The sequence below is a fragment of the Sulfitobacter sp. 1A12157 genome (genome assembly GCF_043557345.1).
In the GTDB taxonomy this organism is placed as follows: domain Bacteria; phylum Pseudomonadota; class Alphaproteobacteria; order Rhodobacterales; family Rhodobacteraceae; genus Sulfitobacter.
On record NZ_JBIFFV010000008.1, the window covers coordinates 115,344 to 168,552 of the forward strand.

General features: G+C 63.6%; 59 protein-coding genes, 1 tRNA gene and 1 other RNA gene (2 of these 61 only partly in view). 25 read left to right on the forward strand and 36 right to left on the reverse strand.

Features of this window, described 5'->3' with window-relative positions:
- Positions 1-139 carry the beginning of a hypothetical protein gene (locus ACGYLC_RS14135; RefSeq protein ID WP_394423424.1) on the reverse strand. Its footprint begins 419 nt before the window's first position, so the window shows 139 of its 558 coding nt (coding positions 1-139); its start codon is at positions 137-139; its stop codon lies beyond the left edge, outside the window.
- Between the two features lie 74 nt (positions 140-213).
- On the opposite strand from ACGYLC_RS14135, the gene ACGYLC_RS14140 reads away from it, so the two are divergent.
- Genes ACGYLC_RS14140 through ACGYLC_RS14165 form a run of 6 tightly spaced genes read left to right on the forward strand, consistent with a single transcriptional unit; the run spans position 214 to position 6,227 of the window.
- Positions 214-504 carry an SCP2 sterol-binding domain-containing protein gene (locus tag ACGYLC_RS14140; protein ID WP_067262473.1) on the forward strand — a complete coding sequence of 97 codons (291 nt, stop codon included), beginning with the start codon at positions 214-216 and terminating at the stop codon, positions 502-504.
- Positions 504-1,451, forward strand: a complete 948-nt coding sequence (locus ACGYLC_RS14145) for an alpha/beta fold hydrolase (RefSeq protein ID WP_394423425.1) — start codon at positions 504-506, stop codon at positions 1,449-1,451. Before ACGYLC_RS14140 ends, ACGYLC_RS14145 begins: the two co-directional genes overlap by 1 nt.
- A gap of 57 nt (positions 1,452-1,508) precedes the next feature.
- On the forward strand, positions 1,509-2,513 hold the full coding sequence (locus ACGYLC_RS14150) for a ligase-associated DNA damage response exonuclease (protein WP_394423426.1): 1,005 nt from the start codon (positions 1,509-1,511) through the stop codon (positions 2,511-2,513).
- The gene (locus tag ACGYLC_RS14155; protein WP_394423427.1) at positions 2,510-4,108 is read left to right on the forward strand and encodes an ATP-dependent DNA ligase; all 1,599 of its coding nucleotides are present in this window, start codon (positions 2,510-2,512) and stop codon (positions 4,106-4,108) included. Before ACGYLC_RS14150 ends, ACGYLC_RS14155 begins: the two co-directional genes overlap by 4 nt.
- Before the next feature lie 56 nt (positions 4,109-4,164).
- Positions 4,165-5,985, forward strand: a complete 1,821-nt coding sequence (locus ACGYLC_RS14160) for a M3 family oligoendopeptidase (protein ID WP_394423428.1) — start codon at positions 4,165-4,167, stop codon at positions 5,983-5,985.
- Positions 5,985-6,227: a hypothetical protein gene (locus tag ACGYLC_RS14165; RefSeq protein WP_394423429.1), complete on the forward strand. Its 243-nt coding sequence runs from the start codon at positions 5,985-5,987 to the stop codon at positions 6,225-6,227. Before ACGYLC_RS14160 ends, ACGYLC_RS14165 begins: the two co-directional genes overlap by 1 nt.
- Positions 6,228-6,229: 2 nt before the next feature.
- Here ACGYLC_RS14165 and ACGYLC_RS14170 read toward each other — a convergent pair whose 3' ends face one another.
- The 3 genes from ACGYLC_RS14170 to ACGYLC_RS14180 form a co-directional block, all read right to left on the reverse strand.
- On the reverse strand, positions 6,230-6,499 hold the full coding sequence (locus ACGYLC_RS14170; RefSeq protein ID WP_394423430.1) for a DksA/TraR family C4-type zinc finger protein: 270 nt from the start codon (positions 6,497-6,499) through the stop codon (positions 6,230-6,232).
- Between the two features lie 167 nt (positions 6,500-6,666).
- Positions 6,667-7,053: a hypothetical protein gene (locus ACGYLC_RS14175; protein ID WP_394423431.1), complete on the reverse strand. Its 387-nt coding sequence runs from the start codon at positions 7,051-7,053 to the stop codon at positions 6,667-6,669.
- Positions 7,054-7,287: 234 nt separating this feature from the next.
- Complete coding sequence (locus ACGYLC_RS14180; RefSeq protein ID WP_394423432.1) at positions 7,288-7,815, reverse strand: hypothetical protein; 528 nt, start codon at positions 7,813-7,815, stop codon at positions 7,288-7,290.
- A gap of 87 nt (positions 7,816-7,902) precedes the next feature.
- On the opposite strand from ACGYLC_RS14180, the gene ACGYLC_RS14185 reads away from it, so the two are divergent.
- Positions 7,903-8,541, forward strand: a complete 639-nt coding sequence (locus ACGYLC_RS14185) for a GntR family transcriptional regulator (protein WP_394423433.1) — start codon at positions 7,903-7,905, stop codon at positions 8,539-8,541.
- Positions 8,542-8,593: 52 nt separating this feature from the next.
- Here ACGYLC_RS14185 and rpoH read toward each other — a convergent pair whose 3' ends face one another.
- Positions 8,594-9,490: an RNA polymerase sigma factor RpoH gene (gene rpoH, locus ACGYLC_RS14190; RefSeq protein WP_209219310.1), complete on the reverse strand. Its 897-nt coding sequence runs from the start codon at positions 9,488-9,490 to the stop codon at positions 8,594-8,596.
- A 173-nt stretch (positions 9,491-9,663) separates the two neighbouring features.
- Positions 9,664-10,710 carry an RluA family pseudouridine synthase gene (locus ACGYLC_RS14195; protein WP_394423521.1) on the reverse strand — a complete coding sequence of 349 codons (1,047 nt, stop codon included), beginning with the start codon at positions 10,708-10,710 and terminating at the stop codon, positions 9,664-9,666.
- Here ACGYLC_RS14195 and ACGYLC_RS14200 point away from each other — a divergent pair.
- Positions 10,709-10,999 (forward strand): DUF6476 family protein, encoded by a 291-nt coding sequence (locus tag ACGYLC_RS14200; protein ID WP_271689598.1) that lies wholly within the window; start codon positions 10,709-10,711, stop codon positions 10,997-10,999. The genes ACGYLC_RS14195 and ACGYLC_RS14200 overlap by 2 nt on opposite strands.
- Here ACGYLC_RS14200 and ACGYLC_RS14205 read toward each other — a convergent pair whose 3' ends face one another.
- Positions 11,000-11,785: an inositol monophosphatase family protein gene (locus tag ACGYLC_RS14205; RefSeq protein WP_067264836.1), complete on the reverse strand. Its 786-nt coding sequence runs from the start codon at positions 11,783-11,785 to the stop codon at positions 11,000-11,002.
- 166 nt (positions 11,786-11,951) lie between these two features.
- Between ACGYLC_RS14205 and ACGYLC_RS14210 the strand changes: the two genes are divergently transcribed.
- Complete coding sequence (locus tag ACGYLC_RS14210) at positions 11,952-12,992, forward strand: NADP-dependent oxidoreductase (RefSeq protein ID WP_394423434.1); 1,041 nt, start codon at positions 11,952-11,954, stop codon at positions 12,990-12,992.
- 83 nt (positions 12,993-13,075) lie between these two features.
- Here the strand turns inward: ACGYLC_RS14210 and ACGYLC_RS14215 are convergent, their stop codons facing one another.
- The gene (locus tag ACGYLC_RS14215) at positions 13,076-13,981 is read right to left on the reverse strand and encodes a LysR family transcriptional regulator (protein ID WP_322329407.1); all 906 of its coding nucleotides are present in this window, start codon (positions 13,979-13,981) and stop codon (positions 13,076-13,078) included.
- Between the two features lie 94 nt (positions 13,982-14,075).
- Here ACGYLC_RS14215 and ACGYLC_RS14220 point away from each other — a divergent pair, with 94 nt between their 5' ends.
- Both ACGYLC_RS14220 and ACGYLC_RS14225 read left to right on the forward strand, forming a co-directional pair.
- On the forward strand, positions 14,076-14,942 hold the full coding sequence (locus ACGYLC_RS14220) for a methylenetetrahydrofolate reductase (RefSeq protein WP_394402209.1): 867 nt from the start codon (positions 14,076-14,078) through the stop codon (positions 14,940-14,942).
- Between the two features lie 81 nt (positions 14,943-15,023).
- Positions 15,024-15,506 carry a PaaI family thioesterase gene (locus ACGYLC_RS14225; protein WP_394402211.1) on the forward strand — a complete coding sequence of 161 codons (483 nt, stop codon included), beginning with the start codon at positions 15,024-15,026 and terminating at the stop codon, positions 15,504-15,506.
- A gap of 78 nt (positions 15,507-15,584) precedes the next feature.
- Here the strand turns inward: ACGYLC_RS14225 and ACGYLC_RS14230 are convergent, their stop codons facing one another.
- Both ACGYLC_RS14230 and ACGYLC_RS14235 read right to left on the reverse strand, forming a co-directional pair.
- On the reverse strand, positions 15,585-16,037 hold the full coding sequence (locus ACGYLC_RS14230; RefSeq protein WP_394423435.1) for a PRC-barrel domain-containing protein: 453 nt from the start codon (positions 16,035-16,037) through the stop codon (positions 15,585-15,587).
- A 151-nt stretch (positions 16,038-16,188) separates the two neighbouring features.
- Positions 16,189-16,265 (reverse strand) — tRNA-His (locus ACGYLC_RS14235).
- Positions 16,266-16,600: 335 nt separating this feature from the next.
- Here ACGYLC_RS14235 and ACGYLC_RS14240 point away from each other — a divergent pair.
- On the forward strand, positions 16,601-16,789 hold the full coding sequence (locus tag ACGYLC_RS14240; RefSeq protein WP_209219317.1) for a DUF6324 family protein: 189 nt from the start codon (positions 16,601-16,603) through the stop codon (positions 16,787-16,789).
- Between the two features lie 61 nt (positions 16,790-16,850).
- On the opposite strand, the gene ACGYLC_RS14245 is transcribed toward ACGYLC_RS14240, so the two are convergent.
- Complete coding sequence (locus ACGYLC_RS14245) at positions 16,851-17,327, reverse strand: MmcB family DNA repair protein (RefSeq protein WP_394402219.1); 477 nt, start codon at positions 17,325-17,327, stop codon at positions 16,851-16,853.
- A gap of 89 nt (positions 17,328-17,416) precedes the next feature.
- Between ACGYLC_RS14245 and ACGYLC_RS14250 the strand changes: the two genes are divergently transcribed.
- From ACGYLC_RS14250 to ssrS, 3 genes are all read left to right on the forward strand, one after another.
- On the forward strand, positions 17,417-18,742 hold the full coding sequence (locus tag ACGYLC_RS14250; protein WP_394423436.1) for a hypothetical protein: 1,326 nt from the start codon (positions 17,417-17,419) through the stop codon (positions 18,740-18,742).
- On the forward strand, positions 18,739-19,515 hold the full coding sequence (locus ACGYLC_RS14255) for a hypothetical protein (protein WP_394423437.1): 777 nt from the start codon (positions 18,739-18,741) through the stop codon (positions 19,513-19,515). Before ACGYLC_RS14250 ends, ACGYLC_RS14255 begins: the two co-directional genes overlap by 4 nt.
- Before the next feature lie 76 nt (positions 19,516-19,591).
- Positions 19,592-19,746: non-coding RNA, 6S RNA (gene ssrS, locus ACGYLC_RS14260), on the forward strand.
- Positions 19,747-19,804: 58 nt separating this feature from the next.
- Here the strand turns inward: ssrS and nusB are convergent.
- The 4 genes from nusB to ACGYLC_RS14280 all read right to left on the reverse strand — a co-directional run bounded on the left by nusB (position 19,805) and on the right by ACGYLC_RS14280 (position 22,627).
- A complete protein-coding gene (gene nusB, locus ACGYLC_RS14265; RefSeq protein ID WP_394402228.1) occupies positions 19,805-20,281 on the reverse strand; it encodes a transcription antitermination factor NusB in 477 nt (158 codons plus the stop codon).
- Positions 20,278-20,829: a 6,7-dimethyl-8-ribityllumazine synthase gene (locus tag ACGYLC_RS14270; RefSeq protein ID WP_394423438.1), complete on the reverse strand. Its 552-nt coding sequence runs from the start codon at positions 20,827-20,829 to the stop codon at positions 20,278-20,280. Before ACGYLC_RS14270 ends, nusB begins: the two co-directional genes overlap by 4 nt.
- A gap of 5 nt (positions 20,830-20,834) precedes the next feature.
- Entirely contained in the window at positions 20,835-21,959 is a 1,125-nt protein-coding gene (gene ribB / locus ACGYLC_RS14275) for a 3,4-dihydroxy-2-butanone-4-phosphate synthase (RefSeq protein WP_394423439.1), read from the reverse strand.
- Positions 21,960-22,039: 80 nt separating this feature from the next.
- Entirely contained in the window at positions 22,040-22,627 is a 588-nt protein-coding gene (locus ACGYLC_RS14280; RefSeq protein ID WP_394423440.1) for a riboflavin synthase, read from the reverse strand.
- Between the two features lie 130 nt (positions 22,628-22,757).
- Between ACGYLC_RS14280 and ACGYLC_RS14285 the strand changes: the two genes are divergently transcribed.
- The 3 genes from ACGYLC_RS14285 to ACGYLC_RS14295 all read left to right on the forward strand — a co-directional run bounded on the left by ACGYLC_RS14285 (position 22,758) and on the right by ACGYLC_RS14295 (position 27,328).
- The gene (locus tag ACGYLC_RS14285; protein WP_394423441.1) at positions 22,758-24,050 is read left to right on the forward strand and encodes a capsule biosynthesis protein; all 1,293 of its coding nucleotides are present in this window, start codon (positions 22,758-22,760) and stop codon (positions 24,048-24,050) included.
- A gap of 113 nt (positions 24,051-24,163) precedes the next feature.
- The gene (locus ACGYLC_RS14290) at positions 24,164-25,294 is read left to right on the forward strand and encodes a polysaccharide biosynthesis/export family protein (protein WP_394423442.1); all 1,131 of its coding nucleotides are present in this window, start codon (positions 24,164-24,166) and stop codon (positions 25,292-25,294) included.
- Positions 25,295-25,303: 9 nt separating this feature from the next.
- On the forward strand, positions 25,304-27,328 hold the full coding sequence (locus ACGYLC_RS14295) for a capsular polysaccharide biosynthesis protein (RefSeq protein ID WP_394423443.1): 2,025 nt from the start codon (positions 25,304-25,306) through the stop codon (positions 27,326-27,328).
- 3 nt (positions 27,329-27,331) lie between these two features.
- On the opposite strand, the gene ribD is transcribed toward ACGYLC_RS14295, so the two are convergent.
- Together ribD and nrdR are read right to left on the reverse strand one after the other, a co-directional pair.
- Complete coding sequence (gene ribD / locus ACGYLC_RS14300; protein ID WP_394423522.1) at positions 27,332-28,411, reverse strand: bifunctional diaminohydroxyphosphoribosylaminopyrimidine deaminase/5-amino-6-(5-phosphoribosylamino)uracil reductase RibD; 1,080 nt, start codon at positions 28,409-28,411, stop codon at positions 27,332-27,334.
- Positions 28,412-28,440: 29 nt separating this feature from the next.
- Positions 28,441-28,908, reverse strand: a complete 468-nt coding sequence (gene nrdR, locus ACGYLC_RS14305) for a transcriptional regulator NrdR (RefSeq protein ID WP_067264800.1) — start codon at positions 28,906-28,908, stop codon at positions 28,441-28,443.
- 186 nt (positions 28,909-29,094) lie between these two features.
- Between nrdR and ACGYLC_RS14310 the strand changes: the two genes are divergently transcribed.
- On the forward strand, positions 29,095-29,766 hold the full coding sequence (locus ACGYLC_RS14310; protein ID WP_394423444.1) for an SDR family oxidoreductase: 672 nt from the start codon (positions 29,095-29,097) through the stop codon (positions 29,764-29,766).
- A gap of 18 nt (positions 29,767-29,784) precedes the next feature.
- On the opposite strand, the gene ACGYLC_RS14315 is transcribed toward ACGYLC_RS14310, so the two are convergent.
- The 11 genes from ACGYLC_RS14315 to ACGYLC_RS14365 form a co-directional block, all read right to left on the reverse strand.
- Positions 29,785-30,201 (reverse strand): secondary thiamine-phosphate synthase enzyme YjbQ, encoded by a 417-nt coding sequence (locus ACGYLC_RS14315; protein WP_394402248.1) that lies wholly within the window; start codon positions 30,199-30,201, stop codon positions 29,785-29,787.
- A 1-nt stretch (position 30,202) separates the two neighbouring features.
- Positions 30,203-30,682 (reverse strand): hypothetical protein, encoded by a 480-nt coding sequence (locus tag ACGYLC_RS14320; RefSeq protein ID WP_394423445.1) that lies wholly within the window; start codon positions 30,680-30,682, stop codon positions 30,203-30,205.
- A 70-nt stretch (positions 30,683-30,752) separates the two neighbouring features.
- The gene (locus ACGYLC_RS14325; RefSeq protein ID WP_394423446.1) at positions 30,753-31,163 is read right to left on the reverse strand and encodes a hypothetical protein; all 411 of its coding nucleotides are present in this window, start codon (positions 31,161-31,163) and stop codon (positions 30,753-30,755) included.
- Positions 31,164-31,267: 104 nt separating this feature from the next.
- Entirely contained in the window at positions 31,268-33,250 is a 1,983-nt protein-coding gene (gene rpoD, locus ACGYLC_RS14330; RefSeq protein ID WP_394402256.1) for an RNA polymerase sigma factor RpoD, read from the reverse strand.
- Between the two features lie 135 nt (positions 33,251-33,385).
- Positions 33,386-35,380 (reverse strand): DNA primase, encoded by a 1,995-nt coding sequence (gene dnaG, locus ACGYLC_RS14335; RefSeq protein ID WP_394423447.1) that lies wholly within the window; start codon positions 35,378-35,380, stop codon positions 33,386-33,388.
- A 113-nt stretch (positions 35,381-35,493) separates the two neighbouring features.
- Positions 35,494-35,802, reverse strand: coding sequence for a hypothetical protein (locus ACGYLC_RS14340; protein WP_394423448.1), 309 nt, complete (start codon positions 35,800-35,802; stop codon positions 35,494-35,496).
- Between the two features lie 51 nt (positions 35,803-35,853).
- A complete protein-coding gene (locus tag ACGYLC_RS14345) occupies positions 35,854-36,390 on the reverse strand; it encodes a sarcosine oxidase subunit gamma (protein ID WP_394423449.1) in 537 nt (178 codons plus the stop codon).
- Positions 36,383-39,325 carry a sarcosine oxidase subunit alpha family protein gene (locus ACGYLC_RS14350; RefSeq protein WP_394423451.1) on the reverse strand — a complete coding sequence of 981 codons (2,943 nt, stop codon included), beginning with the start codon at positions 39,323-39,325 and terminating at the stop codon, positions 36,383-36,385. Before ACGYLC_RS14350 ends, ACGYLC_RS14345 begins: the two co-directional genes overlap by 8 nt.
- Positions 39,322-39,594, reverse strand: a complete 273-nt coding sequence (locus ACGYLC_RS14355) for a sarcosine oxidase subunit delta (protein ID WP_394402266.1) — start codon at positions 39,592-39,594, stop codon at positions 39,322-39,324. Before ACGYLC_RS14355 ends, ACGYLC_RS14350 begins: the two co-directional genes overlap by 4 nt.
- 12 nt (positions 39,595-39,606) lie before the next feature.
- On the reverse strand, positions 39,607-40,860 hold the full coding sequence (locus ACGYLC_RS14360; RefSeq protein WP_394423453.1) for a sarcosine oxidase subunit beta family protein: 1,254 nt from the start codon (positions 40,858-40,860) through the stop codon (positions 39,607-39,609).
- Between the two features lie 152 nt (positions 40,861-41,012).
- On the reverse strand, positions 41,013-42,443 hold the full coding sequence (locus ACGYLC_RS14365) for a Glu/Leu/Phe/Val dehydrogenase (RefSeq protein ID WP_394423455.1): 1,431 nt from the start codon (positions 42,441-42,443) through the stop codon (positions 41,013-41,015).
- A gap of 345 nt (positions 42,444-42,788) precedes the next feature.
- Between ACGYLC_RS14365 and ACGYLC_RS14370 the strand changes: the two genes are divergently transcribed.
- Genes ACGYLC_RS14370 through ACGYLC_RS14380 form a run of 3 tightly spaced genes read left to right on the forward strand, consistent with a single transcriptional unit; the run spans position 42,789 to position 45,303 of the window.
- Positions 42,789-44,219, forward strand: a complete 1,431-nt coding sequence (locus ACGYLC_RS14370; RefSeq protein ID WP_394423456.1) for a pilus assembly protein TadG-related protein — start codon at positions 42,789-42,791, stop codon at positions 44,217-44,219.
- The gene (locus ACGYLC_RS14375) at positions 44,216-44,755 is read left to right on the forward strand and encodes a TadE/TadG family type IV pilus assembly protein (protein ID WP_394402277.1); all 540 of its coding nucleotides are present in this window, start codon (positions 44,216-44,218) and stop codon (positions 44,753-44,755) included. The genes ACGYLC_RS14370 and ACGYLC_RS14375 overlap by 4 nt, the downstream gene beginning before the upstream one ends.
- Positions 44,755-45,303, forward strand: coding sequence for a TadE/TadG family type IV pilus assembly protein (locus ACGYLC_RS14380; protein WP_394402278.1), 549 nt, complete (start codon positions 44,755-44,757; stop codon positions 45,301-45,303). Before ACGYLC_RS14375 ends, ACGYLC_RS14380 begins: the two co-directional genes overlap by 1 nt.
- Here ACGYLC_RS14380 and ACGYLC_RS14385 read toward each other — a convergent pair.
- From ACGYLC_RS14385 to ACGYLC_RS14405, 5 genes are all read right to left on the reverse strand, one after another.
- Entirely contained in the window at positions 45,300-45,806 is a 507-nt protein-coding gene (locus tag ACGYLC_RS14385; protein ID WP_394423458.1) for a hypothetical protein, read from the reverse strand. The two genes, ACGYLC_RS14380 and ACGYLC_RS14385, sit on opposite strands and share 4 nt — an antisense overlap.
- 111 nt (positions 45,807-45,917) lie before the next feature.
- On the reverse strand, positions 45,918-46,424 hold the full coding sequence (locus tag ACGYLC_RS14390; protein ID WP_394423460.1) for a periplasmic heavy metal sensor: 507 nt from the start codon (positions 46,422-46,424) through the stop codon (positions 45,918-45,920).
- A 1-nt stretch (position 46,425) separates the two neighbouring features.
- Entirely contained in the window at positions 46,426-46,782 is a 357-nt protein-coding gene (locus ACGYLC_RS14395) for a hypothetical protein (protein WP_394402285.1), read from the reverse strand.
- Positions 46,775-47,371, reverse strand: coding sequence for an RNA polymerase sigma factor (locus ACGYLC_RS14400; protein ID WP_394402288.1), 597 nt, complete (start codon positions 47,369-47,371; stop codon positions 46,775-46,777). The genes ACGYLC_RS14395 and ACGYLC_RS14400 overlap by 8 nt, the downstream gene beginning before the upstream one ends.
- A 46-nt stretch (positions 47,372-47,417) precedes the next feature.
- Positions 47,418-48,029 carry a calcium sensor EFh gene (locus ACGYLC_RS14405; RefSeq protein WP_394423462.1) on the reverse strand — a complete coding sequence of 204 codons (612 nt, stop codon included), beginning with the start codon at positions 48,027-48,029 and terminating at the stop codon, positions 47,418-47,420.
- Between the two features lie 220 nt (positions 48,030-48,249).
- On the opposite strand from ACGYLC_RS14405, the gene ACGYLC_RS14410 reads away from it, so the two are divergent.
- Together ACGYLC_RS14410 and ACGYLC_RS14415 are read left to right on the forward strand one after the other, a co-directional pair.
- Positions 48,250-48,666, forward strand: a complete 417-nt coding sequence (locus ACGYLC_RS14410; protein ID WP_394402293.1) for a DUF983 domain-containing protein — start codon at positions 48,250-48,252, stop codon at positions 48,664-48,666.
- 42 nt (positions 48,667-48,708) lie between these two features.
- Positions 48,709-49,404, forward strand: a complete 696-nt coding sequence (locus ACGYLC_RS14415) for a DNA mismatch repair protein MutT (protein WP_394423463.1) — start codon at positions 48,709-48,711, stop codon at positions 49,402-49,404.
- On the opposite strand, the gene ACGYLC_RS14420 is transcribed toward ACGYLC_RS14415, so the two are convergent.
- Genes ACGYLC_RS14420 through ACGYLC_RS14430 form a run of 3 tightly spaced genes read right to left on the reverse strand, consistent with a single transcriptional unit; the run spans position 49,401 to position 51,950 of the window.
- Positions 49,401-50,321, reverse strand: a complete 921-nt coding sequence (locus tag ACGYLC_RS14420) for an EamA/RhaT family transporter (RefSeq protein WP_394423464.1) — start codon at positions 50,319-50,321, stop codon at positions 49,401-49,403. The genes ACGYLC_RS14415 and ACGYLC_RS14420 overlap by 4 nt on opposite strands.
- 40 nt (positions 50,322-50,361) lie before the next feature.
- Positions 50,362-50,868 (reverse strand): lipocalin family protein, encoded by a 507-nt coding sequence (locus tag ACGYLC_RS14425; protein WP_394423465.1) that lies wholly within the window; start codon positions 50,866-50,868, stop codon positions 50,362-50,364.
- A gap of 38 nt (positions 50,869-50,906) precedes the next feature.
- Complete coding sequence (locus ACGYLC_RS14430; protein ID WP_394423467.1) at positions 50,907-51,950, reverse strand: aldo/keto reductase; 1,044 nt, start codon at positions 51,948-51,950, stop codon at positions 50,907-50,909.
- 154 nt (positions 51,951-52,104) lie between these two features.
- On the opposite strand from ACGYLC_RS14430, the gene ACGYLC_RS14435 reads away from it, so the two are divergent.
- A protein-coding gene (locus ACGYLC_RS14435; protein ID WP_394402307.1) for an MFS transporter crosses the window boundary here: on the forward strand, positions 52,105-53,209 show its 5' portion. The gene runs 119 nt beyond the window's last position; the window shows 1,105 of its 1,224 coding nt (coding positions 1-1,105); it begins with the start codon at positions 52,105-52,107; the stop codon falls past the right edge of the window.

Genomic DNA, 53,209 nt, shown 5'->3' on the forward strand with positions numbered 1-53,209 from the left:
GAGCCTCCTCCGCCGGGGCCTCGCGCAGCTTTTGCATCAGCTCGGGCGGGGCCATTTCGGCCACGGCCATGCCCGCAAGCAACACAAAGCTACCAACTGCCGCAACGGTATGTTTGAGGTTGACGGGTATGATGCGCATAACAAAACTGAATGTAACAGGCTGCCGCCGCAATTCCAGACGTAGCGGGGCCAAATGCCAAAAAAGGGCGAGCGATGAGCGATATTGTGAACGAAGCGGTTGTGGTGCTGAACGAAAAGCTGGCCGGCAGCGATTTTGACGGCACGGCCAAGTTCGACATCGAAGGCGAAGGCACCGTGATGATGGACGAAAACGGCGCCCGCGCGGCGGACGAAGAGGCCGACGTGACGCTGAGCGCGGATGCCGAAACCTTCCAGTCCATCCTCGAAGGCGACACCAACCCCACATCTGCATTCATGACCGGCAAGCTCAAGATCGATGGCGACATGGGCATGGCGATGAAGCTCGCCGCTGTTCTCGGCTGATGCATCTGGACCCGGCCCCGCTTTACACCGATATCGCCCCCGGCCCCGATGGGGGCCAAGCCCATTGGGCCGAGACATCGGATGGCAAGCGGATCAGGCTGGGTCATTGGCCCTGCGCAGGCGCGCGGGGCACGGTGCTGCTCTTTCCCGGGCGGACCGAATACATCGAAAAATACGGGCTTTGCGCCGCCGATTTTGCGCGGCGCGGCCTTGCCACCATGGCGATCGACTGGCGCGGTCAGGGACTGTCGGATCGGCTTTTGCCGGATGCGCGCGTCGGCCATGTGGATGTGTTCAGCGACTATCAGAAAGACGTCGCCGCCCTGCTGCGCGCCGCGCGCAGCCTGAACCTGCCGCGCCCCTATTTCCTGCTGGCCCATTCCATGGGCGGCTGTATCGGTCTGCGTGCCGTGATGGAGGGGCTGCCGGTGCAGGCGGTTGCCTTCACCGGCCCGATGTGGGGCATCTATGTCGTCCCGCATCTGCGCGCGCTGGCGTGGTCCTTGGCGCAGTTCATGCCCCGCGTCGGACAGGGCCACCGCTTGCCGCCGGGCACCAAGATCGAAGCCTACCCCGCCATCGCCCCTTTCGAGGACAACCTGCTGACCACCGATCCGCAGATGTACGCGATGATGCGCGATCAACTGGTCGCTCATCCCGAGCTGAGCCTCGGCGGCCCCAGTTTCGTCTGGCTGCGCGAGGCACTGGCCGAGACCAAACATCTCGCCGGACGCTCGGCGCCCAACATTCCCTGCGCCACCTTTCTTGGCAGCAACGAGCGCATCGTCGCCACCGATAGGGTGCACAAGCGCATGGCGCAGTGGAAAGGCGGGCGGCTTGAGATCGTACCGGGCGGCGAGCATGAGGTGTTGTTGGAGAGGCCAGAGCTGCGCAAGCCGATCTTCGACGGGCTGGAAAAGCTCTATCTGGGCAATATCACCGGTTAACCCCTCGCCCGCGTCATTTTCCTGTGCAATCGGCCCGCGCCGCCTAGATTGCTTGGCATGACTCGCGAACCCGTCCTCAGCTTCACCGAAAACGGCATCTATTGCGCCGCCGGTGACTTCTACATCGACCCTTGGCGCCCCGTCGACCGGGCGCTGATCACCCACGGCCACGCCGACCACGCCCGCGACGGCATGGGCAGCTATCTGGCCACCCATGCCGCGCTCCCCGTAATGCGCCATCGGTTGGGCGAGATCGCCATCGAGGGCATCGCCTATGGCGAGAAGCGGCAAATCGGCGGGGCCACGGTCTCCTTCCACCCTGCGGGCCATGTGCCCGGCAGCGCGCAGATCCGGGTCGAGGTCGGCGGCGAGGTCTGGGTCGCCTCGGGCGATTACAAGGTGATCGACGATGGCATGTCCGAGCCGTTCGAGCCGGTCAAATGCCATCATTTCATCACCGAGAGCACCTTTGGCCTGCCGGTCTTCCGCTGGGCGCCGCAAGTCGATGTGGCCGCCCAGATTAACGGCTGGTGGGCGGGCTGCAAGGCGGCGGGCAAAACCGCCTTCCTCGGCGCCTATTCGCTTGGAAAAGCACAGCGGCTGCTGTCGATGCTCGACCCCAAGATCGGCCCGATCCTGACCCATACGGCGGTGGAGAACACCAACGAAGTGCTGCGCGGCCAAGGCATCGCGCTACCCGAGACCATGCTGATCACGCCCGAGCTTAATCCCAAGGAGCACCCCGGGGCGCTGGTGCTGGCGCCGCCCTCGGCCCTTGGCAGCCAATGGGCGCGGCGGTTCGGCGCGCAGGAGAGCGCCTTCGCCTCGGGCTGGATGGCGCTGCGCGGGGTGCGCCGGCGGCGTGCGGGCGACCGGGGCTTTGTCATCTCGGACCATGCCGACTGGCACGGGCTGCTTTGGGCGATCCGCGAGACGGGTGCGGAAAACATATATGTCACGCATGGTTACACGGACATCTTCACGCGTTACCTGAACGATCAGGGCTGGAACGCCGAAGTCGTGCCGACCCAATTCGAGGGCGACGGGGGTGACAACGAATGAAGGATTTTGCCGCCCTGTTCAACGCCGTCGACCAGACCACCAAGACCACGGTTAAGGTCGCCGCACTGGCCGAATATTTCACCACCGCCGCCGAGGATGACCGGCTCTGGACGGTCGCACTCTTCTCGGGCCGCCGCCCGAAACGCGCGGTCACGACTACCCGCTTGCGCGAATGGGCCTCGGAAGCCTCAGGCGTGCCGCTCTGGCTCTTCGAGGACAGCTATGCCATCGTCGGCGATCTGGCCGAGACCATCGCGCTGGTCCTGCCGCCGGTGGAGAGCGACGAAACCGGCACGCTCACCTCTTGGATCAACGCGCTGCGCGGGCTGAAGGATCTGGACGATGCGGCGCGCAAGGAATTTGTCCTTTCGGCCTGGCAACAACTCGGCGGCACCGAACGGTTCCTCTTCAACAAGCTGATCACCGGCGGCTTTCGCATCGGCGTGAGCCAGAAGCTGATGACCCGGGCGCTGTCGCGCGCCACCGACCGGCCCGAGCCGGAGATGGCGCATCGTCTGATGGGCAACTGGCACCCCGACGACGTGACTTGGCACAGCCTGATCGAGGCCGAGGACGCCAGCGCCGACGCCTCGCGCCCCTACCCCTTCTACCTCGCCTATGCGCTGGAGGACGGGCCGGAGGGCTTGGGCGATCCCGAAGACTGGCGGGCGGAGTGGAAATGGGACGGCATCCGCGGCCAGCTCATCCTGCGCGATGGCGACTACTTCGTCTGGTCGCGCGGAGAGGAGCTGATGACCGACCGCTTCCCCGAACTGGCCCGCGCCGCCGATCACCTGCCACCGGGCACCGTGCTCGACGGCGAGTTGCTGGTCTGGCAGCCGGGGGCCGAATTCCCTTCTTCCTTCAATGCTTTGCAAGCCCGCATCGGGCGCAAGACCGTGCCGAAAAAGCTGCTGAAAGAGGCGCCGGTCGTGCTGCACGCCTACGATCTGCTGGAATGGCAGGGCGTGGACATCCGCGACCGCCCCTTCGCCGAACGTCGCGCTCTGCTGGAGAAGGCCGCCGCCGACCTGCCCGCCGACGCGCCCGTGCGCCTCTCGCCGCAGCACCGGTTCACCGACTGGTCCCAACTCGCCTCCTTACGCGGAACCGCGCGCGAGGCGCAGGCCGAAGGGCTGATGCTGAAACGCGCCGACAGCCCCTATCTGTCGGGCCGCAAGAAGGGCGATTGGTGGAAATGGAAGCTTGATCCGCTGACCATCGACGCGGTGATGATTTACGCGCAATCGGGCTCGGGCCGCCGTGCGAACCTGTTTACCGACTTCACCTTCGCGGTCTGGAACGGCAACGATCTGGTGCCCTTCACCAAGGCCTATTCCGGCCTTACCGACGCCGAGTTCCGCCAGATCACCGCTTGGGTGCGCCGCAACACGCAGCAGCGCTTCGGCCCCGTGCGGCAGGTCACCCCGCACCATGTCTTCGAGATCGCCTTCGAGGGCATCCAGCCCAGCCCGCGCCACAAGTCCGGCGTCGCCCTGCGCTTTCCGCGCATGCTGCGGTGGCGCAAGGACAAGCCGCTGCAAGAGGCCAACACCCTCGACGATCTGAAAGAAATGCTGCGCATCTACGGATAGGTTGTTCCGGCCCGCCCGGAGGCATAGATGTGACGAAACGCAAATGAGGTACACCGATGTTTCAGCTTCCCTTCCCGCTTCACGATGCCAACGCCAGCGCCGGGGGCAAAGACCTTGGCGATCTGCCGGAATGGGACCTGAGCGATCTCTACACCAGTGAGGACGCACCCGAATTGAAACGCGATCTCGACTGGCTAGAGGAATCCTGCGCGCGTTTCGCCGCCGACTACGAAGGCAATCTGGCCGCATTGGACGCCGAAGGGCTGCTCGACTGTGTGCTGCGCAATGAAAAGATCAACCAGGTCGCCGGGCGCATCATGTCCTACGCGGGGCTGCGCTATTACCAGCAGACGACGGACTCGGGCCGGGCCAAATTCATGTCCGATTGCCAAGAGAAGATCACCGATTACACCACGCCGCTGGTCTTCTTCACGCTGGAGCTGAACAAGCTGCCGGACGACCACCTTGCCAAGCTTCTGGACGAGAACCCCGACCTCGCCCGCTACAAGCCGGTCTTCGACCGCATCCGCGCCATGAAGCCCTACCAGCTGTCGGACGAGATGGAGAAGTTCCTGCACGACCTCGGCGTCGTCGGCGACGCATGGGAGCGGCTGTTCGACGAGACCATCGCGGGGCTGGAGTTCGAGGTCGACGGCGAGACGCTGAACATCGAAGGCACGCTAAACCTGCTGACCGACCCCGACCGCGCCAAGCGCGAGGCCGGTGCGCGCAAGTTGGCCGATGTGCTGAGCCGCAACATCCGCACCTTCGCCCGCGTCCACAACACGCAAGTCAAAGAGAAAGAGGTCATCGACCGCTGGCGCGGCATGGAGACACCGCAGACCGGGCGCCACCTTAGCAACCACGTCGAGCCCGAGGTCGTGGAGGCGCTGCGCAACGCCGTGGTCGAAGCCTACCCGAAGCTGAGCCACCGATATTATGAGCTTAAGCGCAAGTGGCTGGGCCTCGACGTCATGCAGGTCTGGGACCGCAATGCGCCGCTGCCGATGGAAGACCCCAAGGTAGTGAACTGGAAACAGGCCGAAGACACCGTGATGGAGGCCTACACCGCCTTCGATCCGCGCATGGGCGAACTCGCCAAGCCGTTCTTCACCAAGGGCTGGATCGACGCAGGCGTGAAGCCGGGCAAGGCGCCCGGCGCCTTTGCCCACCCGACCGTGACCGACGTGCATCCCTACGTGATGCTGAACTACCTCGGAAAACCGCGCGACGTGATGACGCTGGCGCATGAGTTGGGCCACGGCGTGCACCAGATGCTGGCCGCCGATCAGGGCGAGATGCTCTCCTCGACCCCGCTCACGCTGGCCGAGACCGCCTCGGTCTTCGGCGAGATGCTCACCTTTCGCAAGATGCTCGATAAGGCGCAGACCCAGACCGAGCGCAAGGTGCTGCTGGCGGGCAAGGTCGAGGACATGATCAACACGGTCGTGCGCCAGATCGCCTTTTACGATTTCGAATGCAAGCTGCACGAAGCGCGCCGCGGCGGGGAGTTGACGCCCGACGACATCAACGCGCTGTGGATGAGCGTTCAGGCCGAGAGCCTCGGGCCGGCCTTCGAGTACATGGAGGGCTACGAGACCTTCTGGGCCTATATCCCGCATTTCGTGCATTCGCCCTTCTACGTCTATGCCTATGCCTTCGGTGACGGTCTGGTGAACGCGCTCTATGCGGTCTACGCCGAGGGCGAAGAGGGCTTCGAGGACAAGTATTTCGAGATGCTGAAAGCCGGCGGATCGAAGCACCACAAGGAGCTTCTCGCCCCCTTCGGACTTGATGCCAGCGATCCAGCGTTCTGGGACAAGGGCCTGTCGATGATCTCGGCCATGATCGACGAATTGGAAGCGATGGAAGACTGATGTTCCGCGCCGAGCGCATGAAAGAAAGGTTCGCACCCTTCTTTGTCTGGATTCGGCGGCGGGTGCCGCCCGGATTTAGATTTGCGCTCGGCCTGCTGCTGATCTGCGGCGGCATCCTTGGGTTTTTACCGATCCTCGGCTTCTGGATGCTGCCGCTTGGCTTCATGGTGGCGGCGATGGATGTGCGGCTCTATCGGCGCTGGCGCTCCCTTCGCCGCAGGCGGCGGGCGCAACGGATCTGAGATCACTTCAACTGGCTGTCTTTCGAGCCCCGCCGATTGATCCCGCCGCGCATCTGCGTCTGCCCGTCTCGATCCCGCACGCAGTCGATGCAGAGTTTGACACCCGGCAGGGCCATGCGCCGCGCCTCCGGGATCGGCTCTTCGCATTCCGCGCAATGGCTGCGGCTCTCGCCCACCGGCACGCGGCGGGCTTTTAGCCGGGCCAATTCATCGGAGATAGAAGCTTCGATCTGCTCGCTCACCGCGCCATCGCGCGTCCAACCACCTGCCATGTTGCGCCCTCCTCATGCGGTTCACGTCATAGATATGGGGCGCAGCGGCAGTATGTCACGGCCTCACGCGGGGATATGGCACCCGTCCCACGGGTCATGAGATGGGGCCGCGCAGATAAAAAAACACCCCCAAGAGGGGGTGCAGTTGCTAGGCATTGGGCTGTGAGTCAAGCAGCACGCAGGGTCGTATCTCCTCCATTCAAACGGTTTAGCAGGGTGGACAGGGTGACGGCGCTTTGAATGAGCCGTCGGCGAAGCTCTTGTCGCTGGCCTGCGGGGCGCAGCGGGACGTTGGTGCGTAGGTAGACCCTTTGCGGCATGGCCGCGGGATGGCAAGTATAGGTCACCTCGACCATCGCCTCGACCCGGCCAAAGTCGCGGGCATGGTGTACATTGTGAAACCGCGCGTCACAGATGGTCAGGGTGACGGGGCTGTCATCGGATGGAAGACAAAAAGTAACGGGATCATAGCTGCACTTGCGGCGGAGAATGTCCCCTGCATTGAGGGACGTGATGGGGCCGGATGTTTCGGGCGCGGTGGAGCGGCTTGGCATGTCTGATCCTCTTCCTAATCGTCTGGTGGCTTATCTTCCCTTTCTATGGGCCCTTGCGTTCCTCTGAGGTGCCGCCTTTCGCCCAACCTGTATACATGTTGTCGGGTCCAAATGTGGCGTAAATGTGGCAAGAACTTGCCGACAATGAGGCATTTGTATAATTCGCCAATCTTTTTTCACATTTTCTATGCGAAAGGGGCGCTACCTGTCCGTTTTCACCTCTAACAGCCAGTTTTACTGAAGCCGGTTTTCAATCGCTTCCGAGAAATGACGGCGGACCAAGGCGATGGCTTCCTCGGCGGGCAATCCGGCCTCGATCAGCAACCATGCCGCGATCAGCCCACTGCGCCCTGCACCATATTGACAGGACAGGGCGACCGTCTCTCCCGCGTCCAGCGCCGCCTCTAAACGCGCCCGGTGGGCGGGCCATTGCGCCAGAAACCCGTCGCAGGGGACATTGAAATCTTCGATCGGTGCAAAAGAGAGCCTTAGGCCAAGAGGCCGTGAAATCTTTGAAATCAAAGGAAAGGCTCCTTCGGGAAGCTCGGCCTCCTCGGTAAGAATGAGCAACTCGCGTGCCCCAGCCGCCCGCAGACCTTCCAAGGTTTCCCGCATCTGCTGAGGATCGAAATAGGCCGCGCCATCCACATGGGTCGCCAATCCCGGAAATCCCGTCATCGCCAGATGCCCGCCGCGGGGCGTGGGGATGACGGCGCGTATCGAGGTCGCATCGGGATCGAAAAAAGGCACATCACGAGACATGAAAACATCCATAAAATTTGAGTAACGGCGGCAGCGCCTGTATACATGTTAAATAGGTGAAAACGAACAGGCGAAGGATGCCGGGCAATGTCTAGCCAAGTCAAATCCAGCGCGGCGATTGCAGAGGCGCTTCGGGCGGACATTTGCCTAGACCGCAACATCGCGGACGGCATGTTGCATGAGGTGGCCCTCGCCCAGCGGTTCGGCGTGTCGCGCACGCCCATCCGGCAAGCGTTGCAACGCTTGGCCTATGAACGCATGATCGCCGTGAAATCCGGCGTGGGGTCTGTCGTCACCCCTTTGGACGCTTCGACGCGCGCGGATGACATCCGCGCGGCTGTGGCGATCATCGAAGCAGCCGGCAAATGTGCAGCCCCCTCCCCCGCGCCACCCGCGCATTTCATGGCCCTTGCCGGGATCCTTGGAATGATGGACCTCGCCCCGCTGGACAATGCCGAAGCGTTCTTTGATATCCGCGCCCGGCTTTTGAACGCCCTATCGGAGATGGTTGAGAACCCGATCCTCAGCGACGCCTTTCGCGCGGCCTATTGGCGGCTGATCAGATGGTCCTTGCGTGATTTCGAAAGCGCGCCGGAGCCTCAGATTGTGCATCTGCGTGCGGTGCTGCAAGCCGCTGCCCGGGCGATGCAGTCGAACACAATCGCCGCTTGCTTTGAAGAGATGGCAAGGCTCGAAGGCCAGCTTGTCGCCCTGCCGAGGCAATGAAAAAATCCCCGCTCCAAAGAAGCGGGGCACACTGCACCATTTGGATCAGCCGTCAGCTAGCCGCCAACATGCCCTTTTCCTTCGCCAAGTCGCGCATCCGCTTCTGCAGCTTCTCGAAGGCGCGCACTTCGATCTGGCGGATCCGCTCGCGGCTGACATCGTATTGCGCCGAGAGGTCTTCGAGCGTGACCGTCTCATCCGACAGACGACGCTGGGTCAGAATGTCTTTCTCGCGGTCGTTCAGCACGTCCAAGGCCTCTGCAAGCATCTCACGCCGGGTTTCAAGCTCGTCACGCTCGGCGTAATCGCCCGCTTGGTCGGCGTCTTCGTCCTCCAACCAATCTTGCCACTGCATCGTGCCTTCGCCTTCGGACCCGACGGTGGCGTTGAGCGAGGCATCCCCGCCCGACATCCGCCGGTTCATGGAGACGACCTCATCCTCGGTCACGCCCAATTGGGTCGCGATTTCCTTCACGTTTTCGGGGCGCAGATCGCCCTCCTCCAACGCGCCGATCTTGTTCTTGGCCTTACGCAGGTTGAAGAACAGCTTTTTCTGTCCCGAGGTTGTGCCGAGCTTGACCAGCGACCACGACCGCAGGATGTATTCCTGAATCGACGCGCGGATCCACCACATCGCATAGGTGGCAAGGCGGAAGCCCTTCTCGGGATCGAAACGTTTCACCGCCTGCATCAGGCCGACGTTCGCCTCCGAGATCACCTCGGACTGGGGCAATCCATAGCCACGGTAGCCCATCGCGATCTTCGCCGCGAGGCGCAGGTGGGAGGTGACCATCTTATGGGCAGCTTCGGTGTCTTGTTCTTCGACCCAGCGTTTGGCCAGCATGTATTCTTCCTCAGGCTCCAGCAACGGGAACTTGCGGATCTCTTGCATATAGCGGTTCAGCCCGCCTTCGGGCGTCGGTGCGGGCAGATTTGCATAATTTGCCATGTCTTGTCCCTTTCCCCAGTTTAATCGGGGCCTATGTTATTGCGCTTAACATGCAATATGGGCGGCCCCCTTCGTGCTTTCAAGACAGAAGCCTTCACGCTTTTGTTCATGACTGCACAGTTTCTGTGAACAAAACGTAACCGATCCTTAGGCGGTTCCGCGCGGTGGCGGGGTCACGCCGATGAGACGGTGGGGCCTTCTCGCAGCATGTTCAACAGGGCCGCCATATCGGGCGGCAGGGGTGCTTCGAAACGCAGGTTTTCACCGGTTACCGGATGTTCGAACCCCAGAACGGCGGCGTGCAGCGCTTGCCGGGGGAAGGCGCGGATTGCTTCGGCGGTGGCCTCAGGCAAGGCCGTCTTTGCCAGCTTGCGCCGCCCGCCATAGGTGGCATCCCCTACGAGACCATGGCCCGCGTGAGACATATGCACGCGGATCTGATGTGTGCGCCCGGTTTCAAGCCAGCATTCCAGCAGCGCCAGTACCGGCGGGGTGCCAAAACGTTCGACCGTGCGGGCGCGGGTCACCGCGTGCCGCCCGCCTTGAAACAGTACTGCCTGCCGCTGGCGGTCGGTCTTGTGCCGCGCCAGTTGGGTGGTCATCCGCAGGATATTCCCCGCCTCGAAAGACGCGCCTTTGACGCCCCGCAGGCGCGGGTCATTGGCATCCGGCACCCCATAGACGAGGGTTTGGTAATAACGCTCTACGGTATGTTTCTCGAACTGCGCCGCCAGCCCGTGATGCGCCGCATCAGACTTCGCGACGACGAGCAGACCAGTGGTATCCTTGTCGATCCGGTGCACGATGCCGGGCCGTTTCATTCCGCCCACGCCGGAGAGATCATCGCCACAATGCGCCAGCAATGCATTAACGAGGGTGCCGGAGGGTGATCCCGGCGCGGGGTGCACCACCATGCCCGCCGGTTTGTCGATCACGATCAGGTCGTCATCCTCAAAGACCACCGAAAGAGGAATGTCCTCGGGCAGGATGTGGCTTTCCGCCGCCTCTTCCACCGTGATCTGCACCGCCTGCCCTTCGGCCACCTTGGCGCGGGGGTCTTGGACCACGACACCGTCCAGCGTGACAGCGCCTTCGGTGATCAAACGGCCCAAACGGGTGCGCGACAGGTTCGCTTCCTCTGGCACATCGCGGGCCAGCGCCTTATCAAGACGGGCGGGCGGGCTATCGTTCAGAATGAAATCAATGCGGCGGTAAGACATGGACACGGACAACCCTGATGAACCGGCGAACCTGCGGTTTCTGCGGCGGATGGTGACGGTCTTGACCGTCGTGATGATTGGCGGAGTTCTAGTGCTGATCTTCGTGCTTGTCACCCGCCTGAGCGATCAGGGCCCGACCATGCCGCGCAGCATCACCCTGCCCGATGGCAGCAGCGCCCAAGCGTTCACGCAAGGCCGCGGCTGGTATGCGGTGGTGACGGATGCGGATGAGATACTGATCTTTGACCAGCTGACCGGCGCATTGCGCCAGACGGTCGCGATCGAGTGATCAGCCGCGGATGGTCTTGGCGAAGGTCGAATAGATCGGCTCGTTCGCGCAGATGATCTCACCATGCTGCAGGATGTTGCGCTCAGGCCGGATCGGCTCGACAAGGCCACCGGCCTCTTTGACGATCAACATGCCCGCGGCCACATCCCAAGGCTTCAGACGACGCTCCCAAAAGCCATCGTAACGGCCCGAGGCGACATAGGCGAGGTCGAGCGATGCCGCACCCCAGCGGCGCACACCGGCGCAGACGGGCAGCAGGCGGCCCAAATCTTTGAGCGTTTCAGGCAGATCGGCACGGCCCCCGAAAGGCAGGCCCGTGGCAAAGATCGACTCGATCATGCGGTGACGGCCAGAAACCCGCAAGCGGCCTTCGTTCATCCAAGCGCCGGTGCCCTTCTCGGCAAAAAACATCTCGTCCTTGGCGGGGTCGAAAACCACACCGGCGACGATCTCGCCCTTATGTTCCAATGCGATGGAGATGGCCCAATGCGGCAGCCCGTGCAGGAAGTTGGTCGTGCCATCCAGCGGGTCGACGATCCAACGGCGGGTCGGGTCTTGCCCCTCTTCCTCACCGCCCTCTTCGGCCAGCCAGCCATAGGTCGGACGCGCGCCCATGAGGTCGTCTTTGATGATCTTCTCGGCGCCAATGTCGGCCTTGGTCACGAAATCGCCCGCACCTTTGACCGAGACCTGAAGGTTCTCGACCTCGCGGAAATCCTTGACCAATGCACGCCCCGCTTTGCGTGCCGCCTTGATCATGATGTTGAGATTCGCACTGCCGATCATTGTTCGCGCCCTTTGATGGATAAGGCGGGACGTATAGGGCGCAAGAACGCAATTGCCAAGGGGGCAGAAACCTGCACCGCTTATTGATTCTCGCGCGCCTCACGGGTTGCATTCAGAGCGCGAGGGAACACCTTGGACCCGTAGCAACCAGCACGAAGGAAACCCCATGTCCGACCAGATGCAGAGAATCGTCCTCGCCTCCCGCCCCGATGGTGCACCGACGCCCGAGAACTTCCGTCTTGAGAGCGCGGATATTCCCCAGCCGGGCGACGGCGAAATTCTGGTCGAAGTGCATTACATGTCGCTCGACCCCTATATGCGGGGCCGGATGGACGACGCGAAAAGCTATGCCGAACCTGTGCCCATCGGCGGGCTGATGGAAGGTGGTAGCGTGGGCAAGGTGATCGCCTCGAATGACCCAAGCTTCGCCGAAGGCGATTTTGCCTTTGGCGCCTTCGGTTGGGCCACCCATGGTGTCGCCCCGGCAAAGCATTGTCAGAAGGTCGATGCCGAAGGCGTGCCGATCACCGCCTCGCTCGGCGTGCTGGGCATGCCCGGCCTGACCGGCTGGTACGGTCTGAACGACATCGGCCAGCCGAAAGAAGGCGAGACCCTCGTCGTGGCCGCGGCCACTGGGCCCGTCGGCTCGATCGTCGGTCAATTGGCCAAGGCCAGGGGGCTGCGCACCGTGGGCATCGCAGGCGGGGCCGAGAAATGCGAAATCGCCACCCGCGATTTCGGCTTTGATGTCTGCCTTGATCACCGCGCCTATGACGATGCCAAATCCCTGCGTGCCGCCCTGAAAGAGGCCGCGCCGGATGGCGTTGATATCTATTATGAAAACGTGGGCGGCAAGGTGCTGGAGGCGGTGCTGCCGCTGATGAACCCCCATGGGCGGATCCCGCTTTGCGGCATGATCGCATGGTACAACGCAGGCGGGCTGGGTGCCGATGCCGAGGGCGCTGGCCTCACCGCGCCGCGGCTGTGGCGGACGATTTTGGTGAACTTCCTTACCGTGCGCGGCTTTATCATCTCGAACCACTGGGACCAGATGCCGAAGTTCCAGCGCGAAGTGGCCCCGATGGTCGCCGATGGGCGCGTGAAGGTGAAGGAAGACATCACCGAAGGGCTGGAGAATGCGCCGCAGGCCTTCATCGACATGCTGAATGGCGGGAACACCGGCAAGGCCATCGTTAAGGTGAAGTAAGCTTTGCAACGCGGCGTTCCGCCTTGTGGGATGGCGCGTTCACCCATCCGGCCCGGGTCAAGTCGCAGGCGGCGGGCCATCGCCTAGGCCCGCTGCAACTTCCGTGCCTCCTGCCCGGCCAGCTTTAACAACTCATCCATGAACGGCTTGCCCAAATCATCCCGCCGCACTGCCGCATAGAGCCGCCGTGTGATCCCCTCGGCCGTCAGGGGCCGGGTGACGTAATCGGAGGAATATTTCACCTCCCGCACCACCCAATCCGGCAGGACCGAGACCCCGCGGTTGGACGCCACCAACAACAGGATTACCGCCGTCAACTCCACCTGCCGGATCGCCGCAGGCTCGACCTTGGCGGGGATCAACAACTGGCTGAACACGTCCAGCCGGGTCCGCTCCACCGGGTATGTAATCAGCGTCTCCCCCCGAAAATCAGCCGCCTCGACAAAGGGTTTCTCGGCCAAAGGGTGATTCTGCGAGGCGACAAAAACCGGATTGTAATCAAAGAGTTCGACAAATTCGACGCCGGGTAGCTCTTCGGGGTCCGAGGAGACTACCAGATCGACCTCTTCGCGAAGCAGCGCAGGCAGCGCGTCAAACGCGAGACCGGGGCGGATATCGACATCCACATCCGGCCAATGGCGGCGGAACTGCTCCAACACCGGGAAAAGCCACTCGAAACAGGCATGACATTCGATTGCGATATGCATCCGCCCCGTGCTGCCCGCGCGCAGGCCCGAGAATTCGTCCTGCAAGGCTTCGACCTGCGGCAAAACCTGCTGCGCGAGCTTCAACAGCCGCTGCCCGGCAGGCGACAGCTTCAACGGTTTCGAGCGCCGGACGAAGAGTTCGACCCCCGCCTGATCCTCCAACCCCTTCACCTGATGACTTAACGCCGATTGCGTGATATTCATCTGATCCGCCGCGCGGGCCAAACCGCCCGCCTCGTGGATGGCCTTGATGGTGCGCAGGTGACGGAACTCGATGTGCATTTGAGGCATTACTCATGTTCAAGATGAATGTTATGAGTTTGTCTCACAAGCCTGGATGTGAGACAAGACGTGAAACCGCCAAAAGGATCTCTCAATGACCACGCCTGCCGTTTCCTTCGAAGTCTTCCCGCCCCGCACCGTCGGCGCGGCGTTCAAACTGTGGGATGCGGCGCAGGCATTGGCCCCGCTGGCCCCGCGTTTCTTTTCGGTCACCTATGGCGCGGGGGGCACCACGCGCGATCTGACCCATGATTCGGCCCATGTGCTGCACCGCACCTCGGGCTTGCCGGTCGCAGGCCATCTGACCTGCGTCGGCGCCAGCCGCGTGGAAACCATGGAAGTCGCCGATAAATTCGCCGAAGCGGGCATCAAAGATATCGTCGCCCTGCGCGGCGACCCACAGGCGGGCACCGACAAGTTCGTACCGCACCCCGAAGGCTTCGCCGACAGCTGTGAGTTGATCGAGGCGCTTGCCAAGACCGGCAAATTCACCATCCGCGTCGGCGCCTACCCGGACCCGCACCCCGAAGCGGCGGACCAGCAGGCGAACATTGACTGGCTCAAACGCAAGTTCGACGCGGGCGCGGATGAGGCGTTGACCCAGTTCTTTTTCGAGGCGGAGACCTTCCTGCGCTTCCGCGATGCCTGCGTGAAGGCGGGCATCGACAAGCCGATCACGCCGGGCATCCTACCGGTGGTGAACTGGACCTCCGCCCGTAAATTCGCCGTGAAATGCGGCACGCCGGTGCCGGAATGGGTCGACCAAGCCTATGAAGCGGCGATCCGCGATGACCGTCACGATCTGCTGGCCCAGGCGATGTGCACCGAACTCTGCAGCGAGTTGATCGACGAAGGCGTGGATGCGCTGCATTTCTATACGCTGAACCGCGCCGAACTCACCCGCGATGTCTGCCGTGCCATCGGCGTGACCCCGCAGGTCGACCTTTCGGACGTCGCGTAAGCGCTCACCCTCCGGCAGGGGGGCTTGCCCCTGCCCCGCGCGGGCGTATCCTCCGGCGAAACTTACTTGCCGGAGAAGACCATGCCCCGCATCGCCCAAAGCCCTGCCGACCTTTTGTCCCAATCCGACGCGCTCAAGCTTTCGGGGCTGGAGTTCATGCAGGCCATTCTCGATGGCACCAACCCCGGCCCGCCCATCGGCCAAACCATGGGCTATGCGCTGCATTCGGTCGAAGAGGGCCGCATCGTCTTTCGCGGCGCGCCAAGCTTTGCCATGACGAACCCGATGGGCACGGTGCACGGCGGTTGGTACGGCACGCTGCTCGATTCAGCTATGGCCTGCGCGGTGATGACGAAGGTGCCGCGCGGCTCGGTCTATACCACTCTGGAATACAAGATTAATATCCTGCGTGGCCTGCCCTTGGGGATGGAGATCGACTGTATCGGGGTGACCGATCATGTGGGCCGTTCGACCGGTGTCGCACATGGGGAGATTCGCGGCGTCGAAGATGGCAAACTCTACGCCACAGGCTCCACCACCTGCATCGTGATGAAGCTGGCTTGAGCCCATCCAAGAAAAACCCCGGCGCGGAAGTCTGCACGCCGGGGACCAAAAGCTCGGCTTAGGCGTCCTGCGCCTGAGTTAGTCCCAAAAGCCTTCGTCAACGCCGGGCAGCGCTTCGAGTTCTTCTTCGCTCAGACGGGTGACATAGGCGAAGGTCTGGTCATCGACGGCCACGAGGTTCACATCGGGTGTCGAGATCATGACGTGTTTGTCACCGATATCGAGGAAGCCGCCGACTTCGGCCACGATACCGACCATCTGGCCGTTCTTGGACAGCACGATGTCTTCGATCTCACCGATCTCGTTCCAGTTGACGCCGATTTCGTTATAGCCCGTGTTGGGGCTCCATTCGTCGCCAGCTTCGCTGAGGGTGTAGATTTCACCGCCGGTGATATCGCGCGAACGGATCAGATCGCCGCGCAGTTCGGTCATCTGCAAGCTGTTAACGTTGGACGTGTCGGCATGGGTTTCAGCGAAAGCGGCAGTGCCTGCAAGTGTCAGAGCAAGGGTGCTGGCTGCGAGCGTTTTCATGTCTCTCTCCTTTTTCGTTGCGTCCTATGGTGGCAACGAAAACTCGGAGGGAGCGTTTCAAAAAACGTAGAATTCGCCATAGCTTAGGCGACGCAGCACATGGGTCCATCAAGCGTTCAGCCCGATAGACCGGAAGTACTGAAGGGGGGGGTGGTACCACCTCCTGGTCTCGAACCAGGGACCTCTTGATCCACAATCAAGCGCTCTAACCAACTGAGCTAAGGCGGCACTGGGGCGGATTTAGCGCCCGTGGCGGAGGAATGCAAGACCTCTGCGACAGAAGAATTGCCGGTTTCCGTCAGATTTTTCGCCCGGCCCGCATCCTCGGTGTTTATGTGGGAAACGTTGCCGGATGACGCGGCAACGTCGCCCCCGGCCTTCAAGCTGCGCTTTAGGCCATCAACCCGGACCGTCAGTTTGGGCACCCACACTCTGTCAAAAGCGCGAGGAGGCAAACGATCCAAGGCCAACGCGCGCCCTGCCCGCCGAGGCAACCCTCCAAGATAGCTTGCCTTTCCGCCCCTGCCGCGCTAGCGATAAGCCCCACCAAACCGGAGGCTCCCATGGGCATCGACACCGAACGCGACATCGAAGCAAACCTGCAAATCGGCCCGACAGACAAGGGCATGGTCCGCCTTTTCGTCGAGGGCGGCGGCGTTGAAATTCCGATGGATTTCACCCCGGAAGAAGCCCGCGAGATCGCGGAAGAGATCATGGCCGCCGCAAACCGTGCGGGCAAGAAAGGGCGCTAAGCCGCCTAAACGCGGGGTCGCTCTGGCTCAGAAGTATGGGCGAACAACCTAAGCCCCTCTTTCAAGACCAGTTCGGCGCCATGTCGGGATCGCGTAGGCGATGCAGGCGCCGGGCGGCATGGGTCGCGAATTTCTGCACCATTGCCTTGCGCCGTGCAGGCGCAAGCTTGGTCTCATCGCACATGCGCACAATCTCGGCACCATAGGCGTCACCGATGATCAGGCCGCTTTCCTCTGGCAGCAGTTCCACCGGAAAATCATTGTCGACAGCCCAAAAGAACCGGTCGGCCCATTCCAAATAGCCCTCCCATTTCGCGTCGCCCTTGAAATCGGCGCGACAGGATTTGCATTCGACGATCCAAATCTCCCCCTTGGGGCCAAGCGCCATCACGTCGACCCGCAAACCGCGCGTCGGCACAAGTTCCTCGACCGAGGCAAAACCAAGATCGGCCAGATGCCGCATCACCCCCCGTGCCAATAATTGGCCCGGTTGGAGCGGTCGTATCTCATTCTCCATCATGGCGACAAATATGAACATTTGATGAACATCCACAAGAGGCAGCACCGGAAAGTTTGGTAATTCCCCCGCGACCCCCTATCTTCACCCCAACAAAGCGAGGGAGGCCCATGGCACAACGCGAACCGATGAGTGAGACGCAGGCGCGCGGGGTGCGTTACGCCCGTGAATTGGAGGGCCACCTGACATGGCTCGATACATTCTCCGGCACGGCGCTTGGCGTTTTGGCCGTGGCCTCGGGTATTTACACCTACCTCGGCGTCTCGTCGCTGCTGGATGACAATGGCGCCATGTCGGCCTTTGCGGCGATCGCCTATTCGGTGGCGGTCTCGGTGGGCATCTTTGTCTTTTGGTCCTATCTGCTGCGGCTTTTCCCCGCCGTACGCACAGCGCGCGCGCGGATGGGGCTTTTGGGGGCAATGGGGCTCGGCTCCATCGCGATCATCGCGATGTCGAGCTGGCTGAACGCCGCCGCGCTTGCCGGATCGGCAGCGGTAGAGCAGCATCTGGCCGAGACGGTGCAAGACTACCAAGGCGCGTTGGAGCGCACCCATGAGATTGCCTTGTCCGCTCAAGGGCTTGAGCGGGACGTGGCGCGGGTCAGACAGAGCTTCGAAGACCTGAGCGAGCAAGAGGCGGCAGGCAGCCTGTCGGGCCTTGCCGGGCGCGGCGCGGTGTTCCGGGTGCTGCGGCAGAAATCGGCGGAACTGGGCGCGCTGGAGGCGCAGATCGCCACCCAGACCCCGCTGGTGAATGACGCTTTCGCCGAAGGGAACCAGATCCTCAGCCGGATGCGCGCGCTGACGGTCGAGCCGGGCCCGGTTGAGGCGCGGTCAGTCGAGTTTTCCGAACAGGCCGTGCGGCTTGCCGGGCTGATCACCCGGCTGCGGCAGCTTTCCGTGGCCCCGCTGGTGGAGCGTGCGGCGCAGGATTTGGCAGCCTCCGTCGTGCTGCCCGAACTCGACGGCAGCAACGAAGCGCAACGCGGCGCGCAAGGCGCGACGATCACCTCGGTTCTGGAGGTGCTGGCCCAGCGTGCAGCGACATTGGAGCGCGCGGCGCAGGATGTGCAGGCCATGCCCCCCGCTACCGACACGACCTATACGCCGATTTCCAGCGCCGATGCGGTGATCCTCTATGCGCGCAATTTCGTGCCATCTTGGGCCGGGGCCATCGCGATTGACCTGCTGCCCGCCGTGCTGGTGCTGATCCTTTCCATCACCCAAGGGGCGATCCGCTCGGGCCGGGAGGGGGCCGCGGTCGAAGACACGCTGACCCTCGCGGAACTGCGCGCCGCGCTGGCCGCCGTGCGCGATGTCGATGCGGCGATGCAGGAAAGCCCCGCCCACAAACGCCCCGCCGCCGAAGCGCCGCCCGCCGCGGATGCGCCCGATGAACCGGCCCCCGGCCCCGTCACATCGATCAAAAGCACATGAGCGAGGAGACCCCGCCGGAGGCCGAAACCCCTCACCGCCCGCCGATTGTGGGGCGGGTCCTGATTGGCGTGTTGATCTTCCAGCTTGGCCTCGCGGTGTTGTTGTTCTGGGGGGACTTGGGCGCGGGGCTGCGCCTGCCGGGCTTTGGCCCGCGCGCCCCGGAATTGACCGAGCCGGTCCGCCCCGGCGACCAGACCCGCCGCTTCCGCCCCGAACGCGCGCCAACCCCCGGCCAGCCGATGCCCGAGACCGCCCTGCCCGACCGGCTGGTGCTCACCCCCGTCTCGGGCGGGCGGGCGGCGCTGTTGGAAGGGGCTATTGAGGTGGGCGATGCGGAGCGGATCGTCAAACAGTTGAGCGAACTGTCCCCCGCGCCCGAGGAGGTCTACCTCAACTCCCCCGGCGGATCGGTCCGCGATGCTTTGGAACTGGGCCGCGCCCTGCGGCGCACAGGGCTGAACACCGCGCTGCGGGAGGGTGACATCTGCTATTCCGCCTGCCCCTATCTGCTGGCCGCCGGCGCGGCACGGGCGGTGCCCGAGAGCGCCTCGGTCGGGGTGCATCAGCATTACTTTGGCGAAAGTACGATCCTGCCCGCCTTTGTCGCCGTGGAAGACATCCAGCGCGGTCAGGGTGAGGTGATGCGATACCTTGATGAGATGGGCATCGACCCCTTGGTGATGCAGCATGCGCTGGTCACCCCGCCCGATGAAATCTATGTGCTGCTGCCCGAGGAATTGCGCCGCTATGGCTTTATCCCCGCCGAAGATTGAGCGGCGCAGAGAAGTTTTGCAAATCCACTCCCGTCCCCTTGCCGGAGCCCCATTTGCCCCCTACATCGGGGGTCGACGGGTTCTGCCCTGTTCGTGAACGTTACATTCCAGTGGCCTTAAGCAAATCCGAGGGAGCTGGCTCTGTCCGAGCCCTGGTTCGGTTACCTGGCGCCCACCTGTACATACAGGTCCTCGGGAATATAAAACAGCAGCGGCAGGCGCGGTTCCCGTCACTTTCCCCAGACATTGATATGGTAGATCGCCCCCTCGGGGCCACTTTCCCGCGCGTTTAAAACGCTTCGGGACGCGCCTCGCGCGCCATATGGTCGAGGACAGCGTTGACAAAGCTCGGCTCGCGCCCCTCGGGGAAGAAGGCATGGGCCACGTCGACATACTCCTTGATCACCACGCGCGGCGGCGTGTCGTCATGGCGGAACTCGGCCCCGGCGGCGCGGAACAGCGCGCGCAGGGTCGGGTCGATCCGGGCAATGGCCCATTTGGCGACGATGGCGCGGTTGGCCATCTGGTCGATCGGCGCTTGATAGTTCACCGCATCTTCGAGCACGCGAGAGAAGTGGTCGACATCCCCCTCCTGCATCTCATCGCCCTCATAGACGGCACCGAAACGGTGGTCGATGAATTCGTGACGCACGACATCGACCGTCTGCGCGGAATGCTCCATCTGGAACAGCGCCTGCACGGCATAGAGCCGCGAGGCCGACTTCATCTTACGTTTCTGGTTGCCCGAAAGCCCGTTGCTGGTCATGCGATGTTTGATCCATCCGTGTCGCCGGCCATCAAAGTGTCCTGCCCGAATGGCTTGAACCCGATGCCCTTGCTCTGGCGGCCCCATTTACGAGCGAGCGCGATAAGATGCAAGGCCGCAGCGGCTGCGCCGCCGCCTTTGTTTTGCCCCTGAGGGTCGGCGCGCACCTCGGCCTGCTGTTTATTCTCGACCGTCAGGATGCCATTGCCGATGCAAAGCCCTTGCAGCCCAAGCAGTTGCAGGGCGCGGCTGCTGTCATTGCAGACGGTCTCGTAATGCGTGGTCTCGCCACGGATCACGCAGCCAAGCGCGACATAGCCGTCAAAATTGCTGCCCCGGTCGGAAATGCCGATGGCGGTGGGAATCTCCAAGGCGCCGGGCATCTCGATCACCTCGTAACTGGCGCCCGCAGCCTCCAACTCGGCCTTGGCACCGGTCAAAAGACCATTCGCGATGTCCGAATAATAGGGCGAGACGACGATCAGCAGATTCACCGGTTCGTCAAAGCTGGGGCGCGGCAGGATGGTATGCTCTTCGGCGGATGCCATAGCGATTACTCCGTAGTGATGGGCCGGGTGCCCACGATTTCAAGCGCATAGGCGTCAAGGCCCAGATAGCGCGTGTCGGGATTGTCGGTCAGCAGGACCAGTTCATGCAGCCCCATCGAGGACAGGATCTGCGCGCCAAGACCGGTGCGTTTGATCGTGCGCGGGCGGTCGTCATCCTCGGGGTCGAGCTTGAGGCGCGGGTAAGGATCGCGGAAGAGCACCACCGCCCCCCGCCCCTCTTCAGCGATGATCTGCATGGCGCGGGGCAACTCGTCCGCCGGGCTGGGGCCAAGGCCAAGGATATCTTCCAGCGCGTTGATCGCATGGGTGCGGATCAGCACCGGCTCGGGCGTTGAGATATCGCCCTTGGTCAGCACCACATGGTCGGTGCCGGTAATCTGATCGGAGAACACCCGCATCTGCCAGTCGCCGCCATAGGCCGAGGTCACGGTGCGGCTGTCACGCTCCACCAGCAGGTTGTCGTGCTTGTGGCGGTAGGTGATGAGATCGCTGATCGTGCCGATCTTGAGCCTGTGTTCGGCGGCGAATTCCACGAGGTCGGGCAGACGCGCCATTTCGCCGTCGTCCTTCATGATCTCGCAGATCACGCCGGAAGGGTGCAGCCCCGCAAGGCGCGAAATATCGACCGCGGCTTCGGTATGGCCTGCCCGTACCAGCACGCCACCATCGCGGGCGCGCAGCGGGAAGACATGGCCGGGGGTGGCGATATCCGCCGAACCGGATTGTTCCGAGATCGCCACGGCCACAGTCAGCGCACGGTCGGCGGCAGAGATGCCGGTGCTGACACCTTCCCGCGCTTCGATGCTGACGGTAAAGGCCGTCTCATGCCGGGAAGAGTTGTTCACCGCCATCATCGGCAGGCCAAGGTGATCGACCCGCTCCGCCGTCATCGGCAGACAGATCAACCCGCGCCCATGGGTCGCCATGAAGTTGATCGCCGCAGCATCGGCAAACTGCGCCGGGATCACCAGATCGCCTTCGTTCTCGCGGTCCTCATGGTCCACCAGAATGAACATACGGCCTTGGCGGGCGTCTTCGATGATCTCTTCGATGGGCGAGATCGCGTCGCTCAGCCCTGTCTCGACCGGTCCGGGTTTGTCAAATTGCATCGGCTGCTTCCATCTATCTGTTGCCCGGCTCTTAGCCTGACCCGCGCCGCTTGGCCAGAGCGCCCCCGAAGGGCGCGGCGTCACATCGCGTTCAGGCGTGCCACGTAACGGGCCAGCGTGTCGATTTCGAGGTTCACCAGATCGCCGACGCCTGCATCGCCCCAAGTCGTCACCTCCTTGGTATGCGGGATGAAGTTGATGCCAAAATCGCAGCCATCGACATCATTCACCGTGAGCGAGGTGCCATTCAGCGCCACTGAGCCCTTTGGCGCGATGAAACGCGCCAGCTCTTTCGGGGCGCGCAGGGTGACGCGGGTGCTGTCGCCCTCGTCTTTCATCTCGATGATCTCGGCCACGCCATCGACATGGCCCGAAACGATATGCCCGCCCAACTCGTCGCCCACCTTCAGCGCGCGTTCGAGGTTCACGCGTTTGCCCTCGCGCCAGTGCTGGCCAAGGTTGGTCTTGGCCACGGTCTCGGCGCTGATCTGCACCTCATACCAATCTTCGCCCAGCCCCACGACGGTGAGGCAAACCCCATCGCTGGCGATGGAGGCGCCCATGTCGATGCCGCTGGTGTCATAGCCGGTCTGGATGCGCGCGCGCAGGTCGCCTTCCTGCTCCAGCTTGGTCACGGTGCCAACGTCTGTGATAATGCCGGTGAACATGGGGTGGGCTCCTTTGCTGGTTCCGCGCAGTGGTAAACCCGGTCACCGCCACAGGCAAGAGCGGGTGACGCCACATTGTCGCCCCTATTATATGTTGGTTAAGAGGGCAAAACCCCACCGAAGGACCAGAATGACCGTGACCGCCACCCCGACCAGAACCTTCCTGTTCCTGCAAGGACCGCATGGCCCTTTCTTCAACAGTCTGGGCAAGATGCTGCGCCGCGCGGGGGCCGAAGTTTGGCGCGTGGGCTTCAACGCGGGCGACCGGGCCTTTTGGTTTCACCCGTCGACCTACATCCCCTATCGCGGCAAGGTCGAGGATTGGCCGGGCGTCTTTGCCAGCCTGCTGGATGACAAGCAGGTCACTGACATCGTGCTTTACGGCGACACCCGCCCGATCCACGCCGAAGCGGTGGCCGAGGCCAAGCGCCGTGGCATCACCGTGCATGTCTTCGAGGAAGGCTACATGCGGCCCTATTGGGTCACCTACGAGCGCGGCGGCTCAAACGGCAATTCGCGGCTGATGGAGATGACCATTCCCCAGATGCAGGCCGCCCTCGCCCGCTCGGACATGGAAGCCCCCCTGCCCCCGGGCCATTGGGGCGACATGCGCCACCACATCTTTTACGGCGCACTTTACCATTGGTTCGTGATGTTTCGAAACGGCGATTACCGCAATTTCAAACCACACCGCAGCCTGCCGGTAACCAAGGAATTCCGCCTCTACCTCAAGCGGCTCTTGCTGATGCCGGTGCTGGCCGCCGACCGCCTGCTGGCCACGCTGAAAATCCGGCTGAGCGGGTTTCCCTACCATCTGGCGCTGCTGCAACTGGAGCATGATTCCTCTTTTCAGAAACACTCGCCCTTCAACACGATGGCCGATTTCCTTGAACTGGTGATCGAAGGTTTCGCCAAGGGCGCGCCGCAGCATCACCACCTCGTCATCAAGGCGCATCCGCTGGAGGATGGCCGCGTGCCGGTACGGCGCGATGTCAAATGGCTGGCCCGTGCGCATGGGGTTTCCGACAGGGTGCATTTCGTGCGCGGCGGCAAGCTGGCGCAACTTCTCAACGACACCCGCAGTGCGGTGACGGTAAATTCCACCGCCGGGCAACAGGTGCTCTGGCGCGGCATCCCCCTCAAGGTCTTTGGCAGCGCGGTCTATTCCCAGCCTGAATTTGTCTCGGACCAGCCGCTGCCGGAATTCTTTGCCGCTGCCAACCGCCCTGACAACCGCGCCTATAAGGATTACCGCCGCTATCTGCTTGAAACCTCTCAGGTTCCGGGCGGCTTCTATGCCGCGCGCGGGCGGCGGCAATTGCTGCGCCAAGTGGTCGATATGATGCTCGCCGCCGAGGATCCCTATGACGCGCTGGAACAGGGCACCGCGGCCCCTCGGCAACAGTTGCGGGTCGTCACCTGAGTTAACCCATTCCGCCCTGTAGATTTTTCGCTAGGCTGCGCTAGATTGCAAAGCAATACGTCAAGACAATTGGCGATTTCGAGGCAGATATTTCAGGTCGAGGAGACCGGGCAGTGAAATCCGTATCTTTCCGGTGGGCGCGCCCCATCGCAGCGCTGGCGGCGGTGGCCGTCATCTCATCTTGTGGTTTGCCGCAGGTCGGGCCGAACAAACGGCAAATTTACGCAGGCTCCGTTCAGCGCGAGGGCGATGCCTTTGTCGTCAGTGTGAATGACCGTGTGACCCGCGCCACCGCCGTGGCTCCGGCGCTCGGCTTTTCGGAAAGCTTCAAGAACGCGGGCCGGGTCGGTTCCGACACGATCCAGCCGGGCGACATCCTTGGCATCACGGTTTATGAGAATGTGGACGATCCGCTTCTCGGCGTCGAAGGCGCGCCGGCCACCCTGCTGGAAGAGGTGCAGGTCGATGGCGCGGGCTTTATCTTCATCCCCTACGCGGGCCGCATTCGCGCTGCGGGCAACACGCCCGAGGCGATCCGCCGCATCATCACCAACAAGCTGGGCGAACAGACCCCCGACCCGCAGGTCGAAGTGCGTCGCGCCGCCGGTGACGGCTCGACCGTCTCGCTCATCGGCTCGATCGGGGCGCAGGGCGTCTACCCGATCGAGCGCCCGACCCGCACGCTGGCCGCCATGCTGGCCCGCGCAGGCGGTGTGACCATCATCCCCGAGATCGCACAGGTCACCGTGATCCGCGGCGGGCAACGCGGCAAGATTTGGTTCCAAGACCTCTATGACCACCCCGAACTCGACATCGCCCTGCGCCCGGGCGACCGGATTTTGGTCGAGGAAGACACCCGCTCTTTCACCGCGCTTGGCGCCACTGGCGGTCAGGCCCGCGTGCCCTTTGAATCGCAAAACCTCTCGCTATTGGAAGGCATCGCGCAGGTCGGCGGCCTGAGCCCGGTCTCGGCCGACCCCACTGGCGTCTTCGTGTTCCGCAATGAGCCTGAGGAGGTCGCCGAACAGGTGCTGGGCCGCAGCGATCTGACCGGCGCGCAGCGGATGGTCTATGTCACCGACCTGACCAAACCCAACGGCATGTTCATGGCCCGCGATTTCGTGATCCGCGACGGCGACACGATCTATGTGACCGAAGCCCCCTTCACCCAGTGGAGCAAGGTGATCTCGGCCATTACCGGCACGGCGGGTTCGGCGGATAGCATCACTTCGCTGACCGAATGATCCACCCCGGTGGCATTCGAAGCTGACCCATACCAATACCCCGCCGCCGGTCCCGAAAGGAGCCGGCGGCTTTTCGTATATAACGGTGGTTTCCTGACGCAGCGCCGCCTGCGGCGCATCCTGCAGCTGTCGGGCCATTCCCTGCGCCTTGGCCTGCCCGGGCCGGACGATGCGGTGGCGGTCTGGGGCAACTCCCCCACCGCGCATCGCGGGCTGGCCGTGGCGGCCAAGCGCGGCGCGCCGGTGATCCGGGTTGAGGACGCATGGCTGCGCTCGCTCCACCCCGGCCGCGCGGGCGAGCCGCCCTTGGGGCTTCTGATCGACAGCCGGGGGGCGCATTTCGACCCCGCCCAGCCCTCCGACCTCGAAGACCTACTGACCCACCACCCGCTGGACGACACCGCCCTTCTGGACCGCGCCCGGGGTGGCATGGCGCAGATGGCCGAGGCGCATCTAACAAAATATGCAGGCTTTGACCCCGACACGCCTGCACCAGAGCCGGGCTATGTGGTGGTGATCGACCAGACCCGCGGCGATGCCTCGGTCACCGCCTCGGGCGCGGATCGTGCGCGGTTTCTGGAAATGCTCGTTTTCGCACAAGAGGAACACCCCGGCGCGCGCGTCATCATCAAGAGCCACCCAGAGACGACACAGGGCTACCGCACCGGGCATTACGGCCCCGAGGATACCAACGAGCGGATCACCCTGCTGACCGACCCCATCAGCCCATGGGCGCTGTTCGAAGGGGCGGTTGGCGTCTATACCGTCTCCTCGCAAATGGGGTTCGAGGCGATCTTCGCAGGCCATCGGCCGCGCGTCTTCGGTCAGCCTTTCTACGCGGGCTGGGGGCTGACGGAGGATGAGTTCCCCGTGCAACGCCGCCAGCGCCGCCTCAGTCGCGCGCAGCTTTTCGCGGCGGCGATGATCCTTTATCCGACATGGTACGACCCCTATCGCGACCAGCTCGGCAGTTTCGAAACGGCCCTTACCGCCCTCGCCGCGCAGGCCCGCGCGTGGCGGGAGGATCATCGCGGCTGGGACGCATGGGGGATGCGCCTGTGGAAGCGCCGCCCGCTGCAACAATTCTTCGGAACGGCCACCCCCCTTCGCTTTCGCAAAGCCCCGGCTGAAGCCCCCAAACCGCCCCGCCGCGCCATGGTCTGGGCTAGCAAGGCCGAGGCCGCGCCCCACGGCGCGCTGCGGGTCGAGGACGGGTTTCTGCGCTCGCGCGGGCTGGGGGCCGAACTGGTCCCGCCCCTGTCGCTGGTCTGCGACGATCTGGGCATCTACTACGATCCCCAAGGGCCGAGCCGACTGGAAAAATGGATCGAGAAACGCGCCGAGTTGCGCCCCGATCAACTGGCCCGCGCCCGCGCGCTGATCGCGTCGCTGACCGGGGCGGGCCTCAGCAAATACAACCTCGGCGGGGCCGCGCCCGAGCTGCCGCCGGGGCGGCGCATCCTCGTCCCCGGACAGGTGGAAGACGACGCCTCCATCCTCACCGGCACGGGCGATCTGCGCAGCAACGCCGCCCTGCTGGCCGCCGCCCGCGCCGCAAACCCGGATGCCGTGATCCTCTACAAACCCCACCCCGATGTCGAAGCGGGCCTGCGCAAAGGGGCGACCGAGGCGGGCGATGCCGATCTGATCCTGCACCACGCTGACCCGATGGCGCTTCTCAGCCATGTCGACGCGGTTTGGACGATGACCTCCCTCTTGGGGTTCGAAGCGCTTTTGCGCCGGGTGCCGGTGGTGACCTTGGGCGCGCCCTTCTACGCGGGCTGGGGGCTGACCGAGGACCGGGGCGCTGTCCCGCCCCGCCGCCGCGCGACACCGACGCTTGAAGGGCTCGTCCATGCCGCGCTCATCGATTACCCGCGCTACCGCGACCCGGTCAGCGGCTTGCCCTGTCCTGTCGAAGTGGTGGTCGAACGGCTGGCCACGGGCCGCCTGCCCTGCGCGGGGTTGGGCAACCGAATGCTATCGAAGCTCCAAGGGGTCTTTGCCAGCCAGAGCCACCTCTGGCGGCGATAGCACCTAACCGGCTGCGTTGCGCCGCCAGACGTGCAGCAGGTCCGGCCCGATCTGCTGGCTGGATTGCAGCACGAAGCGCGGCGCCTCGGCCAGCCGCGACAGGCCAAGCGCCCCAATGCCGGGCAGACCTTCGGCCCCGATCACCAGCCCGGCGGTGAACCCCACCAGCCGGTCAACCAAATCCGCCTCGATGAGCGAAGCAGCCAAGGCGCTGCCGCCCTCGCAGAAAATCCGTGTGAGACCATGCGCCGCCAATTGCCGCATCACATCCTGCGGGTCCAACTGCGCCCCGCGTGCGCCACAGGGCAGCAGCGTCGCCCCAAGATCGGCCCAGGCTTTGACCAAAGCCGGATCGGCATCCGCGCCGTGGCAGAGGATCAAGGGCACCTCAGCCGCCGTGCGCGCCAGTTGCCCCATCAACGGCAGGTCGAGCCTGCGGGAGACGACGACGCGCGCCGGTTGCTGGGCAAGCCCGAGACCACGCACCGTCAGGCTCGGGTCATCCTTGCGCGCAGTGCCCGCCCCGACCATCACCGCGTCGTGACGGCTGCGCATGGCATGGGTCAGCCGCCGCGCGGGGGCGTCGGTGATCCATTGGCTTTCGCCCGTGCCGGTGGCGATGCGCCCGTCAAAGGAATTGGCCAGCTTCAGCGTCAGCATCGGGCGGCCCAGATCGGTGCGGCAGAAGAAACCGGCGTTATCCGCGCGGGCCGTGTCTTCGTGCAGACCGACCGAGACGTCGATCCCGGCAGCGCGCAACATCGCGATGCCGCGCCCGTTGACCCGCGCGTCGTCATCCTGCGTCGCGATCACTACGCGGGCCACGCCTGCGTCGATCAGCGCCTGCGCACAGGGCGGCGTTTTGCCGTGGTGGGCACAGGGCTCGAGCGTGACATAGACCGTCGCCCCCCGCGCCGCCGCGCCCGCCTGCGCCAGCGCCTGCGGCTCGGCATGGGGGCGCCCGCCCGGCTGGGTCCAACCGCGCCCGACGATCCGCGTGTCTTGCACGATGACGCAGCCCACCGCCGGGTTGGGCCAGACGTTGCCCTGCCCGCGCCGCCCCAAGGACAGCGCCAGCGCCATATACCGCGCGTCGCTCACCCTCTTGCCGGTCACTCTTCCGGCAGAGCGTCGGGCCGCAGTTCCTGAACGAATTTGTCGAAATCGTCCGCGGCTTGGAAGTTCTTGTAAACAGAGGCGAAACGCACATAGGCCACGGTGTCGATCCGGGCCAGCGCCTCCATCACGATCTCACCGATATGTTTCGAGCTGATGTCGGTCTCGCCCATGCTTTCCAACCGGCGCACGATGCCCGAGATCATCTGATCAATACGTTCGGGATCAATGGGGCGTTTCTGCATGGAGATGCGGATTGAGCGTTCCAGCTTATCCCGGTCAAAATCCTCGCGTTTGCCAGAGGTTTTGATCACCACAAGATCGCGCAGTTGCACCCGTTCATAGGTGGTGAAGCGGCCCCCGCAAGCTGGGCAGAACCGTCTGCGCCGGATCGAGACGTGATCCTCGGCCGGGCGGCTGTCTTTCACTTGGGTGTCGATATTTCCGCAAAACGGGCAGCGCATGGGCCGTCCCCCTCTTCATCCTGCCTCACTTGTGGGGCGCGCGGCCCTCTTGTCAAAACTTATAGGGGAGCCGCGAGGTTTTGGGTAGAGAAGATTTCCACAGCTATATCTTGCGTTCAAATATGTGTCATGGACCCAACGCCATGCCCCCGCGTTGGTCAGCGAAGGCTATAAACGGAGCATATCATGACCAAGACACTTTTCCTGACCGGCGCCTCCAGCGGGATCGGCGCGGCCACCGCCCGCGCGGCGGCGAAAGCAGGCTGGAACATCGGCCTCTTTGCCCGCAGCGAAGAGAAACTGCACGCCCTCGCCGATGAGATTGGCGATCAGGCGCTGGTATTGGTGGGCGACGCCACCGATTACGATGCGCAGAGGCAGGCAATCGACAAGCTCGCCGATCACTTTGGCGGGGTCGACGCGGCCTTTGCCAATGCCGGGCGCGGCACCAGCCCGGCGGGGACCGAGAATGGGGACCCGCAGGATTGGAAGGCGATGGTCGATCTCAATATCATGGGCGCGCTCTATACCGCCCATGCCGCAATGCCACATCTGCGCAAAACGACCGGCCAATATGTTGTGACCGGCTCTGCTGCCGGGCGGCGCCATATCCAAGGCTCGATTTATAGCGCGACCAAATGGTTCATCCACGGTTTCGCGGGCAATCTGGCGGATGAGATGGCCGAATGGGGTGGCCGCTGCATGGTGGTCTCGCCCGGCATGGTCGACACCGCCTTTTTCGACGAGGCCAAACCCGACAAGCTGCAACCCGAGGACGTGGCGAATGCGGTGATGCATGCGCTTGATGCGCCTGCGCGGGCGGCGGTGCGTGAAATCTATCTGATGCCAACGGGCTGAGCCCTGCCCACTCGCGCGTCAGTCGGGCCGGAAATGCGCCGCGATGCGCCGCTGATGCGGGGCGTCGCGATGCTCGAACAGGTAGATGCCCTGCCATGTCCCCAACATCATCCGCCCCTGCGCGACGGGGATACTAAGGCTCACCGGCAGAACCGAGGCTTTGATATGCGCAGGCATATCATCCGGCCCTTCTATCAGATGCGTGAGATAGCGCATCTGCGGCGCATCGGCAGGTGGCACCAACCGGGCGAAATAGGCCAGAAGGTCGCGCTGCACATCTGGGTCGGCGTTCTCTTGGATCAACAGGGAGGCCGAGGTGTGCTGCACCAAGAGCGTCAACAGCCCGTCCCCCTGCCCCGTAATCCAGCGGGCCACGTCATCCGTGAACTCGTAGAGCGCCTGACCCCGGGTTTGAATGGTAAAAACTGTCTGCATCTCAACAGGCTCCCCAACGCTGCGCGTCGGCGTCCCAGCACTGCCCTGCCGCCTCTTTCGCATCGCTTATCGCGAATAGACCCAGTTCCGTCGAACCGCTGTCGCAGGAAAGCGTGGCGATCTCGCGCCCGTTCTTGCGCACCGTTACGCCGCCGTCGCTGATCTGATCGAGTTTGTCGAAAGAACCGTACACCTCATAGGAAAAGGCACCATTTTGGAAGATCGTGCTCTCCCAAATGGCGCGACCTATACCCGGCCAAGGCTGATGCGCGACCTCCGTGATCGGGGAGCTCAAGGTCAGAGCGGGCGCGTCAGGCGGGCCGAAGCGGTAGATCACCTCTTCCCCGTCGAGACAGACTTCCAACTGCTTTGCCCCTTGGTCAATCGTACAGGTCAGAACGGTAGCGCTGCGCTGATGGCAATGGGCATGGGCTGGGCTGGTGCCGAGGGTCAGAAACAGGCTGGCGAGCATAAAACGCATGAAATCAATCCGTTGCAAGAATACGCGCAGGATAGGCTCGCCGCTGTCTGAAAACAACGGCTTGCGTGGTTCAGAAATCCCGCAACTCAATTATGCGATCCAGACAGAACTGCCGGGCATGGTGGCTGGGCAGGTTCTCTCCCGCGCGGTTGATGGTGACGGAATAGGACTTCCCCATGTCACCGCTCACCCGGTCAGGGTTGGTGCTGAAGACGACGCCGGTACGGCCCACGCCGCTCACCGACGGGCCGCGCGGGGTTTTGACATAAAGCCGCTCCCCTCGCGGGAGGCCCAGCACGTCCTGCGCAAACTCCGCCGCGGCGCACCAGATGTGACGCGCGCCCGCGCCGTGGTCTTCGATCACCTCGAACTCCTGTGCGGTGAGGGGCATGACGATCAACCAATTTTCGGCCCGGTAAGCCTGCGCAGCGGCCTGCAGCGGCAGCGTAAGGCAAAGAAGCGTGAGGACAGTTTTGCGCATCATGGGATCCTTCTTGGGATACCCCCTTGATGTAAGCGGCGCGGGCGGCAGGTCAAAGACCTGCCCCACAAAAGAAAACGCGGCCACCGGGGCCGCGTTTTGACTTATTGATCAAGGAAGCTGCGCAGCTTGCGCGAGCGGCTCGGATGTTTGAGCTTGCGCAGCGCCTTGGCTTCGATCTGGCGAATACGTTCGCGGGTCACGCTGAACTGCTGGCCGACCTCTTCGAGCGTGTGGTCGGTGTTCATGCCGATGCCGAAACGCATCCGCAGAACCCGTTCCTCGCGGGGCGTGAGCGAGGACAGCACCCGCGTCGTGGTCTCCTTGAGGTTTTCCTGAATGGCGCTGTCGAGCGGCAGCACGGCATTCTTGTCCTCGATGAAATCGCCCAGCTGGCTGTCTTCCTCGTCGCCGATGGGCGTCTCAAGGCTGATCGGCTCCTTGGCGATCTTCATTACCTTGCGGACCTTTTCGAGCGGCATTTGCAGCTTCTCGGCCAGTTCCTCGGGCGTCGGCTCGCGGCCGATCTCGTGCAGCATCTGGCGGCCGGTGCGCACCAGCTTGTTGATCGTCTCGATCATATGCACCGGAATGCGGATGGTGCGCGCTTGGTCAGCAATCGAGCGGGTGATCGCCTGACGGATCCACCATGTCGCGTAGGTGCTGAACTTATAGCCGCGGCGATACTCGAACTTGTCGACGGCCTTCATCAGGCCAATGTTGCCTTCCTGAATGAGATCAAGGAATTGCAGCCCGCGGTTCGTGTATTTCTTGGCGATGGAGATCACGAGGCGCAGGTTCGCCTCGACCATTTCCTTCTTGGCCTGACGCGCTTCCTTTTCGCCCTTCTGGACCTGCTGCACGATGCGGCGGAATTCCGAGATATCCAGACCGACATATTGGCCAACCTGCGCCATGTCGGCGCGCAGTTCCTCGACCTTGTCCGACGAGCGTTCAATGAACATCTGCCAACCGCGGCCCGATTTCTCGGCCATCCGCTCCATCCAGTTCGGATCAAGCTCGTAGCCGCGATAGTTGTCGACGAATTCCTTGCGGTTGATGCGCGCTTGGTCGGCGAGCTTCACCATGGCGCTGTCGATCTGCATGATGCGGCGGTTGATGCCGTAAAGCTGGTCGATCAGTGCTTCGATACGGTTGTTGTGCAGGTGCAGGTCGTTCACCAAAAGCACGATTTCCGACCGCAGCTTTTGATAGGTCTCTTCCTGCTCTTTGGTGAAAGAGCCGTCTTCGTTCAGCGTGGCTGAGATGCGGCTGTCCTGCATTGCGCTGAGCTTTTCATAGTCATCCGCGATGATGTCGAGCGCTTCCAGAACCTGCGGTTTCAGCGCCGCCTCCATGGCCGCAAGGCTCATGTTGGCCTGTTCGTCCTCGTCATCGTCGTCGTCCGACGAGATCGGATTGCCATCGGCGTCATATTCGGGTTTGGAGTCCTCGCTCTTGGCCTCCCCCCCGGCGGTGGGGGCCACGACCGGAGAAGTTTCCTCCTCATCGCCCATCTGCGTGCCAAAGGTCGCTTCAAGGTCAATGACATCGCGCAGCAGAATGTCTTCAGAAAGAAGTTCGTCGCGCCAGATGGTGATCGCTTGGAAGGTAAGCGGGCTTTCGCAAAGCCCGGCGATCATCGTGTTGCGGCCAGCTTCGATCCGCTTGGCAATGGCGATCTCGCCCTCGCGGCTGAGCAGTTCGACACTGCCCATCTCGCGCAGGTACATGCGCACCGGGTCATCGGTGCGGTCGAGCTTCTCGGAGGTGCCCGAAGACAACGCCACGTCGCGGTTGGACTCAGTGGTCGCAACCTCGGTCGAGCCTTTGTTCTCTTCCTCTTCGGCTTCCTCGTCTTCGATGATGTTGATGCCCATTTCCGAGAGCATCGACATCACGTCTTCGATCTGTTCCGAGCTGACCTGATCGGGCGGCAGCACCGTGTTGAGCTGATCATAGGTGATATAGCCCTTCTCACGGGCCTCACCGATCATCTTCTTGACGGCGGCTTGGCTCATGTCGAGCGAGTGGCCAGCCTCTGAATCGTTGCTCTTTGCGTCGTCATTCGTATCTTTGGCAGCCATCTCATGCTCCTCCAGCGCGTCAGCGCGAATCATCCGCAGACGATTCGGTTTTCCGAATCATGCGAGGTTATGGGTGATTCTTAAACCCGTTGCCCAGCATTTTCAAAAAGTCCTGCAAATGGGCCACGCCGATGCTCATCCGCGGCCCTTTGACTTGTCATATTTAATCGTTCCCAAGAGCGCGTCCAATGCGCTGCGCTCGTCGCGGTCCATCGTCATGCCGTTGTCGCCCACGTCGAACTCTCCGTTGCTTTCTTCCTGTGCGCTGCGGCGGGCAAGGTCGGCGGCACGGGCCGCTTCGCTCAAACGCCAGGTGACCCCCTCATCCGCCGGGCCGCTCAGGTCTTCGACGGCTTCGGCAATCTCTTCGTTCAGCCCGCGGGCGGCATCCAGTTTGGCCAGTTCCTCGGCCACGGTCAGACGGGTCATATCCACGTTACCGGGATTGCGGATGCAGGGCGTGATGGCAACGTGGCGTTGCCCCTTCATGTTTTCAAGGGTCTCCCAGCCGAGGGAATAGGAAATCTCCTCGCGCAGCGTCTCTTGCCCCGCATGGCCAAAGCGCAGCAGCAGATCGCGCAGCCGCGCGTGATCTGGATCATCGCAGCGCATCGCCTCCAACCCGGTCTCAAAGATCTCGACCAATTGCGGGCAATCGACGAGCGCCACAAGGATCACCGCCTCCCGCAGATGCATGCCCACTTGCTCATCGCTCATCGCCACGAGGGCCGAGGCTTTGGTGCTGGCCAGCGGGGCCAGCGGCGCGCCCCAAGCAGCGCCCTTCCCGCCTTTGCCCTTGCCGGGCCCTTTGCCGCCCACGGGGCGGAATTCGGGCCGTTTCTTCTGCGGGCGGAACAGTTCCCACCGCAGATCCTTGATCTCTTGCCCATAATGGCTGCGGATCGACGGGTCGCGGATCAACTTGATCTTTTCGCGCAGGCTTTTGTCCAGCGCGGCCTTGCGTTCGGGGCTGTCGAAAACCTTGCCCTCGGTCTCACGCTGCCACAGCAGGCGCACCATGGGCAGGGCGTTGTCCAAGAGCTTTTGCAAGGCCGCCGCCCCCTGCGCGCGTAGCAGATCGTCGGGATCCTGCCCCTCGGGCATCACGGCGAAACGCAGGCTCTGCCCGGCTTCCAACAGCGGCAGGGCCAGATCAATCAGGCGCAGCGCCGCGCGTTGGCCCGCCGCGTCGCCATCCAGCGTAATGATCGGCTCTGGCGCGATCCGCCACAGCATCTGCAATTGGTTCTCGGTGATCGCGGTGCCCAAGGGGGCCACGGCCCCTTCGAACCCCGCCCCATGCAGGGCGATCACATCCATATAGCCTTCGGCCACAATCAGCGGCTGCCCCCGCCCTGCGGCGGCGCGGGCGTGTTTGACGTTGTAAAGGCTGCGGCCCTTGTCAAAAAGTTCGGTCTCGGGCGAGTTAAGGTATTTCGCCTTATCCTCTGGGTCCATCGCGCGGCCGCCAAAGGCAATCGCCCGCCCCCGCGCATCGCGGATCGGGAACATGATGCGCCCGCGGAAGGTGTCATAGGGCTTGCCGCCTTTCGACGAAGGTTTCGCCAGCCCCGCGCCGAGGATCAACTCATCCGCCACGCCCTTGGCTTTCAGCGCATCCCAAAGCCCCTGCCAACTGTTCGGGGCGAAACCAATCTCCCAATGGGCCTGCGCCTGTTCCGACAAGCCGCGTTTGGCCAGATAATCGCGCGCCGCCCCCGCCGCCCCGGTGCGCAGTTGCAGGCGGAACCACTGCACCGCCTGTTCCATCACCTCGGCCAATTGCGTGCGTTTGTCGGCCTTGGCCTGCGCGCGGGGGTCTTGCTTGGGGATCGGCATGCCAACTTCGCGGGCGATGATCTCCACCGCCTCCATGAAACTCACATTCTCGGTCTCGCGCACGAAAGAGATCGCATCCCCCTTCGCGTGGCAGCCAAAGCAGTAGTAGAACCCCTTGCGATCATCGACGTGAAAGCTGGCGGATTTTTCCTGATGGAAGGGGCACGGCGCCCACATGTCGCCCTTGCCCTGATTGGACTTTCGGTTGTCCCAAATGACCTTGCGCCCCACCACCTGAGACAGGCTGGCGCGGTCACGCAGTTCTTCCAAAAATCCGGGGGGCAGGCTCATGGCTTCATATACCGGCTGGGGCAGTTCAGAGTCCAGAGGAGGCAGAGCGGCAGCGGGCGGTAAAACGCCCCTCTTGCCGGGCAGCCCCCCTGCCCGGCACGGCGTTGGTCAGCCTATTGGGCGAGGCACATTTCTTTCCACGCCGCGGCGAGATCGTTCTTTTTCACGTCGCGCATTTTCATCTCGTAAACCCAAGGGGTCACCAGCGGGATCGCGGTGTTAAAGCTTTCGGGCCATGTCGCCTTGGCCTTCACGGCGGCAGGGACTTGGCGCTCTTTCACGCGGTCGAGGCGGGCCTGCTGCACGGCGGCGACCACGGCGGCCTGATGCATGCAGCTCGTCTCTTTTTTCGAGGCCGCCAGCGCCGGGCCCGAGACCGCCATGCTGATCGCGGCCAATACGGCGAAAATCGTTCTGTTCATGTCTATGCTCCGTTGTTTGCCAAACGGGGATTCGGGCCCCTGCGGGACAACCTAGCGCCGCGATGCCACCGCTTCCATAGCGCGGCGCAACTCCTGCACCAAAGTGGCGGCCATCGACCGATAGACCATCAACAAAAAGCCGGTGTCGGTGCGGGTGATCGCGGCGGGCATATCGCGCAAGGGGCTGCGCAGGGTCTGACCGGGTTTGAAGGCCGCCGCGCGCAGGTCAACCGGGGCCAGTCGCGCCAGTACATCCTCAGCCCCCGGCCCCTGCAACTCTGCCACTGCCCATCCGTCCGAGACATCGACAAGGGCTGCATGTTTCGCAAGGGCCTCATCCGGGGCAGGCCCGACAAGCAGCGCCTCTTCCCGGCCAAACCACAGGCATTGGGCATCGCCCTTGGCAATGCTCTGAAGCGGCTCCGGAAGGGCAACCCCATGGGCCGCCTCTAGCGCCTTGGTGAGGCCCGCCCGATCGAACACGCCCAGCACGGTCAACTGGCCCAGATCCCGGGCCGCCACCGTCATGTCGCCGATGTGCAGCGGGAGCAGATCGCCGAACGGCGTTTGCGCTTTCAATTCAACCACGGGCGCGCCCTCCTTCAGGGTCCACAAAGACCGGGGCGCAGATCTCCACCTCCGCCTCGATTTCGCGCAGATGGTCGACCATGCGCATCACCTCCCCATGCCGGGCGCGGCCCCGGGTGACGAAGCCCAGCCCGATAAAGATAAAGGTGCCGACATCCGACGAAAAGGCGACCGAGGTCGTATGGCCCTGCGCATTCTCGCGGCTGGCCTCGGCCCCGGCCTCGAACAAAAACGCCCCTGCGGTGAGTTGTTTCACCGCGCCGACGGGCCGCAACCCGACCAGTTGCGCGCGGTTCGGGTCGCGCAGGCCGGGGCGTTCGGACATGGTCTTGCCGATGCAGTCCTTGGCGTCCGACAGCATCCGCCCCATGCCGATATCCTCTGCCGTGGCGCGGCCGTCGATCTCAGCATGGGTGATATGGCCCTTTTCCAACCGCAGCACGTTCAGCGCCTCCATCCCATAGGCGCCGCCCTCCAGCGCCTCGGCCCGCGCGACCAGCAGGTCGAACAGCGCCGCGCCGAAGCGTGCGGGCACGGCGATCTCATAGGCATGTTCGCCCGAGAAGGAGATGCGGAACAGCCGCGCCGCGACCCCGCCGAGCCGCACGTCACCACAGGCCATGAAGGGAAAGCTGTCATTGTCGATCGGCTGCGCCAGCAGCCCGTTCAACAATTCACGAGACTTCGGCCCCGCCACGGCGAATTGCGCCCAGTGTTCGGTGACCGAAGACAGATGCACCTGCCATTCGGGATGCAGACATTGCCTGACGAATTCCAGATGCCGCATCACTTCACCGGCGGCGCCGGTGGTGGTGGTCATCAGGTAATGCCTCTCTCCCAAACGCGCGCAGGTGCCGTCGTCCATGACGAAACCATCCTCGCGCAGCATCAAACCATAGCGCACCTTACCGACCTTCAAGGTGCTGAATTTGTTCGTATAGACCAGATCGAGCAGCTTGGCCGCATCCGGCCCCTGAATGTCGATCTTACCCAAGGTCGAGACATCGCAGATGCCCACCGTCTTGCGCACGTATCCGACCTCTCGGTCACAGGATTGACGCCAGTTGCGCTCCTGCCCGCGCGGGAAATAGCTGGGGCGATACCACAGCCCCGCCTCTACCATCGGGGCGTTCATGGCAAGACTGGCCGCGTGGCTGGTGGTCAGCCGTTCGGGCGCAAAGCCCTTGCCCTGCCCGCCCGCGCCCATGGCCGCGATGGCGACCGGCGTATAGGGCGGGCGGAAGGTGGTCGTGCCCGTCTCGGCAATGCCGCGCCCGGTGGCATCGGCCAGCACCGCCAGTGCCGCCACGTTGGAATTCTTGCCCTGATCGGGGGCCATGCCTTGGGTCGTGTAGCGCTTCATATGCTCGACCGAGCGGAAACTCTCTGCCGCCGCCTGCTGCACGTCTTTCACGCAGACATCGTTCTGGAAATCCAGCCACGCCCGGCCCTTGCCCGGCACCGCCCAAAGCGGGGCAAGGCGATAGGGCGCGTCATCGGCCTGCGGCAGGTCGAGGGGTTCCGCCTTGCGGCCCAACGCCGCCAGCGCCTCCCCTGCCGCCGCCACCCCCGCCGCAAGACAGCCGTGGGTCGAGAAGGTGCCGTTGCAGGCTCCGGCCACATGCATCCCCGGCACCGCGCCGGGGGTGGGCAGAAAGGCGTGGATCTCGGGCGACCATGTCGGTCGCCCGTTCATATGGCACGTGAGATGCAGCGAGGGGTTCCAGCCGCCCGACATGGCCAGACAATCGGCCTGTATCTTATGCACGCCTGCCGCGGTGCGGATCGACACCGCCTCCAACTCCTTGCCGCCCGAGGTGTTGCAGACCACCGCCCCGCTCAGCACCGGGAAATCCGCGCCCTCGCGGCTGACCCCCTCGCGACTGTCGATCAGCGCGGCGACATGCACACCTGCTGCCGCCAGATCGCGGGCCGTGCGATGGGCGTCGTCGTTATTGCCAAAAACCGCGACTTGCTTGCCCGAAGCCACGCCCCAGCGGTTGAGGTAGGCCCGCACGGCACCCGCCGTCATGATGCCGGGGCGGTCGTTGTTGGCGAAGCCCACGGGGCGCTCCAACGCGCCTGCCGCGAGGATGGATTGCTTGGCCGCGATGCGCCAGAAACACTCCAGCGGCGCGCCTTCGCCCCGCCGCGCACGGTGTTGGTTGACCCGCTCCAACGCGCCGAACATGCCGCCGTCATAGGCCCCGGTGACCGTCGTGCGGGGCATCAGACGGACGTTGTCCATTGCCGCGAGCTCCGCCACCACGCCAGCCGCCCAGACATGGCCCGGCTCACCGTCGACACGCTCACTCTCGGCATTCAGCCGCCCGCCCATCAGCGCATCTTCGTCGGCGAGGATCACATCCGCCCCCGCCCGCGCCGCCACCAGCGCCGCCATCAGACCCGCCGGGCCTGCGCCGATCACCAAGAGATCGCAAAAGGCATAGGCTTTCTCATAGGCGTCCGCATTGGGCTGGCCGCTCAACCGCCCGAGCCCCGCCGCACGGCGGATCACCGGCTCATAGACGCGCTTCCAAAAGTTTCGTGGCCACATGAAGGTCTTGTAATAGAACCCCGCCCCCAGAAAGGGCGACGCCAGATCGTTCACCGCCATGAGGTCGAGATCGAGGCTCGGCCATGCGTTTTGGCTGCGCACCGCCAGCCCCTCGTAAATCTCTTGCATCGTGGCGCGGACATTGGGCTCCGACGCGGGGCCAACGCCGGTGGTCACCAGCGCGTTCGGCTCTTCGCTGCCCGCGCTCAGCACCCCGCGGGGACGGTGATATTTGAACGACCGCCCCATCAGCCGCTGCCCGTTCGCCAACATGGCCGAGGCGACCGTATCGCCCGCAAAGCCGTCATAGCGCCGCCCGTCGAAGGTAAAGCTGACCGGCGTCTCCCGGTCGATCAATCCGCGCCCTGCGATCCTCATGCCGTGGCCCTTTTCACATCACACGCCAATTCCACGGCCCGCACCGCATGGGTCACCGTATCGCGGGTGACGACAAGCCACGCGCCGCAGCCGGTCTCATGCAGCCACAGGTCGCGGGTCTCTCCCGCCGGGTTGTCGCGCAGGTGCAGATAAGCGTCCCAGTCCTCATCCGAGGCATCGGGCGCAGGCCGGGCCAAGGCGATGGCATCGCCACGATAGTAGAACTCCCGCCGATCCCGGCTGCCGCAGATGGGGCATTCGATCCGCATATTGGCCCTCCCTCAGTGCAAGTTGTGCTGAGACCCGGTGGCCTCTTCATCCATCAGACCTTCGCCCGAACGGAACCGGTCGAGCCTGAAGCCCGCCGCCGTCTCATGGGGCTGCCCGGTGGCCATCAGATGCGCCAGCGCATAGCCCGAGGCGGGCACCGCCTTGAAGCCGCCGTAGCACCAGCCGCAGTCGACGAACAGACCCTCGGTCTCGGTCTTGTCGATGATCGGGCTGCCATCGGGCGTCATGTCCATGATCCCACCCCAAGAGCGCAGCACACGGGCCTTGCCGATCATCGGCATCAGGGTCATCCCCGCCTCCATCACATGTTCCATCATCGGCAGGTTGCCGCGCTGCGCGTAGGAGGCGTAGAAATCCAGATCACCGCCGAAGACCAACCCGCCCTTGTCGGACTGGCTGATATAGAAATGCCCCATGCCAAAGCTGATCACATGGTCGATCACAGGCTTGAGCCCTTCGGAGACGAAGGCCTGCAAAACATGGCTCTCAATCGGCAGGCGCATCCCCGCCATGGCGGCGACTTGCCCCGAGCGCCCCGCCGTCACGATCGCCACCTTTTTGGCCCGGATTGCCCCGCGCGTGGTCTGCACGCCGCGCACGCGGCCGTTCTCGATGTCGATGCCGGTGACTTCGCATTGCTGGATCAGATCGACGCCGCGCTGGTCCGCACCGCGCGCATAGCCCCAGGCCACCGCATCGTGCCGCGCCGTGCCCCCGCGCCGGTGCAGCAACCCGCCGTGGATGGGAAAGCGGCCATTGTCGTAATCCAGATAGGGCAGCAGTTTGCGCAGGCCCGCGCGGTCAAGCAGTTCCGCATCGTCGCCTTGGTTGATCATCGCATTGCCGCGCCGGGCCGAGGCATCGCGCTGCGCGTCGGAGTGGAACAGGGTGATCACGCCGCGCTGGCTGAACATCACGTTATAGTTCAACTCTTCCGACAGCCCCTCCCAGAGTTTGAGCGAATGGCTGTAGAACTCGGAATTGCCGGGCAGAAAGTAATTGCCGCGCACGACGGTCGTGTTGCGCCCGACGTTGCCCCCGCCAAGGTAGCCTTTTTCAAGCACCGCGATATTCGTCATGCCGTGGTTCTTGGCGAGGTAATAGGCCGTGCTTAGCCCATGCCCCCCGCCGCCGATGATCACCGCGTCATATTCCGCCTGCGGCTCTGGATCGCGCCATTGCGCCGTCCAACCCCGATTGCCGGTCAAGCCTTCGCGCAACACCCGCAGTCCTGAAAATCGCATCTTTCGCCTCCCCCGGTCTGGGCGCAGTCAAGCAACTTGGGGCGCAAGTATCAATGACCGAAAACGCTTCCTGCTCCTCCTCCGCCCCCGGACGGCAAAAAGGGGCGCAAGACGCCCCTTTTTCGGTCACTTCAAGACAGGCGATGTGCCCCTCAAAGCCCCTTGGCGTGATAGCTCGCCGCGACCTTTTCGATCGAGACGAGATAGGCCGCCGTGCGCAGATCATCGACATCGTCGCGGCTGTGCCAGACATGGGCCATCGCCTCATAGGCCGTACGCATCGTGTCATCGAGACCGGAGCGGACCAGTTCCAACTCCCCCGCACCGCGCAGGTACTTTTCCTTGAAGTTCGGGCTCAGCGTCCAGCCCAGATCCTTATCCGCGCTCAGCCGCTCAAGCTCATCCACCACCAATTGGTGACGCGATTCCTCGGCGCGGCGCTGCATGCGGCCAAAGCGGATGTGGCTGAGGTTCTTGACCCATTCGAAGTAAGAGACCGTCACACCGCCCGCGTTGGCATACATATCAGGCACGATCACCGTGCCCTTCTTGCGCAGCACCTCATCCGCCCCGGCGGTCACCGGACCGTTCGCGGCTTCGATGATCAGGGGCGCCTTGATACGCTCGGCATTGGTAAGGTTGATCACCCCCTCCAGCGCAGCGGGGATCAGGATATCGCAGTCCGCTTCCAGAAACTTGGCGCCATCCTCTTCGAACTTCGCATCGGCATAGCCTTTGATCGTGCCGTGCTTTTCGATCCACTTGTGCACCGCCTCGACGTTGAGCCCGCCTTCGCTGTGAAGCGCACCGTCACGTTCGATGATCGCGGTAATCTTTGCGCCATCCTCTTCGCTGAGGAATTTGGCGGCGTGATAGCCCACGTTGCCGAGACCCTGAATGATGACGCGTTTGCCTTCGAGCTTGCCGGCAAGGCCCGCTTTCTTCAGCCCCTCGGGATCGCGGAAGAAGGCTTGCAGCGCGTATTGCACACCGCGGCCTGTCGCCTCGGTCCGGCCTTGGATGCCGCCCGCGTTGATCGGCTTGCCGGTGACGCAGGCCACACCGTTGATGTCGGTGGTGTTCATGCGTTTGTACTGGTCCGCGATCCAAGCCATCTCACGCTCGCCGGTACCCATGTCGGGGGCGGGCACGTTCTGCGCGGGGTTGATCATGTCGCGCTTGATCAACTCATAGGCAAAACGCCTGGTGATCAGTTCAAGCTCGTGCTCATCATAGTCGCGCGGGTCGATGCACAGCCCGCCTTTGGAGCCGCCAAAGGGCGCTTCCACCAGCGCGCATTTATAGGTCATCAGCGCGGCCAGCGCTTCGACCTCGTTCTGGTTCACGGCCATGGAATAGCGGATACCGCCCTTCACAGGCTCCATATGTTCGGAATGGACCGAACGGTAGCCGGTGAACGTATGGATCCGCCCCCGCAGACGCACGCCGAAACGCACCGTGTAGGTGGCGTTGCAGACGCGGATTTTCTCTTCGAGACCGGGCGGCAAATCCATCAGCGCGACCGCGCGATTGAACATCAGGTCCACACTGTCGCGGAAACTCGGCTCATTGGCTGGATTCATCGGTCTCTCCTCTTCTTGTCCGGTCGCGGTCTCATTGTTCGCAGGCGCGACTCATCTGGCTGCCCTAGGGGCATGCTGTCGCACCGTAGGACGCCTCATGACCGGGCGCGACCCAATTCCTCGCGATTTTCAAAACTTTATCAACCGTGGGTAGGGGCGAACCGCCACCCCCTCCCCGCTTGGTGGAAATCGCCCCAAAACGGCGCTGAAAACCAGCCTAAAGAGCCGCCTATTGCCCCAGACCCGCCAAACTCTGGACACTTTCCCGCAGCACAACAGGGCAAGGCAAATGCTGCCCATTCCCATTGGCGCCCGCAGGACGCCACGGAAGAAAGGTTAACGACGATGCGCGAAACGTCTTACAGTTCGGAGAACCCCCGACGGCCCCTGGCCGCCCTGCTGCGCCGCTTCGCGCGGGAGGAAGACGGGCTGGTCACGCTTTTCGCCATTCTGATGATCCTGCTGATGATCCTCATGGGGGGCATCGGCGTGGACCTGATGCGCCATGAGCGCGAACGCGCAAGGGTGCAGGCCGTGGCCGACCGGGCCGTGCTGGCGGCAGCCGATCTCGACCAGACGCTCAGCCCCGAGGCCGTGGCCCGCGATTATTTCGACAAGGCGGGGCTGGCCGAATACGTGTCCAGCGTGACGGTCGACGAAGGGTTGAACTACCGCCGCGTCACCGTCGATGCCTCGCGCACGCTCAACACGATGTTCATGAGCAAATTCGGCCAAGACCGGCTGCATGTCCCTGCCAAATCTACGGCGGAGGAAAAGGTTAACAAGGTCGAGATTTCCATGGTGCTCGATATCTCCGGCTCCATGCGGGAGAACGGCAAGATGGCCAACCTGCATGACGCGAGCGACGCCTTCATCGACACCGTGCTGAAGCCCGAGAACGCGGACCTGATCTCGATCTCCGTCGTGCCCTATACCGCGCAGGTCAACGTCGGAAAGGACATCATGGATGAGTTGAACATCACCCAGTTGCATTCCTTTTCCCATTGCGTTGATTTCGACGATAGCGAGTTTGACCTCACCGCCATCAGCCAGACCCGCAGCTATGAGCATATGCAACATTTCGAGGCGGGCTATAGCTGGAACGGCTATCACCGCGACAACACCGGGCGTTATGACAATATCTACAACCCCGGCTGCCCAAAGCGGGACTACGAAGAGGTGGCCGCCTATTCGCAGAACGCCGCCGCGCTCAAGGCCCGAATTTCCAACTTTCAGCCCCGCGCGAACACCGCCATTCATCTGGGCATGAAATGGGGCGTGGCGCTGCTCGACCCGTCCTTCCGCGCGATCAATCAGGCCATCGGCGGCGATGCGGCCTTCCAAGGGCGCCCGGCTGACTACGGCGATATCGACACGCTGAAAACAGTGATCCTGATGACCGACGGGGTGAACGTGACCACCCGCCGGATCAATCCCCAAGTCTATGCCAATCAGGACCATTACAACCACTGGAGCGATTACCCCTTTTACTGGTGGCTGAACCGCAATGTCCGCTCAAGCGAGCATTACCGTTGGTATTCGACCAAATATACCGCCTCCCGGGCCGACAGCCTGCTCGACAACATCTGCGACGCGGCCAAGGCCAAGGGCATCGTGATCTGGTCGATCGGCTTTGAAGTGACCGACCATGGCGCATCGGTGATGAAGAACTGCGCCTCCTCCGACAGCCATTTCTTCCGCGTCGAAGGAGTGGAAATCGTCAGCGCGTTCGAGGCCATCGCCCGCCAGATCAACCAGTTGAGGCTGACGCAATGATACAGCGCTGCATCAAGGCATGGCGCCGGTTTCGCGGCGATGAAGATGGCTCGGCCATGTTGATGGAATTCGCCATCCTGTCGCCGCTGCTCTTCGGCTGCCTGCTCATGTCCGTCGAAATGAGCTTTTACGCCATCCGCCACATGTTCCTTGACCGGGGGCTCGACATGACGGTGCGCTATGTTCGGCTGAACACCAATACCCCGATGACCCATCAGACCATCAAGGACAAAATCTGCGAGGCCGCGATCTTCCTGGATGACTGCGAGGAGACCCTGCGACTTGAGATGATCCGCGTGGACCCGCGCAATTTCGCCAGCTTCGACCAGTCGCCCGATTGCGTCGACACCTCCGAAGACCCCAGACCAGTGCGGGGCTGGACCCTTGGGGTCGAGCATCAGCTGATGCTGCTGCGCGCCTGCGCGCGGTTCGAGCCCTTCTTTCCCACCACCGGCCTTGGCTATGCATTGGAGAAAGACGGCGCGGGCCGGGTTTCCATGATTTCAAGCGCGGCCTTCGTGCAGGAGCCGAATTGATGCGCGTTTTCCGCAATCTGTTGGCCCGGTTCAAAGGGCGCGAGGATGGCTCCATCGCCGTTGAGACGGTGATCATGCTGCCGCTGATGTTCTGGGCCTATCTGGCAATGTATTCGACCTTTGACACCTTCCGGATGTACAACCTCAACCAGACGGCGGCCTATACCATCGGCGATGCCATCTCGCGTGAGACGCAGGCGATTGACGCGGACTATCTCCAAGGAATGCAACAACTCTTCGACTATCTCACCCGCGGCACCGGGCAAACCGCGATCCGGGTCAGCTCGCTCTGGTATGACGCGGAAAACAACCGCTACCATGCGGATTGGTCGCAGGTGCGCGGAACGGTCCAGCCTTTGACCAGCGACGATGTGCGCAACTGGCATGGAAAGCTGCCCGTCATGCCCGACAACGAACGTGTCACACTGGTCGAGACATGGCGCGACTTCGAGCCGCTGTTCAAAACCGGGTTGGAGCGGCGCGACATCCACAACTTCGTCTTCACGCGCCCGCGCTATGCGCCGCGCACGGTCTGGTCGGACGGTTAAGCGGCCTCACGCTCGGCCAGTTTGGCGCGGATGATCTCGGCGATGAGCTTGGTTTCATTGCCCGGGGTCATGCCGCCCACGCCTATCCGGCGGCCAAGGCTCCACCACAGGCCCAAACGCCAGCCCCGCGCCACGCGGCGGTTGGTCTTGAGCAGGAAACCGTTCGAAGGTTTGACCGCGAAAGCGCCCTGATCAATGCGCGCGATCTCGTCCATGCGGACGATCACCCGGCCATCGGCATCGCGCAATGCCTCTTCGGTCAGTTCCACCGCGCTGGCGGTGGCGCGGCGCATCACCTCGGCAATCGCGATAAAGCCCAGCCCCACCAACACCAGCACGGTCTGCCAGACCGGATCGGGCGAGCGGGTCAGCGCGGAGTAGATCAACAGCAGCCCCAGCCCCGTCAGAGCCAAAAGCCCCACCGCCCGCCGCGCGGGTGAAGCCTTGGCCGTGGCCAGCACGGTTTCCGCGCCGCTGTGCATGGTCTGAGAAGTGTCGGTCATGGGCCGGGCTTTCTAAGGGGCAAGGGGCCAGCTGACGCCGCCCCTGCCGGGGTCATTCACCCTCGGCCTAGCCCGCCGTCTGGCAAAGGGCAAGACCGGGCACCGGGCCGCTCAGCGTTCGCGTTTGCCTTTCTTGCCGGGCGGCCCCGCCTCCAACCGCTGTTGCAGCTTATCGGCATAGTCTTGGCGAGCAGCGGCATCCATCGCGCTGACCTCGGCCAACCACGCCTCATGAGCGACCTGCTGAACACCCGCGGCAGCCTCGCCCTGCGCGGCCAGCACCGCGGCGGCCACATCGGCCTGAAACGGCTCGGCCCGAAGCGCGGCGAGCATTTCGTCGTAAAGCGCGCGCCGCGCTTCCCGGTCGAGGTGCCGCGCCTTGCCACTGGTGCGCATTTTCCCGTGCAGCCCGCGCCGTGCCTCGGGTGGCAGCGCCTGCACATAGGGCGAAGCATAGCTGCGCAGCCCCGGCAAATCGCCCCCGCCATGCGGCCCCGGCCCACCGTGACGCCACATTGCCCCGCCAAGCGCGCCGAGGATCATCACGTTCAGCGCCAGTGACAGGCCAAGGGCCACCCGCATGAGGCGCCTGCGCCGTGGTGTGGGATCCTGTGTCATCTCAACTTTCCTCCATGTCCCAGCCAAATCCACCGAATTCGCTGCCTGTGTCAGCCACCGTGAGGTCCGAGGTTTCGGTCTCCCATGTGCCGGTTACGAACTGCCCAGCCAAATCCGGCATACCCTCGGGCGGTGCCACACCGACCCAAACCCCGACAGCCGCAGCGGTTGCAAGACCGCTCAGCCCCGCCGCACCGCCCAAGAGTTGCCAGAGCGCTCGGTGCCACGGCTGGCGCGGCGCTTTGGGCATATGCGCTTCGGCATCGGCCAGAACCCGCGCCTGCAAATCGGCCGAGACCTGTGGCGGATTGGCCCGGGCCGCGGCAAAGAAATCTTCCAGATCGTCGAAGTCACTCATTTTCAAACCCCAATGCGTCCCGTTGTGCCGACAATTGCGCGGCCAATGCCCGTTTGCCCCGCGCGGTCAGGCTTTCCACCGCTTCGACCCCGATGCCCAGCACCTCGGCGATCTCGGGATTGGCCATACCGTCGATATGGCGCAACACCACCGCTTGCCGCTGGCGGTCGGGCAAAGTGGCCAGCGCCTGTTGCAGCGCGTCCACACGCGCGGCCTGTTGTATCTTCTGCGCGGCACCGGGGGTCGGATCGGCAGGTTCCGCCACATCATCGAGCCCGGCCACCCCCGCCCCCCGGCGGCGCAGACGGTCGGTGCAGAGGTTGGCCACGACACGGTAGAGCCAAGTGGTCACCTTGGCCTCGCCCACGCGCCACTTCGGCGCCTGACGCCAAAGCCGCAGCATCGCCTCCTGGGCCACATCCTCGGCCTCGGCCCGGTCACCGAGCACCCGCAGCGCATGGCCGTGGAGGCGTGGCACCAGCCGCGCGGTCAGCACCCGCGCCGCCGCCGCATCGCCATTGGCATAGCGTTGCAACAATTCGGCATCCGCATCCTGCTGCGCGTTGGGCAAATCCTGCATCCCGTCCATGGCTAAGGTCCGGGCGCGCCATGATCAAACGCGCCCGAGGCTTCATTTAATCGCGCTGCGGCTTGTCATGGTGCATTTTGTCACCCTTGTGGTGCCGCTTGCCATGCATTTTTTTCGCCGCTTCGAACTCTTCGGCGCTGATGCTGCCGTTGCCGTCTTCGTCCAGACGCTCGAACATCTTGGCCGGATCATGGCGCTGCGTCATCTCTTCCATCGAGAGTTTGCCGTCGTCGTTGGCGTCCATGCGCTCGATCATGCGGGCGCCCTTATCACCGTGCTTATCACCGTGCTTGCCGCCCTCTTTGCCGCCGCGCTTGCCACCGTGTCTGTCGCCCATGGCTTCCAATTCGGAGGCGTCGAGGCTGCCGTTACCATCGGTGTCGAAACGCTCAACCATCTTGGCGGCGCGGTCGGCGCGGCGTGCATCGCCTGCGGCCTTCAACTCTTCGCCGGTCACGAAACCGTCGCCATCGGCATCAACCTTGGCAAAACGCGCCTCGGCATGGGCCTGAAACTCTGCCTGCGTGATCGCACCGTTGCCATCTGCGTCAAGCTGCTGGAACCGGTCCTGCCCGTTCGGCTGGGCGGTGGCGGCCACGGCACCCACGGCCAACAATCCGCTGAGGGCTGCGATCTTCATATTGGTACGAATGGTCATCTTGATACTCCTCGTTTTTCTTAAAGATCGTCTCGCGCTTTTGCGCCGCGATCACAGGGTCAAACGGCAAAGCCCGAAACTTCCGTCGCAGGTTTCCAAACTTTTTTCGAAAAAATCGGCAAAGACCCGCCCTGCGCGACATGGCGCCGCAACGGCAACCTCCGGTCTTTTCATTTCACGCCCCAGACTGCATCTATCCCTCAACCAGAGGATCGCCCCCATGTCACAGACACAGCAATTGTCCCCCGACACCGCAGAGACCGACGCCAGCGAAGAGCGGCCCCGCCTGCCTGCCATGCTGCGCGGTTGGCGTGGCAAATGCCCCTCCTGCGGGGGCGGAGAGTTGCTGCATGGCTATCTGAAAGTGAACGACGACTGCGCGGTCTGCCGTCAAGAGTTCCATCATCACCGCGCCGATGACGGCCCGGCCTATCTGACCATTCTGCTGGTCGGTCACCTGTTGGCGCCGGGGCTGCACATCGCCTATGCGGTCTGGCGGCCCGAACCTCTGACCCTGTTCACCATTTTTGCGGTTGGCTGCACGGCGCTGTCGCTTTACCTTCTGCCCAGACTGAAGGGGGCCATGATCGGCTTTCAATGGGCCAAAAGGATGGGCGGTTTCGGCCGGTCAAGCTGAGGCGGCCTGCCCTTCGGCCCCTGACTGCCGGAGCGCTACCGCATGACCATCGACAAGACCAAAATCCGCAACGCCGCCACGGTGATCGTGCTGCGCGACCGCCATGAGACCCCGCATATCCTGATGGGGCAACGCGGGGCAAAGGCGGCCTTCATGCCGAATAAATTCGTCTTTCCCGGCGGGGCGGTGGACGCGGGCGATGCCAATGTGCCCCTTGCCGCCCCGGTGAACGCGCTTTGCCACGGCAGGCTTTGCGACGATGCTGAGCCGTCCCTCGCCCATGCCATCGCCGTCGCCGCCATTCGTGAGCTTTGGGAAGAGACCGGTCTGGTGCTGGGCCGCAAAGGCGCATGGCAGGGGGATGTGCCGCCCGACTGGCAGAGCTTTGCAGCCACGGGCCATTTGCCCGACGCCTCCGCCCTGCAATTCGTGTTTCGCGCCCTGACACCGCCGGGCCGCCCGCGCCGTTTCGACGCGCGGTTCTTTTTGGTGGATGCCGACGACATCGCCAGCGACCCCGACGATTTCGACGCCGCCTGTGATGAGCTGTCACATCTGCAATGGGTGCCGCTGAGCCGGGCGCGGTCCTTCGACATGCCCTTCATCACCGAGGTCGTCATGGCCGAGGTCGCCGCCCGCGCGCGCGACACCAGCCCGCCTGCCTCGGTCCCGTTTTTCAAGAACAACGACGAAGAGAGCCTGTTTTTGCGCCTGCATGGCCGCCCGATGACGGGCTAGGTCACCAACACCAGCGTCAGGATCGACAGGGCCAGCACCAACATTCCCGCCCATTCCCGGCGCGAAATCCGCTCGTGGAAGAACAGGGTCGTGGCCGCAACGCTCAGCATCAGCTCCACCTGCCCCAAGGCTTTCACATAGGCCGCGTTTTGCAGGGTGAAGGCGATGAACCAACAGAGCGACCCGCCCATCGAGGTCAGCCCGATCCAAACCGCTATCCGCCGCGCGGCCCAGACCCGGCGCATCTGCCCCGGTTCGCGCAGCCGCAGCCAAAGGGCCATGATCAGCGTCTGCATCAGCACCACCGCCGCCAGCGTCACCCCTGCCCGCAACAGCGGATCGCCCGAGGCCACGGCGAGCGAGGCGCCGCGATAGCAGACCGCCGAGATCGCAAAGAGAGAACCCGAGGCGATGCCCAGCCCCGCCGCACGGTTGCGCAGATCGCCAAGGCGCAGCCCCCGCGCCTCGGCTCCGCCGGACAGCAACAACAGCCCCAGCACGCCAAGGGCGATGGCCGCAAAGCCCGCGCCCGAGACCCCCTCGCCCAGCACGATCCAGCCCATCAGCACGGTCTGGATCACCTCGGTCTTTTTGAAAGTGATGCCAACGGCGAAATTGCGCTGCTTGAACAACAGCACCACGCAGACCGTCGCCATGATCTGCGCCGTGCCGCCCATCGCCCCGTACAGCCAGAAGCCCGCCCCTAGCGGCGGCACCCCCTGCCCGCTCAGCACCAGATAGAGCGGCAGCAAGAGCGCCACGAAGGGCGCGGAATAGAGAAAGCGCGAAAAGGTCGCCCCGCCCGCCGAAAGCGTATCGGTGGCCAGATGTTTTTGTAGCATGAAGCGCCCGGTCTGAAAGACGGCGGCGGCAAGGGTGACGAGGATCCACAGATCGGGGGCGAAAGCACTGTCCATAACAGCCTATAGGCCGAAGGCGGGCGGCAGGGCCAGTGCCTTAGGGTCTCATCTCTAAGACCCCGAGGTCATAGCCGTTGAAATCCAAGATCTCCTGTGCGGCGGCGATCCGGTCCGCGCCACCTGTCGCCTGACGGTCGAGGATCCAGCCATAGCCGCCCTTGGGGCTGCCGATGACCGCGGTGCGGAACCCTTCGTCGACCCAGAGCACCCAGAAAGGCCGTTCGGCCCCGCCGACGGCGGCGCGCATGGTGTAGCGGCCCGACCCCTCTGCGCTCAGCGCCCAAAGGGTACGGGTGTTGCGGCATCCGGCGCTGTCGCAGGTCTGGCGCTGTTCAATCAGGGTCGGCCCTTCCGGCGCAAAGGTCACGGCTTGCAGGTCGGCGTCACCGGGGAATGCCGCCCGGACCTGCCAATCGCCGCCAAAACGCGCCGCGTCATAGCGGCTGGTGGCTCCGATCAAAGCCTCCGCATCGCGAAACCCGGTCTGCGCGGGCGGCGCCTCGCTGCCGCTACACGCCGCGAGGGCGCCCAACAGCAGCAGCATGGCCCCCCGCCGCGCCAAATGCATCCCAAGGCGGCCCATCAATAGGGCATCGGATGGGCTTTATGCGCCGCGTCGAGATCGGCCATCACCTCATCGCTGAGGCTCAGTTCCGCCCCGCCAAGCGCCACGTCAAGCTGCTCAAGGCTGGTCGCGCCAAAGATCACAGAGCCCATGAAGGGCCGTGTCGCAGACCATGCCAGCGCCATCTGCACCGGGTCGAGCCCATGTTTTTCGGCCACGTCAAGATAGGCCGCGACTGCTTCAAAGGCGCGGGGGGTGACCCGACCGCCGAGGTCTTCGTTCAGCGCCAGACGCGACCCGGCGGGGATCTTCCCGCCCTGATATTTCCCGGTCAGCAAGCCCGCGGCCAGCGGAGAGAAGGCCAGCATGTCGATCTGCTCATTAACGCAGGTCTCGGACACATCGGTATCGGCCAAACGACACATCAGCGAATATTCGTTCTGCACCGAGATCGGGCGCGGCCCGCCCACCCGTTCGGCCACGGCGGCCCATTGGGTCAGCCCCCAAGCGCTTTCGTTGCTCAGGCCAAAGGCGCGGATCGTCCCCCGCTCGACCTCACGCTGCAGCGCACCGAGGGCGTCTTCCATATGCGCCATGGTCTCGGCCCGGTTCTGGCTCGACGGGTCGTAGTGCCAATTCTTGCGGAACATATAGCTGCCGCGGTTGGGCCAGTGGAATTGGTAAAGGTCGATGTAATCCGTCTGCAAGCGCTTCAGCGAACCTTCGATGGCGCCGGGGATCGTGTCGGAGGAAATCGGCGCGCCGTCGCGGGCGTGCTGCATCCCCTCGCCGGAATGTTTGCTGGCCAGAACCACCTCGTCCCGGCGCTTGTCGCGGGCGACCCATTGGCCGATGATCTCTTCTGTCCGGCCAATCGTCTCGGCGCTGATCGGGTTCACGGGGTACATCTCGGCGGTGTCGATGAAGTTGATCCCGGCCTCCAGCGCGCGGTCGATCTGCGCATGGCCCTCCTCGGCGGTGTTCTGGGTGCCCCATGTCATGGAGCCCAAACAGAAATGCGAGACCTCGATATCGCTGGAGCCGAGCTTTTTCATCTTCATCTTTTTGTCCTCGCTTGTGATTTGCCCGCAACCTAGCCGCCTGCCCGGCCATCGCAAGGGCAATTGCCCTCAGTCGATCCTAGCGCGCCGACAAAAGCGCAGCCCCGGCGCATTCGGCCTTTCGTTCGGGCAGCAATGGACGCAATCTGCGCCCATGCGCCTGCTCATTTCCTTCGCCGCCCTGTTCTTCTCGGTCATCCTTTTGCAACTCTCCACCGGGGGTGTGGGGCCAATCGACGTGCTGTCAGGCGCGCAGCTTGGGTTCAGCCGTCAGGAAATCGGTATGCTCGGCTCGGCGCATTTTCTGGGGTTCTTCATCGGCTGCTGGTGGGCGCCCCGGCTGATGGGCAGCGTCGGCCACAGCCGCGCCTTTGCCGCTTTCACCGCTGCCGGGTCGATCGGTCTGATGGCGCATATGATGGTCGTGGACCCCTATGCATGGGGGCTGATGCGGGTCGCCTCGGGCATGTGCGTGGCGGGCTGCTATACGGTGATCGAGGCATGGATGCAGGCCAAGGTCACCAATGAGACGCGCGGGCGCACCATGGGCATCTACCGGGTGGTGGACATGAGCGGCTCTCTCGCCGCGCAGTTGATCGTGGGCGTGCTCGCCCCGGCGTCTTACGTCTCTTACAATTTGCTGGCCATCGGCTGCTGCGCCGCCCTCTTGCCGCTGACGCTGACCAAAGTCCGCCCGCCCGACACACCGAGCCAGCCGCGCCTGCGCCCCCGCCTTGCCTTTGACCGCTCGCCGCTGGCGGCGGCGGGGGTCATCGTGGCCGCCGTCTCAAGCGCGTCTTTCCGGATGGTCGGGCCGATCTACGGCCAAGAAGTCGGCCTCAGCGCGCCGCAAATCGCGTGGTTCCTTGCCGCCTTCGTGCTGGGCGGTGCGCTGGCGCAATATCCCATGGGGATGCTGGCCGATAAGTTCGACCGCCGCTGGGTTCTGATTTGGCTTTCGGTCGCTGCGATGGGCGGCTGTGCGGTCACCGTGATGGGCGCGGGCTATGGCACGGCGGGGATCATGCTCTCCGCCGGGCTCTTTGGCGCCACGACCTTTCCGATCTATTCGGTCTCTGCCGCCCATGCCCATGACTTTGCCAGTTCCGACGAACGGGTGGAGCTTTCCGCCGCCCTGATGTTCTTTTTCGCTCTGGGTGCCATCGGCGCGCCCTATCTCGCCTCGGTTCTGATCGACAATTTCGGCGCGGCGGCGCTTTTTGCGATGATCGCGGCGGCGCATGGGGGGCTGGTGGTCT

What these genes read in the sequence shown, in the direction of transcription:
- ACGYLC_RS14180 (WP_394423432.1), bottom strand. Translation starts at nt 7,815, where the DNA reads ATGTCTCGTGATGTGCCTTTTTTCGATCCCGATGCGACCTCGATACGC.
- ACGYLC_RS14340 (WP_394423448.1), bottom strand. Translation starts at nt 35,802, where the DNA reads ATGAACAGAACGATTTTCGCCGTATTGGCCGCGATCAGCATGGCGGTC.
- ACGYLC_RS14415 (WP_394423463.1), top strand. Translation starts at nt 48,709, where the DNA reads ATGACCATCGACAAGACCAAAATCCGCAACGCCGCCACGGTGATCGTG.
- nrdR (WP_067264800.1), bottom strand. Translation starts at nt 28,908, where the DNA reads ATGCGCTGCCCGTTTTGCGGAAATATCGACACCCAAGTGAAAGACAGC.
- ACGYLC_RS14410 (WP_394402293.1), top strand. Translation starts at nt 48,250, where the DNA reads ATGTCACAGACACAGCAATTGTCCCCCGACACCGCAGAGACCGACGCC.
- ACGYLC_RS14165 (WP_394423429.1), top strand. Translation starts at nt 5,985, where the DNA reads ATGTTCCGCGCCGAGCGCATGAAAGAAAGGTTCGCACCCTTCTTTGTC.
- ACGYLC_RS14285 (WP_394423441.1), top strand. Translation starts at nt 22,758, where the DNA reads ATGACCGTGACCGCCACCCCGACCAGAACCTTCCTGTTCCTGCAAGGA.
- ACGYLC_RS14385 (WP_394423458.1), bottom strand. Translation starts at nt 45,806, where the DNA reads ATGACCGACACTTCTCAGACCATGCACAGCGGCGCGGAAACCGTGCTG.
- ACGYLC_RS14370 (WP_394423456.1), top strand. Translation starts at nt 42,789, where the DNA reads ATGCGCGAAACGTCTTACAGTTCGGAGAACCCCCGACGGCCCCTGGCC.
- ACGYLC_RS14205 (WP_067264836.1), bottom strand. Translation starts at nt 11,785, where the DNA reads ATGATCGGCAGTGCGAATCTCAACATCATGATCAAGGCGGCACGCAAA.
- ACGYLC_RS14395 (WP_394402285.1), bottom strand. Translation starts at nt 46,782, where the DNA reads ATGAGTGACTTCGACGATCTGGAAGATTTCTTTGCCGCGGCCCGGGCC.
- ACGYLC_RS14380 (WP_394402278.1), top strand. Translation starts at nt 44,755, where the DNA reads ATGCGCGTTTTCCGCAATCTGTTGGCCCGGTTCAAAGGGCGCGAGGAT.
- ACGYLC_RS14150 (WP_394423426.1), top strand. Translation starts at nt 1,509, where the DNA reads ATGACTCGCGAACCCGTCCTCAGCTTCACCGAAAACGGCATCTATTGC.
- ACGYLC_RS14315 (WP_394402248.1), bottom strand. Translation starts at nt 30,201, where the DNA reads ATGCAGACAGTTTTTACCATTCAAACCCGGGGTCAGGCGCTCTACGAG.
- ACGYLC_RS14355 (WP_394402266.1), bottom strand. Translation starts at nt 39,594, where the DNA reads ATGCGGATCGAATGCCCCATCTGCGGCAGCCGGGATCGGCGGGAGTTC.
- ribD (WP_394423522.1), bottom strand. Translation starts at nt 28,411, where the DNA reads ATGGCGCTGGCGCTGTCCTTGGGGCGGCGCGGGCAGGGCAACGTCTGG.
- dnaG (WP_394423447.1), bottom strand. Translation starts at nt 35,380, where the DNA reads ATGAGCCTGCCCCCCGGATTTTTGGAAGAACTGCGTGACCGCGCCAGC.
- ACGYLC_RS14225 (WP_394402211.1), top strand. Translation starts at nt 15,024, where the DNA reads ATGCCCCGCATCGCCCAAAGCCCTGCCGACCTTTTGTCCCAATCCGAC.
- ACGYLC_RS14390 (WP_394423460.1), bottom strand. Translation starts at nt 46,424, where the DNA reads ATGACACAGGATCCCACACCACGGCGCAGGCGCCTCATGCGGGTGGCC.
- ACGYLC_RS14360 (WP_394423453.1), bottom strand. Translation starts at nt 40,860, where the DNA reads ATGCGATTTTCAGGACTGCGGGTGTTGCGCGAAGGCTTGACCGGCAAT.
- ACGYLC_RS14200 (WP_271689598.1), top strand. Translation starts at nt 10,709, where the DNA reads ATGGACACGGACAACCCTGATGAACCGGCGAACCTGCGGTTTCTGCGG.
- ACGYLC_RS14375 (WP_394402277.1), top strand. Translation starts at nt 44,216, where the DNA reads ATGATACAGCGCTGCATCAAGGCATGGCGCCGGTTTCGCGGCGATGAA.
- ACGYLC_RS14255 (WP_394423437.1), top strand. Translation starts at nt 18,739, where the DNA reads ATGAGCGAGGAGACCCCGCCGGAGGCCGAAACCCCTCACCGCCCGCCG.
- ACGYLC_RS14350 (WP_394423451.1), bottom strand. Translation starts at nt 39,325, where the DNA reads ATGAGGATCGCAGGGCGCGGATTGATCGACCGGGAGACGCCGGTCAGC.
- ACGYLC_RS14215 (WP_322329407.1), bottom strand. Translation starts at nt 13,981, where the DNA reads ATGCACATCGAGTTCCGTCACCTGCGCACCATCAAGGCCATCCACGAG.
- ACGYLC_RS14145 (WP_394423425.1), top strand. Translation starts at nt 504, where the DNA reads ATGCATCTGGACCCGGCCCCGCTTTACACCGATATCGCCCCCGGCCCC.
- ACGYLC_RS14230 (WP_394423435.1), bottom strand. Translation starts at nt 16,037, where the DNA reads ATGAAAACGCTCGCAGCCAGCACCCTTGCTCTGACACTTGCAGGCACT.
- ACGYLC_RS14220 (WP_394402209.1), top strand. Translation starts at nt 14,076, where the DNA reads ATGACCACGCCTGCCGTTTCCTTCGAAGTCTTCCCGCCCCGCACCGTC.
- ACGYLC_RS14420 (WP_394423464.1), bottom strand. Translation starts at nt 50,321, where the DNA reads ATGGACAGTGCTTTCGCCCCCGATCTGTGGATCCTCGTCACCCTTGCC.
- ribB (WP_394423439.1), bottom strand. Translation starts at nt 21,959, where the DNA reads ATGCAATTTGACAAACCCGGACCGGTCGAGACAGGGCTGAGCGACGCG.
- rpoH (WP_209219310.1), bottom strand. Translation starts at nt 9,490, where the DNA reads ATGGCAAATTATGCAAATCTGCCCGCACCGACGCCCGAAGGCGGGCTG.
- ACGYLC_RS14270 (WP_394423438.1), bottom strand. Translation starts at nt 20,829, where the DNA reads ATGGCATCCGCCGAAGAGCATACCATCCTGCCGCGCCCCAGCTTTGAC.
- ACGYLC_RS14210 (WP_394423434.1), top strand. Translation starts at nt 11,952, where the DNA reads ATGTCCGACCAGATGCAGAGAATCGTCCTCGCCTCCCGCCCCGATGGT.
- ACGYLC_RS14250 (WP_394423436.1), top strand. Translation starts at nt 17,417, where the DNA reads ATGGCACAACGCGAACCGATGAGTGAGACGCAGGCGCGCGGGGTGCGT.
- ACGYLC_RS14310 (WP_394423444.1), top strand. Translation starts at nt 29,095, where the DNA reads ATGACCAAGACACTTTTCCTGACCGGCGCCTCCAGCGGGATCGGCGCG.
- ACGYLC_RS14325 (WP_394423446.1), bottom strand. Translation starts at nt 31,163, where the DNA reads ATGCGCAAAACTGTCCTCACGCTTCTTTGCCTTACGCTGCCGCTGCAG.
- nusB (WP_394402228.1), bottom strand. Translation starts at nt 20,281, where the DNA reads ATGACCAGCAACGGGCTTTCGGGCAACCAGAAACGTAAGATGAAGTCG.
- ACGYLC_RS14280 (WP_394423440.1), bottom strand. Translation starts at nt 22,627, where the DNA reads ATGTTCACCGGCATTATCACAGACGTTGGCACCGTGACCAAGCTGGAG.
- rpoD (WP_394402256.1), bottom strand. Translation starts at nt 33,250, where the DNA reads ATGGCTGCCAAAGATACGAATGACGACGCAAAGAGCAACGATTCAGAG.
- ACGYLC_RS14240 (WP_209219317.1), top strand. Translation starts at nt 16,601, where the DNA reads ATGGGCATCGACACCGAACGCGACATCGAAGCAAACCTGCAAATCGGC.
- ACGYLC_RS14160 (WP_394423428.1), top strand. Translation starts at nt 4,165, where the DNA reads ATGTTTCAGCTTCCCTTCCCGCTTCACGATGCCAACGCCAGCGCCGGG.
- ACGYLC_RS14195 (WP_394423521.1), bottom strand. Translation starts at nt 10,710, where the DNA reads ATGTCTTACCGCCGCATTGATTTCATTCTGAACGATAGCCCGCCCGCC.
- ACGYLC_RS14185 (WP_394423433.1), top strand. Translation starts at nt 7,903, where the DNA reads ATGTCTAGCCAAGTCAAATCCAGCGCGGCGATTGCAGAGGCGCTTCGG.
- ACGYLC_RS14400 (WP_394402288.1), bottom strand. Translation starts at nt 47,371, where the DNA reads ATGGACGGGATGCAGGATTTGCCCAACGCGCAGCAGGATGCGGATGCC.
- ACGYLC_RS14320 (WP_394423445.1), bottom strand. Translation starts at nt 30,682, where the DNA reads ATGCGTTTTATGCTCGCCAGCCTGTTTCTGACCCTCGGCACCAGCCCA.
- ACGYLC_RS14365 (WP_394423455.1), bottom strand. Translation starts at nt 42,443, where the DNA reads ATGAATCCAGCCAATGAGCCGAGTTTCCGCGACAGTGTGGACCTGATG.
- ACGYLC_RS14140 (WP_067262473.1), top strand. Translation starts at nt 214, where the DNA reads ATGAGCGATATTGTGAACGAAGCGGTTGTGGTGCTGAACGAAAAGCTG.
- ACGYLC_RS14245 (WP_394402219.1), bottom strand. Translation starts at nt 17,327, where the DNA reads ATGTTCATATTTGTCGCCATGATGGAGAATGAGATACGACCGCTCCAA.
- ACGYLC_RS14175 (WP_394423431.1), bottom strand. Translation starts at nt 7,053, where the DNA reads ATGCCAAGCCGCTCCACCGCGCCCGAAACATCCGGCCCCATCACGTCC.
- ACGYLC_RS14405 (WP_394423462.1), bottom strand. Translation starts at nt 48,029, where the DNA reads ATGACCATTCGTACCAATATGAAGATCGCAGCCCTCAGCGGATTGTTG.
- ACGYLC_RS14170 (WP_394423430.1), bottom strand. Translation starts at nt 6,499, where the DNA reads ATGGCAGGTGGTTGGACGCGCGATGGCGCGGTGAGCGAGCAGATCGAA.
- ACGYLC_RS14430 (WP_394423467.1), bottom strand. Translation starts at nt 51,950, where the DNA reads ATGAAGATGAAAAAGCTCGGCTCCAGCGATATCGAGGTCTCGCATTTC.
- ACGYLC_RS14155 (WP_394423427.1), top strand. Translation starts at nt 2,510, where the DNA reads ATGAAGGATTTTGCCGCCCTGTTCAACGCCGTCGACCAGACCACCAAG.
- ACGYLC_RS14425 (WP_394423465.1), bottom strand. Translation starts at nt 50,868, where the DNA reads ATGCTGCTGCTGTTGGGCGCCCTCGCGGCGTGTAGCGGCAGCGAGGCG.